This is a genomic window from Lysobacter olei, assembly GCF_054777355.1.
In genome coordinates, this window is record NZ_BAAHAT010000011.1 from 1 (window position 1) to 57,671 (window position 57,671).

47 protein-coding genes are annotated in these 57,671 nt (G+C 68.6%); 22 read left to right on the plus strand and 25 right to left on the minus strand.

Translation table 11 applies throughout. From position 1 onward, the window contains the following. Positions 1–491 precede the first annotated feature (491 nt). Entirely contained in the window at positions 492–1,202 is a 711-nt protein-coding gene (locus ACYVBS_RS14085) for a hypothetical protein (protein WP_460824379.1), read from the plus strand. Between the two features lie 86 nt (positions 1,203–1,288). On the opposite strand, the gene aceE is transcribed toward ACYVBS_RS14085, so the two are convergent. Next, complete coding sequence (aceE, locus tag ACYVBS_RS14090; RefSeq protein ID WP_460824380.1) at positions 1,289–3,979, minus strand: pyruvate dehydrogenase (acetyl-transferring), homodimeric type; 2,691 nt, start codon at positions 3,977–3,979, stop codon at positions 1,289–1,291. 229 nt (positions 3,980–4,208) lie between these two features. On the opposite strand from aceE, the gene ACYVBS_RS14095 reads away from it, so the two are divergent. The 3 genes from ACYVBS_RS14095 to ACYVBS_RS14105 are packed head-to-tail and all read left to right on the plus strand — an operon-like array spanning position 4,209 to position 6,822. Beyond that, complete coding sequence (locus ACYVBS_RS14095; RefSeq protein WP_460824381.1) at positions 4,209–6,020, plus strand: sensor histidine kinase; 1,812 nt, start codon at positions 4,209–4,211, stop codon at positions 6,018–6,020. After that, positions 6,017–6,457: a response regulator gene (locus tag ACYVBS_RS14100; RefSeq protein ID WP_460824382.1), complete on the plus strand. Its 441-nt coding sequence runs from the start codon at positions 6,017–6,019 to the stop codon at positions 6,455–6,457. The genes ACYVBS_RS14095 and ACYVBS_RS14100 overlap by 4 nt, the downstream gene beginning before the upstream one ends. 2 nt (positions 6,458–6,459) lie before the next feature. Continuing rightward, a complete protein-coding gene (locus ACYVBS_RS14105) occupies positions 6,460–6,822 on the plus strand; it encodes a response regulator (protein WP_460824383.1) in 363 nt (120 codons plus the stop codon). A 73-nt stretch (positions 6,823–6,895) separates the two neighbouring features. On the opposite strand, the gene ACYVBS_RS14110 is transcribed toward ACYVBS_RS14105, so the two are convergent. The 4 genes from ACYVBS_RS14110 to rsgA all read right to left on the minus strand — a co-directional run bounded on the left by ACYVBS_RS14110 (position 6,896) and on the right by rsgA (position 13,308). Continuing rightward, positions 6,896–9,217, minus strand: coding sequence for an NADP-dependent malic enzyme (locus ACYVBS_RS14110; RefSeq protein ID WP_460824384.1), 2,322 nt, complete (start codon positions 9,215–9,217; stop codon positions 6,896–6,898). 168 nt (positions 9,218–9,385) lie between these two features. Beyond that, a complete protein-coding gene (locus tag ACYVBS_RS14115) occupies positions 9,386–10,684 on the minus strand; it encodes a S41 family peptidase (protein WP_460824385.1) in 1,299 nt (432 codons plus the stop codon). 104 nt (positions 10,685–10,788) lie between these two features. Beyond that, entirely contained in the window at positions 10,789–12,057 is a 1,269-nt protein-coding gene (locus ACYVBS_RS14120) for a flavohemoglobin expression-modulating QEGLA motif protein (protein WP_460824469.1), read from the minus strand. A gap of 135 nt (positions 12,058–12,192) precedes the next feature. Next, on the minus strand, positions 12,193–13,308 hold the full coding sequence (rsgA, locus tag ACYVBS_RS14125) for a ribosome small subunit-dependent GTPase A (RefSeq protein ID WP_460824386.1): 1,116 nt from the start codon (positions 13,306–13,308) through the stop codon (positions 12,193–12,195). 193 nt (positions 13,309–13,501) lie between these two features. On the opposite strand from rsgA, the gene ACYVBS_RS14130 reads away from it, so the two are divergent. Both ACYVBS_RS14130 and ACYVBS_RS14135 read left to right on the plus strand, forming a co-directional pair. Next, the gene (locus ACYVBS_RS14130; RefSeq protein ID WP_460824387.1) at positions 13,502–14,755 is read left to right on the plus strand and encodes a pyridoxal phosphate-dependent aminotransferase; all 1,254 of its coding nucleotides are present in this window, start codon (positions 13,502–13,504) and stop codon (positions 14,753–14,755) included. Between the two features lie 244 nt (positions 14,756–14,999). Beyond that, complete coding sequence (locus ACYVBS_RS14135) at positions 15,000–15,632, plus strand: SGNH/GDSL hydrolase family protein (RefSeq protein WP_460824388.1); 633 nt, start codon at positions 15,000–15,002, stop codon at positions 15,630–15,632. Positions 15,633–15,651: 19 nt separating this feature from the next. On the opposite strand, the gene ACYVBS_RS14140 is transcribed toward ACYVBS_RS14135, so the two are convergent. Next, positions 15,652–16,425 (minus strand): polysaccharide deacetylase family protein, encoded by a 774-nt coding sequence (locus ACYVBS_RS14140; protein WP_460824389.1) that lies wholly within the window; start codon positions 16,423–16,425, stop codon positions 15,652–15,654. A gap of 87 nt (positions 16,426–16,512) precedes the next feature. Between ACYVBS_RS14140 and grxD the strand changes: the two genes are divergently transcribed. Continuing rightward, complete coding sequence (grxD, locus tag ACYVBS_RS14145; protein ID WP_460824391.1) at positions 16,513–17,442, plus strand: Grx4 family monothiol glutaredoxin; 930 nt, start codon at positions 16,513–16,515, stop codon at positions 17,440–17,442. Positions 17,443–17,469: 27 nt separating this feature from the next. Here grxD and ACYVBS_RS14150 read toward each other — a convergent pair whose 3' ends face one another. Further along, on the minus strand, positions 17,470–18,006 hold the full coding sequence (locus ACYVBS_RS14150; protein WP_460824471.1) for a DUF924 family protein: 537 nt from the start codon (positions 18,004–18,006) through the stop codon (positions 17,470–17,472). Between the two features lie 71 nt (positions 18,007–18,077). Next, on the minus strand, positions 18,078–18,854 hold the full coding sequence (locus ACYVBS_RS14155; protein ID WP_460824392.1) for an AMP nucleosidase: 777 nt from the start codon (positions 18,852–18,854) through the stop codon (positions 18,078–18,080). Positions 18,855–19,001: 147 nt separating this feature from the next. Here ACYVBS_RS14155 and ACYVBS_RS14160 point away from each other — a divergent pair, with 147 nt between their 5' ends. The 6 genes from ACYVBS_RS14160 to ACYVBS_RS14185 all read left to right on the plus strand — a co-directional run bounded on the left by ACYVBS_RS14160 (position 19,002) and on the right by ACYVBS_RS14185 (position 27,444). Then, positions 19,002–20,435: an amidohydrolase gene (locus ACYVBS_RS14160; protein WP_460824393.1), complete on the plus strand. Its 1,434-nt coding sequence runs from the start codon at positions 19,002–19,004 to the stop codon at positions 20,433–20,435. Further along, positions 20,432–21,745 (plus strand): amidohydrolase family protein, encoded by a 1,314-nt coding sequence (locus ACYVBS_RS14165; protein WP_460824395.1) that lies wholly within the window; start codon positions 20,432–20,434, stop codon positions 21,743–21,745. The genes ACYVBS_RS14160 and ACYVBS_RS14165 overlap by 4 nt, the downstream gene beginning before the upstream one ends. A 120-nt stretch (positions 21,746–21,865) precedes the next feature. Beyond that, entirely contained in the window at positions 21,866–22,270 is a 405-nt protein-coding gene (locus ACYVBS_RS14170; protein WP_460824396.1) for a DUF1761 domain-containing protein, read from the plus strand. A gap of 113 nt (positions 22,271–22,383) precedes the next feature. Beyond that, positions 22,384–23,331 (plus strand): DegV family protein, encoded by a 948-nt coding sequence (locus ACYVBS_RS14175; RefSeq protein WP_460824397.1) that lies wholly within the window; start codon positions 22,384–22,386, stop codon positions 23,329–23,331. A gap of 140 nt (positions 23,332–23,471) precedes the next feature. Beyond that, the gene (locus tag ACYVBS_RS14180) at positions 23,472–26,927 is read left to right on the plus strand and encodes an amidohydrolase family protein (RefSeq protein WP_460824399.1); all 3,456 of its coding nucleotides are present in this window, start codon (positions 23,472–23,474) and stop codon (positions 26,925–26,927) included. Between the two features lie 172 nt (positions 26,928–27,099). Further along, positions 27,100–27,444: a hypothetical protein gene (locus tag ACYVBS_RS14185; protein ID WP_460824401.1), complete on the plus strand. Its 345-nt coding sequence runs from the start codon at positions 27,100–27,102 to the stop codon at positions 27,442–27,444. A gap of 61 nt (positions 27,445–27,505) precedes the next feature. Here the strand turns inward: ACYVBS_RS14185 and ACYVBS_RS14190 are convergent, their stop codons facing one another. The 5 genes from ACYVBS_RS14190 to ppc form a co-directional block, all read right to left on the minus strand. Then, positions 27,506–28,204 carry a LuxR C-terminal-related transcriptional regulator gene (locus ACYVBS_RS14190; RefSeq protein WP_460824402.1) on the minus strand — a complete coding sequence of 233 codons (699 nt, stop codon included), beginning with the start codon at positions 28,202–28,204 and terminating at the stop codon, positions 27,506–27,508. Positions 28,205–28,294: 90 nt separating this feature from the next. Beyond that, on the minus strand, positions 28,295–29,125 hold the full coding sequence (fghA, locus tag ACYVBS_RS14195; protein ID WP_460824403.1) for an S-formylglutathione hydrolase: 831 nt from the start codon (positions 29,123–29,125) through the stop codon (positions 28,295–28,297). A gap of 44 nt (positions 29,126–29,169) precedes the next feature. Continuing rightward, positions 29,170–30,279 (minus strand): S-(hydroxymethyl)glutathione dehydrogenase/class III alcohol dehydrogenase, encoded by a 1,110-nt coding sequence (locus ACYVBS_RS14200; protein WP_460824404.1) that lies wholly within the window; start codon positions 30,277–30,279, stop codon positions 29,170–29,172. Between the two features lie 144 nt (positions 30,280–30,423). Beyond that, a complete protein-coding gene (gene frmR, locus ACYVBS_RS14205; protein ID WP_460824406.1) occupies positions 30,424–30,699 on the minus strand; it encodes a formaldehyde-responsive transcriptional repressor FrmR in 276 nt (91 codons plus the stop codon). Between the two features lie 105 nt (positions 30,700–30,804). Next, a complete protein-coding gene (ppc, locus tag ACYVBS_RS14210; protein ID WP_460824407.1) occupies positions 30,805–33,561 on the minus strand; it encodes a phosphoenolpyruvate carboxylase in 2,757 nt (918 codons plus the stop codon). Positions 33,562–33,714: 153 nt separating this feature from the next. On the opposite strand from ppc, the gene ACYVBS_RS14215 reads away from it, so the two are divergent. Further along, positions 33,715–35,388 carry a hypothetical protein gene (locus tag ACYVBS_RS14215; protein ID WP_460824408.1) on the plus strand — a complete coding sequence of 558 codons (1,674 nt, stop codon included), beginning with the start codon at positions 33,715–33,717 and terminating at the stop codon, positions 35,386–35,388. A gap of 13 nt (positions 35,389–35,401) precedes the next feature. Here ACYVBS_RS14215 and ACYVBS_RS14220 read toward each other — a convergent pair whose 3' ends face one another. The 3 genes from ACYVBS_RS14220 to yihA form a co-directional block, all read right to left on the minus strand. Next, on the minus strand, positions 35,402–35,827 hold the full coding sequence (locus ACYVBS_RS14220; RefSeq protein ID WP_460824409.1) for a hypothetical protein: 426 nt from the start codon (positions 35,825–35,827) through the stop codon (positions 35,402–35,404). Between the two features lie 71 nt (positions 35,828–35,898). Beyond that, on the minus strand, positions 35,899–37,275 hold the full coding sequence (locus ACYVBS_RS14225) for a glutamate--cysteine ligase (RefSeq protein WP_460824411.1): 1,377 nt from the start codon (positions 37,273–37,275) through the stop codon (positions 35,899–35,901). A gap of 175 nt (positions 37,276–37,450) precedes the next feature. Continuing rightward, positions 37,451–38,086 (minus strand): ribosome biogenesis GTP-binding protein YihA/YsxC, encoded by a 636-nt coding sequence (gene yihA / locus ACYVBS_RS14230; RefSeq protein WP_460824412.1) that lies wholly within the window; start codon positions 38,084–38,086, stop codon positions 37,451–37,453. A 201-nt stretch (positions 38,087–38,287) separates the two neighbouring features. Here yihA and ACYVBS_RS14235 point away from each other — a divergent pair, with 201 nt between their 5' ends. From ACYVBS_RS14235 to ACYVBS_RS14250, 4 genes are all read left to right on the plus strand, one after another. Further along, entirely contained in the window at positions 38,288–39,166 is an 879-nt protein-coding gene (locus ACYVBS_RS14235) for a c-type cytochrome (protein WP_460824413.1), read from the plus strand. Between the two features lie 148 nt (positions 39,167–39,314). Continuing rightward, positions 39,315–40,016, plus strand: a complete 702-nt coding sequence (locus tag ACYVBS_RS14240) for a thiol:disulfide interchange protein DsbA/DsbL (protein WP_460824414.1) — start codon at positions 39,315–39,317, stop codon at positions 40,014–40,016. Positions 40,017–40,115: 99 nt separating this feature from the next. Continuing rightward, positions 40,116–40,928 carry a thiol:disulfide interchange protein DsbA/DsbL gene (locus tag ACYVBS_RS14245; protein ID WP_460824415.1) on the plus strand — a complete coding sequence of 271 codons (813 nt, stop codon included), beginning with the start codon at positions 40,116–40,118 and terminating at the stop codon, positions 40,926–40,928. A 20-nt stretch (positions 40,929–40,948) separates the two neighbouring features. Further along, the gene (locus ACYVBS_RS14250) at positions 40,949–41,722 is read left to right on the plus strand and encodes an endonuclease/exonuclease/phosphatase family protein (RefSeq protein WP_460824417.1); all 774 of its coding nucleotides are present in this window, start codon (positions 40,949–40,951) and stop codon (positions 41,720–41,722) included. 142 nt (positions 41,723–41,864) lie between these two features. Here ACYVBS_RS14250 and ACYVBS_RS14255 read toward each other — a convergent pair whose 3' ends face one another. Together ACYVBS_RS14255 and ACYVBS_RS14260 are read right to left on the minus strand one after the other, a co-directional pair. Further along, a complete protein-coding gene (locus ACYVBS_RS14255) occupies positions 41,865–44,792 on the minus strand; it encodes a TonB-dependent receptor plug domain-containing protein (protein ID WP_460824418.1) in 2,928 nt (975 codons plus the stop codon). Between the two features lie 215 nt (positions 44,793–45,007). Next, on the minus strand, positions 45,008–45,802 hold the full coding sequence (locus tag ACYVBS_RS14260) for a sulfite exporter TauE/SafE family protein (RefSeq protein ID WP_460824419.1): 795 nt from the start codon (positions 45,800–45,802) through the stop codon (positions 45,008–45,010). Between the two features lie 103 nt (positions 45,803–45,905). On the opposite strand from ACYVBS_RS14260, the gene ACYVBS_RS14265 reads away from it, so the two are divergent. From ACYVBS_RS14265 to ACYVBS_RS14275, 3 genes are read left to right on the plus strand one after another with little or no spacing between them, the layout of a single operon-like run. Then, positions 45,906–48,044 (plus strand): lytic transglycosylase domain-containing protein, encoded by a 2,139-nt coding sequence (locus ACYVBS_RS14265; RefSeq protein ID WP_460824421.1) that lies wholly within the window; start codon positions 45,906–45,908, stop codon positions 48,042–48,044. Next, complete coding sequence (locus tag ACYVBS_RS14270; RefSeq protein WP_460824422.1) at positions 48,041–48,955, plus strand: complex I NDUFA9 subunit family protein; 915 nt, start codon at positions 48,041–48,043, stop codon at positions 48,953–48,955. The genes ACYVBS_RS14265 and ACYVBS_RS14270 overlap by 4 nt, the downstream gene beginning before the upstream one ends. Next, entirely contained in the window at positions 48,952–50,199 is a 1,248-nt protein-coding gene (locus ACYVBS_RS14275) for a multifunctional CCA addition/repair protein (protein WP_460824423.1), read from the plus strand. Before ACYVBS_RS14270 ends, ACYVBS_RS14275 begins: the two co-directional genes overlap by 4 nt. An 82-nt stretch (positions 50,200–50,281) precedes the next feature. On the opposite strand, the gene ACYVBS_RS14280 is transcribed toward ACYVBS_RS14275, so the two are convergent. The 3 genes from ACYVBS_RS14280 to ACYVBS_RS14290 all read right to left on the minus strand — a co-directional run bounded on the left by ACYVBS_RS14280 (position 50,282) and on the right by ACYVBS_RS14290 (position 54,617). Further along, positions 50,282–52,915, minus strand: coding sequence for a TonB-dependent receptor plug domain-containing protein (locus ACYVBS_RS14280; protein WP_460824424.1), 2,634 nt, complete (start codon positions 52,913–52,915; stop codon positions 50,282–50,284). Positions 52,916–53,049: 134 nt separating this feature from the next. Continuing rightward, positions 53,050–53,370: a VanZ family protein gene (locus ACYVBS_RS14285; RefSeq protein WP_460824425.1), complete on the minus strand. Its 321-nt coding sequence runs from the start codon at positions 53,368–53,370 to the stop codon at positions 53,050–53,052. A gap of 62 nt (positions 53,371–53,432) precedes the next feature. Continuing rightward, positions 53,433–54,617, minus strand: coding sequence for a class I SAM-dependent methyltransferase (locus ACYVBS_RS14290; RefSeq protein WP_460824426.1), 1,185 nt, complete (start codon positions 54,615–54,617; stop codon positions 53,433–53,435). Between the two features lie 61 nt (positions 54,618–54,678). On the opposite strand from ACYVBS_RS14290, the gene ACYVBS_RS14295 reads away from it, so the two are divergent. Next, entirely contained in the window at positions 54,679–55,422 is a 744-nt protein-coding gene (locus ACYVBS_RS14295) for a pteridine reductase (protein ID WP_460824427.1), read from the plus strand. A 59-nt stretch (positions 55,423–55,481) separates the two neighbouring features. Here ACYVBS_RS14295 and ACYVBS_RS14300 read toward each other — a convergent pair whose 3' ends face one another. From ACYVBS_RS14300 to tsaD, 4 genes are all read right to left on the minus strand, one after another. Continuing rightward, positions 55,482–55,649 carry a hypothetical protein gene (locus ACYVBS_RS14300; RefSeq protein WP_460824428.1) on the minus strand — a complete coding sequence of 56 codons (168 nt, stop codon included), beginning with the start codon at positions 55,647–55,649 and terminating at the stop codon, positions 55,482–55,484. A gap of 1 nt (position 55,650) precedes the next feature. Next, positions 55,651–56,133, minus strand: coding sequence for a 2-amino-4-hydroxy-6-hydroxymethyldihydropteridine diphosphokinase (gene folK, locus ACYVBS_RS14305; RefSeq protein WP_460824429.1), 483 nt, complete (start codon positions 56,131–56,133; stop codon positions 55,651–55,653). Continuing rightward, the gene (gene folB, locus ACYVBS_RS14310) at positions 56,133–56,516 is read right to left on the minus strand and encodes a dihydroneopterin aldolase (RefSeq protein ID WP_460824430.1); all 384 of its coding nucleotides are present in this window, start codon (positions 56,514–56,516) and stop codon (positions 56,133–56,135) included. Before folB ends, folK begins: the two co-directional genes overlap by 1 nt. A 131-nt stretch (positions 56,517–56,647) precedes the next feature. Next, complete coding sequence (gene tsaD, locus ACYVBS_RS14315; RefSeq protein WP_460824432.1) at positions 56,648–57,670, minus strand: tRNA (adenosine(37)-N6)-threonylcarbamoyltransferase complex transferase subunit TsaD; 1,023 nt, start codon at positions 57,668–57,670, stop codon at positions 56,648–56,650. Between the last annotated feature and the right edge of the window lies 1 nt (position 57,671).

Sequence of the window (57,671 nt, forward strand, 5' to 3'; positions counted from 1 at the left end):
AGAGAGCGGCACCCTTGCAACCCACCCATCGAGCGATAAGCTCGCAACCTTGGACTCTACGAAGTAGCTCGTGGCCCTAACAGCGGGGGCAGGTCAGTCCCATCTCAACTACTGAGATGGGACGTTCGTAGAGTGCATGGACTAAACCACATCCGAGTTCCTTCATGACGACTAGACCACCCTGCTCGTTCTGCGGTGCCAGCGATACGGAGGTCCATGTTGGATTTCGCGCTCTGATCTGCACTCGGTGCATTGAGCAACTTAGAGTCAAGTTGGCAGAAGTGGCGAATTCTGTGGCCGACACTCCTGTGCACCATTCCGTTGCTGGACAGGAGTGTGTCCTCTGCGAAAGAATACTTTCGTCGGCAAACTTCTCGATGCGTCGCTGGATCTTCGGGATCTGCGATGCATGCGCTTGCAGTGTGGCCAAGGTCACAGTGAGCTATCGTGGCGTGCCTGCGCAGAGCTACGAGTTCTAATCGATGAGCAGCATGAAGCCCAAGCATCCGCTGGCACTTGAATCGGCATGGTCAAACGCGGTGCATTTCATTCCGCTGGTCGGTCCGGAGTATGACGATGGACTTGTTTCCGATGTCCGAGTCCTACTGCTTGGTGAGTCCCACTATGGCGACGATTCCGCCGCGGAAGGCTTCGGCAGGGACTGTACTCAGTATTGGTTCCAGGACTACTTGAACGAGTCCTACGACATTGACGGGGACAGTCAGTTCTTCCGCAAGCTTCCACGGATACTCGCCCGCGACGTCAAGGTGACCCAACTGGGCTCTGCTGCAGCTTGGCGAAGGGCGGCATACGCAAACTTCGTGCAGGCCCTCGTGGGAGAACGCGCGCGTACCCGCCCTAGTCGCCAACAGTGGTTGGACGGTCAGCGGGCGTTGACCGAAATGGCTGAAAAGCTGCAGCCCGACGTTGTCTTAGTGCTTGGAGCGCAACTCTGGAGCCACATTACCGAGGGGTGCAAGTCCGACGAGGCCGCGATTTCGGCTCAGAAGCGTCCTCGTGAGGTCTGGCTGATTCCGAACGGAACGGGGGGCTATGCCCGGGCCAGTTGGATTTACCACCCCTCAACGAACTACGAATCGCTGGAGAGCGCCATCGGTGTGTTGTCCACATTGATCAAGCGCGCCACAGATGAACCTCTGCGCGGCCATAACGCGACGCGAGCTGTAATTCAGGGGTACTGACCGTATGACCGCTGTTGGCCGAAAACGGTCAAAAGAAAGGGCGGCCAATGGCCGCCCTTTTTTTCATTTAACTCACCCTGAAAACTTCAAGCCTGCAACGGATTGATCTTCTCCACATCAATCTTGTACTGCTTGATTGCCCGAGCCACATCCTTCCCCGTCATCTTCCCTTCCGCCGCCAGCGCGGCAATCGCCGCGTGCGCGATGTGGAAGCGATCCACCTCGAAGTGGCGGCGCAGGTTCGCACGCGTGTCACTGCGGCCAAACCCATCCGTGCCCAGCACGCTGTAGCGCATCGGCACGAACTCGCGCACCTGGTCGGCGTACACGCGGATGTAGTCGGTGGCGGCAATCGCCGGGCCCTGGCGGCCTTCCAGCAACTGCGTGATGTACGGCTTGCGCTGCTCGGCCTCTGGGTGCAGGCGGTTCCAGCGGATGGCGTCCACGCCGTCGCGCGCCAGCTCGTTGAAGCTGGGGCACGACCAGATGTCAGCGGTCACGCCAAAGTCCTTGTCCAGCAGTTCGGCCCCGGCCATCACCTCGCGCAGGATGGTGCCGCTGCCCATCAGCTGCACGCGCAGCTCGCCCTTCTTGGGCTTGCCGTTGCCCTGCAGCAGGTACATGCCCTTGATGATTCCCTCGGCGCTGCCCTCGGGCATGTCCGGGTGCGGGTAGTTCTCGTTCATCAGGGTGACGTAGTAGTACTCGTCCTGCTGCTCGGCCAGCATGCGCTGCATGCCGTACTGCATGATCGTCACCACTTCAAAGCTGAAGGTGGGGTCGTAGCTGCGGCAGTTGGGGATCAGCCCCGCCTGCACCATGCTGTGGCCGTCCTCGTGCTGCAAGCCTTCGCCGTTGAGCGTGGTGCGGCCGGCAGTGGCACCCAGCAGGAAGCCGCGCGCGCGCATGTCCGCCGCCTGCCACGCGCTGTCGCCAATGCGCTGGAAGCCGAACATCGAGTAATAGATGTAGAACGGCAGCATCTGCAGGTCGTTGGTGCTGTAGCTGGTCGCGGCGGCCAGCCACGACGAGAACGCACCGGCCTCGGTGATGCCTTCCTCCAGCACCTGCCCCGCGGAGTCCTCGCGGTAGTACATCAGCTGGTCGCGGTCCACCGGCTTGTACTTCTGCCCGTGCGGCGCGTAGATGCCGATCTGGCGGAACAGGCCTTCCATGCCGAAGGTGCGCGCTTCGTCGGCCACGATCGGCACGCAGCGCGGGCCCACCTGCTTGTCGCGCAGGGTCATGTTGAGGAACTGCACGAACGCCATCGTCGTGCTGATCTCGCGCTCGCCGGTGCTCTTGAGCAGGCGGTCGTAGGTCTCCAGCGCCGGCACTTCCAGCGCGGTGCTGGCCTTGCGGCGGCGCTGCGGCAGGAAGCCGCCCAGCGCGCGGCGGCGCTCGGTCAGGTATTCCACTTCCGGCGACTTCTCGCCCGGGTGGAAGAACGGGATGGCGCCGTCGGCCAGCTGCGCGTCCGTCACCGGGATGTTGAAGCGGTCACGGAAGTAGCGGACGTCGTCGTCGCCCATCTTCTTGGTGCCGTGCGTGGGATTCAGCGCCTCGCCGGCCTTGCCCATGCCATAGCCCTTGACCGTCTTGGCCAGGATCACGGTGGGCATGCCCTTGGTCTGCGTGGCCTGGTGGTAGGCCGCGTACACCTTGTGCGGGTCGTGGCCGCCGCGGTTGAGGCGCCACACGTCGTCATCGCTCATGTTGGCCACCAGCGCGGCCGTCTCCGGGTACTTGCCGAAGAAGTTGTCGCGGGTGTACTTGCCGCCAAAAGCCTTGCAGTTCTGGTACTCGCCGTCGACGGTTTCCATCATCAGCTGGCGCAGCTTGCCGGTGGTGTCGCGGGCCAGCAGCGGATCCCAGTAGCTGCCCCAGATGGTCTTGATGACGTTCCAGCCGGCGCCGCGGAACTGGCCTTCCAGCTCCTGGATGATCTTGCCGTTGCCGCGCACCGGGCCGTCCAGGCGCTGCAGGTTGCAGTTGATGACGAAGACCAGGTTGTCCAGGCCTTCGCGGCCGGCCACCGAGATGGCGCCCAGGCTCTCGGGCTCGTCGCACTCGCCGTCCCCCATGAAGCACCACACCTTGCGGTCGCTCTTGGGCATCAGGCCGCGGCCTTCCAGGTACTTCCAGTTGCGCGCCTGATAGATGGCGCTGATCGGGCCCAGGCCCATCGACACGGTGGGCACCTGCCAGAAGTCCGGCATCAGCCACGGGTGCGGGTACGACGACACGCCGCGTCCGTCCACTTCCATGCGGAAGGCATCCAGCTGCGACTCGTTGATGCGGCCTTCCAGGAAGGCACGGGCGTAGATGCCCGGCGAGCTGTGGCCCTGCACGCACACCAGGTCGCCCGGATGGTCGCCCTCGGGGCCGCGCCAGAAGTGGTTGAAGCCCACGTCGTACAACGTGGCCGCCGAGGCGAAGCTGGCGATGTGGCCGCCCAGGTCACCGGGCTTGCGGTTGGCACGCACCACCATGGCCATCGCGTTCCAGCGGATGATCGAGCGGATGCGCTGCTCCATCGCGTGGTCGCCGGGGCTCTTGGCCTCCATGTGCGGCGGGATGGTGTTGATGTACTCGGTGGTCGGCGCGAACGGCAGGTGGGCGCCGGCGCGGCGAGTGACTTCGACCACGCTTTCCAGCAGCTGGTGGGCGCGATCGGCGCCATCACGGGCAATGACGGCCTGGACGGACTCCACCCATTCCTGGGTTTCGGTCGGGTCGAGGTCGCGGGCGAGGTCGGTGTGGGGGGTCTGGCTCATGTCCGCTCCGTACGGGCGGCCCCTGCCGGCCCGCTTGATCAGGTAATTAGAGTCCGGATTCTAGCCCACCCCCGTGGCGCAGGCTTGACCGACATCAGTCGCAGGGCGGGCCTGGGCCGTACGAATACGTATGCATCCGTGGGGGCGGACAGCCCCGTGTGGACGGCGTTGACACGACATGGGCGCCGACCCGGGTATGCTCGCGCGCTAGCCCGTCCCCGGAAGCCCCATGCCCGAATCGCAACGTCTGGATGTCGCGCCAATCTGGCCGTTGCCCGTGCTCCTGGCGACTGTGCTTTTGATCGTCATTGGGCCGTACCTGCTGCTGCGGGCCGCGGAGCAGGAAGTGGCGGCGCGCTCGGCGGCCGTCAGCCATACCGCGGTGGTGGGCGCCGAGGTGCAGGCGCTGATGTACCACCTGCGCAACCGGGAATCGGCCGCCACCGCGTATGGCGCCGGCTATGACACCCCGCTGGTGCGCGCCCGCCTGTCCGAGAGCAAGCAGGAGTTGCCGCGCGGGCTGGAGAAGGTCGCCAAACTGACCCGCGACAACCCCGACCAGCAACGCCGCATTGGCCAGCTGATGGCCGCGGCGGCCCTGCGCGAGGAGCTGGTCGGCCGGATCATTGCCGTGCCCCCCGGCAAGGCCAGCCCGCTGGATCTGCGGGCGCTGGCGTCCCGGCATCCCATCCGGGAACTGGGCAAGGCCATCATCGATACCGAGGAGACGCTGCTGGAGCAGCGGATGCTGGCGGCGGAACGCGAGCGCGACCGCGCCCGCGCGCTGGCCTTCGGCGCGGTCATCGCGCAGCTGCTGATGCTGGGCCTGGTGGTGTACTTCTCGCGGCGCCAGCTGGCCAAGCGCCTGGAGGCCGAACTGGAGTCGCGCAAGGCGCACGCCCGCGCCCAGGCGGTGCTGCAGACCGTGCGCGAGCCGATCGTGCTGGTGGACGGCAACCTCAACGTGGTCATGCACAACGCGGCCTTCGCCGAGTTGTACGGGGTAAAGGACATGGTCACGCAGGGCCAACCCCTGGTCGAACTGGGGGGCGGCGCGTGGAAGCACCCGGGCACGTTGCAGCGCCTGGGTGACGTACTGGCCCGCGGCCGCGAACTGTGGGACTACGAGCAGGTGCAGACCACGGCCGATGGCGTGGAGCGCACCATGCTGATCAACGCCCGCAAGATGTTCCTGCCCGACAGCGACGACCAGGTGGCGCTGATCATCGCCAGCGACATCACCGCGCAGAAGGTGGCCGAAGTCCACGTGCGCGAGCTCAACCGCCAGCTGGAAGGCAAGATCGAGCAGGTCTCTGACGTGAACCGCGAGCTGGAGGCGTTCAGTTACTCCGTTTCGCACGACCTGCGTGCACCGCTGCGCCACATCAGCGGCTTCGCCGACAAGCTGGAGCGCCACCTGGGCGACCGCAACGACGAGAAGTCGCGGCACTACCTGGGCATCATCTCCAGTTCGGCCAAGCGCATGTCGCAGCTGATCGACGACCTGCTGGTGTACTCGCGCCTGGGCCGCAGCGCGCTGCGCCTGCAGCCGGTGGACTTGCAGTCCATGGTCGACGAAGTGCGCGCCATGCTGGACGCCAACGTGCAGCAGGACGCACCGGAGCACCGCGTGGAGTGGCACATGGCGCCGCTGCCCATCGTGGTGGGCGACGACAACATGCTGCGCCAGGTGTGGCTCAACCTGCTGGGCAACGCGGTGAAGTACAGCATGCACGCCGAGCCGGCGCGCATCGAGGTGCATTACGCGCGCCAGGACGACGGCACGCACCGCTTCGAAGTACGCGACAATGGCGTGGGCTTTGACATGACCTACGCCGGCAAGCTGTTCGGCGTGTTCCAGCGCCTGCATTCGGATGCCGAATTCCAGGGCACCGGCATTGGCCTGGCCAGCGTCCGTCGCGTCCTGTCGCGTCACGGCGGCCGCATCTGGGCCGAATCCACGCCGGGCCAGGGTTCAGCTTTCTTCTTTACACTTCCGCCCAGTAACGACACCACCCTCATCACGGAGCCGCGCACATGACTTTCATCCGATCCATCCTGCTGGCCGAAGACAGCCCGGCCGACGCGGAGATGGCGATCGACGCGCTCCGCGACGCGAACCTCGCCAATCCCATCGTGCACGTGCAGGACGGCGCGGACACGCTGGACTACCTGTTTGCGCGCGGCAAGTATGCCGGCCGCAACGGCGGCGACCCGGCGGTACTGCTGCTGGACATCAAGATGCCCAAGGTGGACGGCCTGGAGGTGCTGCAGCAGCTGCGCGCCGACGAGCGGCTGCGCCGCCTGCCGGTGGTGATGCTCACCTCCTCGCGTGAGGAAAGCGACCTGGCCCGCAGCTGGGACCTGGGCGTGAATGCCTACGTGGTGAAGCCGGTGGATTCGGACCAGTTCTTCAACGCCGTGAAGACGCTGGGCCGCTTCTGGGCCGTGCTCAACGAAGTGCCCGACCCGGAATAAGCATGAGTGCTGTTCCGGCGCCGCTGCGCGTGCTGGTAGTCGACGACTCGGCCGACGATGCCGAGTTGTTGCGCTTTGCGCTGGAAGACGGCGGCATGGTGGTGGAGTGCCTGCGCGTCTACACCGAGGCGGGCCTGCAAGAGGCGCTGGCCGGCTTTGCCGCCGGCGTCGTGCTGTCGGACCTGAACATCCCGGGTTTCTCCGGCGAGCGCGCACTGGAGATGGTGCGTGCCGCCGCGCCCCAGCTGCCCTTCGTCTTCGTCACCGGCTGGCTGGGTGAGCAGGCGTTGGGCGATGCGGATGCGCTGGTGCTCAAGGACCAGCTGGACACGCTGCCCGCACTGATCGGCCGCCTGTTGGCCTGACCCGACCTTGGGCCCGTGATGGAACGGGCGCGGGCGGCACGGGCCCGCGACGCGCGGGCCCGCACGCGGGCCGTCAGTCGGTCGGTTGCGGGTGGAACGGCGGGCGCCGGTCCGGCACCTCGCGCTGTTTGCGGATCTGCGCATCCACCGCCGCGATCGCGGTCATGTTGACCACGCGCCGCGCCGACGAGGCCGGGGTGAGGATGTGCGCCGGCTTGTCCAAGCCCATCAGGATTGGGCCGATGGCCACGCCATCGGTCATCACCCGGGTCATGTTGTAGGTGATATTGGCCGCGTCCAGGTTGGGCATCACGAACAAGTTGGGACGGCCCTTGAGCGTGGTGTTGGGGAACACGCGGTGGCGCAGCTCGTCGTCCCACGCGGTGTCGGCCATCATCTCGCCGTCGATCTCCAGCTTGGGCACGCGCGCCTTGATCAGCTGGTAGGCCTTGCGCATCTTCGCCGCCGATGGGTTGTCGTGGCTGCCGAAGTTGCTGTGCGACAGCAGCGCCACCTTCGGCTCGATGCCGAACAGCTTCAGGCGGTACGACGCCTGCAGCGTGGCCTCGGCGATCTGCTCGGCGCTGGGGTCCACCTGCACGTGGGTGTCGAGGAAGAACCACACGCCCTTATCGTTGATCACGCCGGTCATCGCCGCCGTGCCCTGCACGCCACGGTCGAAGTCGAACACGCTGCGCAGGTAACCCAGCTTCTTGTGGAAGCGCCCGACCAGGCCGCAGATCATCGCGTCGGCTTCGCCGCGTTCAACCATCAACGCGGCGATCAGCGTCGGCCGCGAGCGCAGCAGGTTCTTGGCCGCCGCCGGCGTCACGCCACGGCGTTCGGTCAGTGCGTGGTACGACTGCCAGTAGTCGTTGAAGCGCGGGTCGTCGTTGATGTTGGTCAGCTCGACGTCCACGCCGGGGCGCATGCGCAGGCCCAGGCGCTGGATGCGGCTCTCGATCACGTCGGGGCGGCCGATCAGGATCGGGTGGGCCAGGCCCTCGTCGATCACCGTCTGCACCGCGCGCAGCACCGTCTCTTCCTCGCCCTCGGCGTAGACCACGCGCTGCTTGTCGCTGCGCGCGCGGTCGTACACCGGCTTCATGATCAGGCCGGTGCGATGGATGAACTGGCCCAGCTTTTCCTCGTAGGCGCGCATGTCGGTGATGGGGCGGGTGGCGATGCCCGACTCCATCGCGGCCTTCGCCACGGCGGGGGCCAGCATCACCAGCAGGCGCGGGTCAAACGGGCGCGGGATCAGGTAGTCTGGACCAAACGTGGGCATTTCACCGCCATAGGCACTGCCCAGGTCGGAGGCCTCCATCCGCGCGATGCCGGCGATGGCGCGCACGCATGCCAGCTTCATGGCCTCGTTGATGGTGGTCGCGCCCACGTCCAGTGCGCCGCGGAAGATGTACGGGAAGCAGACCGCGTTGTTGACCTGGTTCGGGTAGTCGGAGCGGCCGGTGGCGATCACCGCGTCCGGACGCACGCGCTTGGCGTCCTCCGGCAGGATCTCCGGGTGCGGGTTGGCCAGCGCCAGGATGACCGGCTTGTCGGCCATCGTCGCGACCATCTCCGGCTTGAGAATGCCGCCGGCCGAGAGGCCGAGGAACACGTCGGCGCCGTCGACAATCTCGGCCAGGCTGCGGGCGGCGGTGTCGCGGGCGTAGCGCGCCTTGTCCGGGTCCAGGCCTTCGCGGCCGGTGTAGATCACGCCGTCGCGGTCGAACGCGGTGATGTTTTCCTTGCGCACGCCCAGCGCGACCAGCATGTCCAGGCAGGCGATGCCGGCCGCGCCGGCGCCGGTGGTGGCGACCTTGACGCTGCCGATGTCCTTGCCCACCACTTCCAGCGCGTTGAGCACCGCGGCGCCAACAATAATGGCGGTGCCATGCTGGTCGTCGTGGAACACCGGGATCTTCATCCGCTCGCGCAGCTTGCGCTCCACGATGAAGCACTCGGGGGCCTTGATGTCCTCGAGGTTGATGCCGCCGAAGGTCGGCTCCAGCGAGGCGATGATGTCGACCAGCTTGTCGGGGTCGCGTTCGTCCACTTCGATGTCGAACACGTCGATGCCGGCGAACTTCTGGAACAGCACGCCCTTGCCTTCCATGACCGGCTTGCCGGCCAGCGGGCCGATGTCGCCCAGGCCCAGCACAGCGGTGCCGTTGCTGATCACCGCCACCAGGTTGCCGCGCGCGGTGTAGTCGCTGGCGGTGGTGGGGTCTTCGACGATCGCCTCGCAGGCATAGGCCACGCCCGGCGAATAGGCGAGCGCGAGGTCGCGCTGGGTCACCATCGGCTTGGTGGCGGTGACCTTGATCTTGCCGGGAGGAGACAGGCGGTGGTAGTCGAGGGCCGCCTGCTTGAGGTCGTCGTGGTTGGACATGGTTCCTGCGTGGTGCGGGTGGACGCTCGATTCTAGCTCCACCGGGTGGCCCCTACCCGACACGAACCCACAATACGGCCATGGATCGTGGAAAGCCGCCGCTTCGGGCACGCATGCTGGAAGCGGCCCGGGGGCCGGCACGCCACGCGCCGGCCCCGCGTCGTGGCCTCACTCGCCGCGGCGATGACGCGTGAGGGTGCCATCCGACCACCGCGACTCCAGCGCGACCACCTTGCCGGTGGCATCGCGCTCGAACACCAGGTGCTGGCTCGGGTTTTCCACCATCGCGAACCGGTCCCCGCCCAGCGGCAGCAGTGCGCGCAGCGGCCGTCGGCCCTGCGCCAACACCAGGCGCCCGGCCGCTTCGGCGATGGCCAGCGCCCCATAGCCGCCAACATAGTCGCCAGCTCGGACGGGCGAAGGCGCGGTTTCCGCCTGCAGCGCTTCGAGTGCCCAGCGCGTGTCGGTGGCCGCGTCCGGCGCCAGACCTTTGGCCAGCACCGCTTCCAGCGCCAGGCGCCGGGCGGTGGCCAGCGCCTCGGCCGGCGTCGCGGCGACGTCCGGGGTCACGCCGCGCCGTTCCCAGTTGGCCTTGGTGATCGGGTTGATCGGGGTGGCGAAGGAGACGAACACGCTGAAGCCGTGGCCGGCGTCGACTTCGGCGCCGGGATTGGCCGCGCCGCTGGTCGTCTCGCCGACCACGGTGGCGCGGCCGGCGCTCTGCAGTGTGTAGGCGAAGGCCTCGGCTGCCGAAGCCGTGCGTCCGCTGGTCAGCACGAACACCGGCGCGCCCAGGCGCGGTTGCGGGTGCCAGTCCAGCGGTGCCTCGCTCATGGTGCGGTCGCGTCCGCGGAAGGTGTTGAAGATGTCCGCGCCCGGCTTGACGAAGGCACTGCTGAGGTAGCCGACCATCTGCGGCGCGCCGCCGCCGTTGTCGCGCAGGTCGATGATCAGCGCGTCGGTCCCGGACAGCAGCTGCAGCGCCGCGTCGATCGCCTTGCGCGCCGGCTGGTCCGGCGCCCCGAACTCGAAGCCGGCAAAGCCGCGCAGGTCGAGGTAGCCGAGGTTGCCCGGCAACACCTCGACCCGACGCACGCCATGGTTGTCGCGCGGTGCCGCCTGCGGCGCCGCGCCCGGCGCTGGTGGCACGTCTGCCGTCGTCGGCTGTGCCGACTGCGTCGCCTCCCAGCGCACACGGAAATGCCGATCAAACGGCTCCAGCCGGGTGCTGAGCGCCGAGGCCAACTCGTGCGCATTGCGCAGCTTGTCGAACTCGCCGCGCGCTGCCGCGGCACGCAGGCCGGCGGCGATGCTGCGACCTCGCGCCTCGTCGAAATAGTGCTGCTCGATCGAACGGGCGACGCCGTCGACCTGCATGCGCGGCGACTCGCGCGCCTGACTGGTCGGAAGCAACGACAACAGGGCCAGGGCCAGTCCGGCGAAGGCGGGGGCGTGGGTGCGGCGCATGCGGCTTTCCTTGAGCAGTGGTGTGCTGGGAGGAGATACGCGGTGGGGTCTAGCCGTTGCAGCGGGGATGCAAGGTAATCGCGCCCACGAGCGCGACGCTGCGTTCACGCGTCCTGGAAGCCCGCGCCGTCCGGAATCCGGTCGAGCCGGATCTTGTTGGCGAACAGCGAGAACGCGAGCATCCCCGCCAGGCCATTGGCGCGGGCGACCCACTGCGGCAGCCAGTGCGGCGGTTGCAGGATGCCGGTGTCAAACAACGGCTCGAAACGTTGCACGTCGGCCAGGGTCATCTTGCCGGCGAACAGCCAGCGGCACAGGTGCAGCTTCTGCTGGCGCAGCGCCCAGCGGAAAAAGGTGTGCACGTCCACCAGCCCGCGCAGGTACACGGTGTCCTTGGTGAAGGCGTGGCCACCGGTCGTGGGCACGCCGCGGAACACGCGCTGCGCCGAGGCGAAGCTGTCCTCCGCCGATTGCCCGGCGGCGAGGAAATAGTGGAACACCTGGATGAAGTCGGCGCCGTCCAGCGCCATCGCCACCGCTTCGATGCGCAGGCTGATGCGCTTCATGCGGCCGATGTCGATGTTGCCGGTGATCTGCTCGGCGAACGTCGCCAGCCCCTCCTGCGTGGCGGTGATGCGCGGCGAGGACAGCGACAGGCTGGGCAGCACGGTCTGGTGGCGGCCGTTGAGCGCGGTCAACGAGTGCACGAACGCCTCGTGCTGCAGCAACTGCTGGCGATCGTAGTCGCGGAACGCGGCGCCGTGGCGCAGGCGGATGCGAGTGGCGCCGGCAGCAGCCTTGGCGATCAGGTCCGGGTCCAGCACCACGTCAATCATGCGGCCGTCGAAGAAGTCGTCCAGGTCGCGCTGCAATTGCAGTTGCAGCGCGGTGGCGGAGATCTCGACATGCTCGCTCGGGGCCATCAACTCACGGTCGAGTTCGTTGGCGATTTCGATGAAGTGGTGGGCCGCTTCGCGCGTGGTGGGGCCGTTGCCCGGCAAGGCCTCGGCCGGGCCGCCGTACAGTTCCAGCGAGTGGCCGGTGACTTCGTCGGTGCCCAGTGCTTCCATCATCGCCGCGGCGGTGCACCAGCTGCGCGCCGACTCGGCCAGGTACTGGCCCAGCGGATGGCTCTCGTCGGCCTCCTCGGCGATCCGGTCCAGCTCGTGGCGAGTCTCGGTGAAGTCGCGGTGTGCGTACTCGATGTGCGGCAGGTAATGCTGGCCGCGGGCGTGGGCTTCGAGAAAACGCATCTCCTCGCCGGCCGGCCAGCTGGCCATCGCCAGGATGCGGATGCCCTTGGCGGCCTTGACCAGCCGCGCGTCGAGGGCGGCGTGGTGGTGGACTTCGGGCGGAAAGTGGGCGGTATCCACCGGTCCGTTGTCGGCCTTTGCCGCGAGGGCGTCAAGCCCAAGGGCGCTCCCGGACCAGCCACTGGTCGCAGCGCGGACGGGTGGGCTCACGGGCGCAGTGCGGTGCGGATGCGGGCCGAATGCAGGAATGCGCGCTCAGTGGCGCCCGTATTTGTGGTCCAGCCGCTTGTTGAGCGCTTTGCCCAGCACCTTTTCCTCGGCCTTCTGCGCGCGGCGGTTGGCGAGCCGGTTGGCCGCGCCCGCGACTTCGCCACTGAGCTTGAGGTAGTTGGCGAAGCGCTGGGCGTCGAGCGTGCCCGCCGCCATGGCCGCCTGCACCGCGCAGCCCGGCTCCTTGCCGTGGCGGCAGTCGCGGAACTTGCACGCCGCCGCGAGCGCCTCGACGTCGGCGAAGTTCTCCGCCACGTCTTCTTCGCCGGTGGGCTTCAGCTCGCGCATGCCCGGGGTGTCGATCAGGCAGGCGCCCGAAGGCAGCGGCAGTAGCGCGCGGTAGGTGGTGGTGTGGCGGCCGCGCGAGTCGTGCGCACGCACCGCGCCGGTCTTCATCCGTTCCTCGCCCAGCAGGGTGTTGGTCACGGTGGATTTGCCGGCGCCCGAGGAGCCGACCAGCACCACCGTGCGCCCGGGGTGCAGCCACGGGGCGAGCTGGGCCACGCTGGCGGGGTCCTTGGCGTTGACCGTGCACACGGCCACGCCCTGCTCGGCCAGCATGGCGCGGGTGGCATCGGCCTCGGGCGCGGTGGTGGGGTCGGCCGCGGCCAGGTCGGCCTTGGTCAGTACCACCACCGGCTCGGCACCGCCGCGCACCAGCAGCAGGTAGCGCTCGATGCGGCGCGGGTTGAAGTCCAGGTCCAGGCCGCAGACCACGAACACGGTGTCCACGTTGGCGGCGATCAGCTGCTGGCGGTAGTGCTCGCCGGCGGCGCCGCGCTTGATGCTGGTGCGGCGCGGCAGCAGCGCCACGATCTGCGGCTTGTGGTTGGCGAGGTCCTCGATCAGCACCCAGTCGCCCACGCCGGCGCGCTGCTCGGGCGGGAAGCGCGGGCGCTGCCATTCCGGCAGGGACTCGACGCCGAAGGTGCGCACCGGGCCGTCGGCGACCACGTAGCCGCTGCGGTGCTGCTCCACCACCCGGACGGGGCGGGCCTGGGGATGGGCGGCCAAGGCATCGCGCCACGCCACGGGCTCCGGCAGGCCGTCGGCGGCCACGGGCCAGCCGATCGCCTGCAGGGCGGTGATGTCAGGGTTCAAACGGTGCGGGCGCGGGTGGGCATGGCGCGATTCTAGACCAGCCGCGGAGCGATCGCTGGGGGCCCCGACGGCTGCAACCACCCAAAACCGTCGTGACAAACGCCATGTTCACGGCAAAATCTGCCGCGAAGGCACACTTTTTCGGAAAAATTTCCGCTAATCTGGCCTTCCCCCCTCACGATCCCGCCCCGCAATGTCCCCCGCCAGCCTGAAGACCCGCGACCGCCTTTCCGAAGTCCGCTACGAAATCCGCGGAGAGCTGGCCCGGCGAGCCCGCGAGCTGGAGGCCCAGGGACGCAAGCAGATCAAGCTCAACATCGGCAACCCGGGCGCGTTCGGGTTCCGTGCGCCGGAACACCTGCAGCGCGCCATCGCCGACCAGATCGCGCACACCGACCCGTACACCCACCAGCAGGGCCTGCCCGCGGCGCGCGAGGCCGTGGCCCGCTTCTACAAGGAGCGCGGCACGCCCAACGCCTCGCCCGAGCGCGTGTTCATCGGCAACGGCGTCAGCGAGCTGATCGACCTGTCGCTGCGCGCGCTGCTCAACCCGGGCGACGAAGTGCTGCTGCCCTCGCCCGACTACCCGCTGTGGAGCGCAGCGACCATCCTCAACGACGGCCGCCCGGTGTACTACAGCTGCCTGCCGGAAAACGGCTTCCTGCCGGACCCGGAGGAGATCGAATCGCTGGTGTCCTCGCGCACCCGCGCGATCGTGCTGATCAACCCCAACAACCCCACCGGCGCGGTGTACCCGCGCGAGCTGCTGCAGCAGATTGTCGCCATCGCGGCCAAGCATGGCCTGCTGATCATGGCCGACGAGATCTACGACTCCATCACCTACGACGGGGCGCAGTTCGAACCGATCGCGCCGCTGGCGGGCGAGACGCCGTGCCTGTCGTTCGGTGGGCTGTCGAAGGTGCACCGCGCCTGCGGTTGGCGCGTGGGCTGGGCGGTGCTGTCCGGCGACCCGCTGGCCAGCGGCGACTACCACCACGCCATGGACCTGCTGGGCGCGCTGCGCCTGTGCGCCAACGTGCCGGGCCAGTTCGCCATCGACGCGGCACTGCATGGCGAGGACACCATCACCCCGCTGTGCCAGCCGGGCGGGCGCCTGTATGAGGCACGCCGCGCGGTGGTCGAGGCGGTGGCGGCCAGCAAGCACCTGTCGCTGGTCCGGCCGGCCGGCGCGCTGTACGCCTTCCCCGGCGTGGTTGGCGCGGCGGCGCAGGGCTTCGACGACCACCGGTTCGCGCTGGAGCTGCTGGAAACCGAGGACGTACTGGTAGTGCCGGGCTCCAGCTTCAACGTGCCCTACCGCAACCACTTCCGCGTGACCCTGCTGCCGGAACCGGCAGAGGTGCGCGAGGTGTTCAGCCGCATTGAGCGCGTGCTGGACCGTCATGCTGAGCGCGCCCAGGGGCAGCAACTGCGCGCCATTGCCTGAAGACGGCCTGACGCATCCGGACTGCCCGATGAGGGCGGTCCGATGAGGGCTAACTGGTAAAGGCCACCTGCTGACGGCTGCCGGCTGAAGACTGCCCGGTGGGAGCGGCATGATGACGACCCGGTCGCGCGCGACGTAATCTGGGCGAGTGGGCAAATGCCACCGGCGTTCGCCTGCGGCCACACGGTCGTGGCGACTGCCACTGCCGCCGGTCTCCCCGTCCACCCTTGCGCCGGAACCCAACATGGCCACTGACCCCAACGCCCTGACCTACCTGGCCCTCGGCGACAGCTACACCATCGGCGAAGGCGTGGCCCCGGGCGAACGCTGGCCCGTGCGCCTGACGTTGGCGCTTCGCGAGCAGGGCGTGCCGCTGGAATTTCCGCGCACCATCGCGACCACCGGCTGGACCACCGACGAGCTGATGACGGCGATGGACCTGGCACAGCCGCCGCTGGAGGAGTACGACTTCGTCAGCCTGCTGATCGGGGTCAACAATCAGTACCGCGGGCGCAGCTGCACCGATTACGCCGGCGAGTTTGGCGAACTGCTGGAGCGCGCGGTGCGCCATGCGCGCGGGCGCGCCGACCGGGTACTGGTGCTGTCGATCCCGGATTGGGGCGTAACCCCGTTTGCCGTCGGACAGGGCCGCGACCGCACGCAGGTGGCACGCGAACTGGACGACTACAACGCCTGCGCACGCGCCGCATGCGAGTCGCGTGGCGTCGCCTTCGTCGACATCACCGACATCAACCGCCAGCGCGGCGGCGAGGCGGCGATGCTGGCGGTTGATGGATTGCACCCCTCGGCGGCGATGTACGACGAATGGGCCAAACTCGCACTGCCCGCCGCACGGGAATTGCTGGCGAACGACTGAGCGGCGCCGGCGCCCCTCGTTACTCGGGCAGCATCGTGCGGTAGCCGTGGGCGGCAAGCCGCTGCAGCAACCGTTCCAGCATGGCCACGTTGCGCCCGTGCGGCGCGCCTTCGTGCATGAGCACAATCGCGCCGGGCGCCAGGTCGCGCTCGATCCGCGCCACCACCTGTTCGGGGTCGGCGACCACCCCGTCGTAGCCTCGCGCGCTCCACGCCACGCGCGTCAGTCCCTGGGCCTTCAGCGCGGCGGACACGAACGGATTGGCCATGCCCACCACCGCACGGAACCAGCGCGGCGGATGCCCGGCGACGTCGGTCAGCACGCGCTGGCACCGCTCCACTTCATGGCGCATGCGCGACGGGCCCAGCGCCCAGAACCACGCCGCCGGGTGGCTCATGCTGTGGTTGCCGATGCCATGGCCGCGGCGCACGATCTCGCGCACCAGCGCGGGTTGCGCCAACGCGCGCGCGCCGACCAAAAAGAACGTTGCCTTGGCGCCATGCGCATCCAGCAGATCGAGGATGGTCGGGGTCTCGGCGGACGGCCCATCGTCGATGGTCAGCCACACCACGCGCTCGCGCGTGGGCAACCGGGTCAGCACCGGCCCCAGCACCCGCGAACCGGGGCGGAAGGTACCCCACAGCAGCAGCCCATGGCTGACCAGCCACACCGGGAGCATTGCCCTCCAGCCCCAATGCCACCACAGCACCACCAACAGCACCTGTGCGGCGCCAAACCACAGCAGCCACAGGTGCGGGAAGGTGGGCGGACGGTGCAGTGCGGTGGCTGACATGGGTCAAATGATCGCATGCCGGTTCACCGCCCCTGCAGCACCGCACGGCGTAAAATGGCGTATTCCCCCCGCCTGATGGATTCCGCCATGTCGCTCGACCCCGCCCTGCGCGCCCGCATCGAATCGCTGCTGGCCGCCAACAACATCGTCCTGTTCATGAAGGGCGAGCCGAGCGCGCCGCAATGCGGGTTCTCGGCCAAGGCTGTCGGCGCGCTGTCGGCCGTCGGCGTGGACTATGCGCACGTCAACGTGCTGGCCGACCCGGAGATCCGCGAGGGCATCAAGGTCTACGGCGAATGGCCGACGATCCCGCAGCTGTACATCGGCGGTGAGCTGGTCGGCGGCAGCGACATCATCGAGCAGATGGTCAACTCCGGCGAGTTGTACTCCGTGCTGGGCTTGGCCCAGCCCGACCGCACCCCGCCGAGCATCACCATCACCCCGGCCGCCGCGCAGATGCTGCGCGAGGCAGTGGCCAACGCGGGCGAAGGCTACGCCCTGCAGATCGAAGTCGATCCGCGCTTCAATGCGCGCCTGCAGCTGGCGCCGGCAGACACCAACGCCATCGCGGTGGAGCAGGAGGGAATCCGCGCGCAGTTCGACCTGGCCAGCGCGCGTCGCGCCGAAGGCCTGAGCATCGACTGGGTGGACGACGCCCGCGGCCGCGGCCTGGTGATCGACAACCCCAATGCCCCTGCCAAGGTGCGCGAACTGTCGCCGGCCGACGTCGCGGCGCAGGTTGCCGACGGCACGCTGACGCTGGTGGACGTGCGCCCGTTCGACGAGCGGATGATGGCCTCGGTGCGTGAGCCGTTCTCGACCTTCGACGACAACGGCCGCGCCGAACTGGAAGCGCTCCCGAAGGACACCCCGCTGGCGTTCCTGTGCCACCACGGTGGCCGCAGCCAGCAGGCAGCGGAGCACTTCCGCGGCCTGGGCTTCACCAAGCTGTTCAACGTGACCGGTGGCATCGACGCGTGGGCCGCCGAAGTGGACCCCAGCATCGGTCGCTACTGAGTCTCCGGCGCGCTCGGCGCGCCCGGCTCAGCCGCTGAACCCGCCGGCGTCGAGGAACGCCCGTTCCTCGGCGGTGGTGGTGCGGCCCAGCACCGCGTTGCGGTGCGGGAAGCGGCCAAACCGCTCGATGATCTCCAGGTGCACTCGCGCCCAGTGATCAGCGTCATCGCCGGCCAGCCGCCCGTGCAGTTCCAGCGAGCGCCGCTGGTCGTCGAGCTCCTCGGCGTGCTCGAACGGCAGGTAGAAGAACACCTGCAGCGCCGGTTCAACCGCGCGATCGAACCCCGCCGCGATCGCGCGCTGCGCGTAATGCCGGGCCAGCGGATCGGTCGCGTAGGCATGGGCACTGTCCCGGAAGACGTTGCGCGGAATCTGGTCGAGCAGGATCAATAGCGCCAACGCGCCTTCCGGTTCCGCCATCCACGATTCCATTTCGCGTCTTGCCGCCGCATGGTGCGCGGCCAGGAAGTGCGTCTCGCAGTCGCGATCGAACGCCTCGCTGCGCGTGAACCAGCGGGCGGGCCCCGCGTCGCGCCAGAAGGCGAGCACCGCGGCCGCGGTCATCAGGCCGCCCCCGTCCTGTGCGGCAGCTGCCGCCATGCCCGTTTCATTGTGCTGGTCGTGCATGGCGAGCCTTATTCGTCGAAACGCAGGTGCCGCACCGACTTGCCGTTGCGGCGGATGAGTTTCAGTGCCTCGATGCCGACCTGGATGTGGTTCTCGACGTACTCGGCGCTGACCTTGGCGTCGCTGGCCTCGGTCTTCACCCCTTCCGGGATCATCGGCTGGTCGGACACCAGCAGCAGCGCCCCACTGGGAATGCGGTTGGCGAAACCGGCCGCGAAGATGGTTGCGGTTTCCATGTCGATGGCCATGCAGCGCATCGCGCGCAACCGTTCCTTGAACGCCTCGTCGTGCTCCCACACGCGGCGGTTGGTGGTGTAGACCGTGCCGGTCCAGTAGTCGTGGCCCAGGTCACGGATCATGGTCGACACCGCACGCTGCAGGGCAAACGCCGGCAGCGCGGGCACCTGCGCGGGGAGGTAGTCGTCGCTGGTGCCCTCGCCGCGGATGGCGGCAATCGGCAGCACCAGGTCACCCAGCAGGTTCTTGCGCTTGAGCCCGCCGCACTTGCCGAGGAACAGCACCGCCTTGGGGTGGATGGCCGAGAGCAGGTCCATCATGGTCGCCGCGTTGGGGCTGCCCATGCCGAAGTTGATCATGGTGATGCCGTCGGCGGTGGCACTGGGCATCGGCCGGTCCAGCCCCACCACCTCCGCACCGGTCAGCCGGGCGAAGGTATGCACGTAGCCGCCGAAGTTGGTGAGCAGGATGTGCTCGCCGAAGGCGTCCAGGGGCACGCCGGTGTAGCGGGGCAGCCAGTTGTCGACGATCTCTTGCTTGTCCTTCATCCAGTCCTCGTCGCGTCGTCGTGTTTTGCGCATTCTGTCACTGGGCATGACCATCGTCATGGTTGGCAGCCCGGTCGGCGCCGGCTAGGGTGCGGAACGGGCCCGCGATCCGCGCGGGCCCGCGTCCGTCCAGGGGAAATCCGCACCATGTCCATACCCGTCCACGCCGTGCTCGCCACGGCGCTTGCCGCCAGCTTGGCCTGCGGCAACGCGCTGGCTGCCACGGCACCCAAGTCGCGCTTCGTCGCCGACCCGTATCCCAGCACCTACCGCGTGGTTGCCGCGCCGCCGGTGCTGATCACCAATGCCACCGTGCTCACCGGCACCGGCTCGCGCCTGGACGGCGCGGATGTACTGCTACAGGACGGCAAGGTATCCGCGGTGGGCACCGGCCTGCAGGCACCGGCCAACGCCATCCGCGTGGATGGCACCGGCAAGTGGGTCACCCCGGGCATCATCGACGTGCACTCGCACCTGGGCGTGTACCCCAGCCCGGGCACGCAGTCCCACAGCGACGGCAACGAGATGACCGCACCGGTCACCGCCGCGGTCTGGGCCGAGCATTCGGTGTGGCCGCAGGACCCGGGCTTCGCCACGGCACTGGCCGGCGGCGTCACCTCGCTGCAGATCCTGCCGGGCTCGGCCAACCTGATCGGTGGCCGCGGCGTGACCCTGAAGAATGTAGCCGCTACCAGCTACCAGGCGATGAAATTCCCCGGCGCGCCGTGGGGCCTGAAGATGGCGTGTGGCGAGAACCCCAAGCGCGTGTATGGCGGCAAGGGCGGCCCGGCCACGCGCATGGGCAACGTCGCCGGCTACCGCGCGGCGTTCATCGATGCCAGCGAATATCTGCGCAAGAACGCACCCAAGCCGGCGAAGAAGAAGCGCTGGTGGGAAGGCAGCAACGGCAGCGCCGACAGCGACAAGGACACCGGCGGCAAGCGTGATCTCAAGCTGGACACGCTGGCCGGCGCCATCAACGGCGACATCATGGTGCACATCCACTGCTACCGTGCGGACGAGATGACCACCATGCTCGACCTGGCCAAGGAGTTTGGCTTCAAGGTCGCCGCGTTCCACCACGGTGTGGAGGCCTACAAGATCGCCGACCGCCTGGCGCAGGAAGGCACCTGTGGTGCGCTGTGGGCCGACTGGTGGGGCTTCAAGATGGAGGCCTTCGACGGCATCCAGGAAAACATCGCGCTGGTCGACCGCCCGGCCGGCAGCTGCGCCATCGTCCACTCCGACTCCGGTGAGGGCATCCAGCGCCTCAACCAGGAAGCGGCCAAGGTGATGGCCCATGCGCGTGCCGCCGGCATGGACATTGCGCCCGAGCATGCGATCCGCTGGCTGACGCAGAACGCCGCCAAGTCGCTGGGCATCCTCGACCAGACCGGCACGCTGGAGGCAGGCAAGATGGCCGACGTGGTGCTGTGGAACGGCAACCCCTTCAGCGTGTACGCCAAGGCCGAACAGGTCTATATCGACGGCACGCGCCTGTACGACCGTGCCGACCCGACACGACAGCCCCGGTCCGACTTCCTGCTGGGCCAGGGTGCGACCGACGGAGGTGCCCGATGAGCCGCCGTACCCTCACCCGTTCCGTGCTGGCCGCCGGCCTGCTGCTGGCCACCTTCGGCGCCGCGGCGCAGAACCTGCTGATCCGCAACGCAACGGTCCACACCGCCGGCGCCCAGGGCACGCTGCAGCATGCCGACGTACTGGTGACCGGTGGCAAGGTGCGCGCCGTGGGCGCGGGCCTGTCGGCGCCGGCCGGCGTCGAAGTGATCGACGCCCAAGGCCGCCCGCTGACGCCCACGCTGTTCGCCGGCATCACCGAGATTGGCCTGGAGGAAGTGTCGGGCGAACGCGCGACCGTCGACCAGGCGCTGGCGCTGGGCAAGGCCGGCGAGATGTCGGTGCGTCCGGAGTTCGACGTCACCCTCGCCTTCAACCCCGAATCGGTGGTGATTCCGGTCAGCCGCATCGAAGGCATCGGCTGGACCCTGCTGGGCGCCAATGCCACCCAGGGCGGCTCGCTGATCGGCGGGCAAGGCGCGGTGGTGCGGCTGGATGGCGGGCCGGACCCGGCCGGCCCGAAGGTGTTGTTCGTCAAGCTCGGTGGCGAGGCTTCCGGCCTGACCGGCGGGTCGCGCGCCGGCCAGTGGATGATCCTCGACCAACTGATTGACGAGGTTCGTGGCCGCATCGGACCGGATTCGCACGCGGCCCTGCTGACCCCGGCCGGCCGTGCCGCGCTGGCGCGCTACCTGGACGGCGGCGGCCGCATCGTGGTGCAGGTGCACCGCGCGGCGGACATCCGCCAGTTGCTGCGCTGGGCCGGCCGCCACAAGGTGCGCGTGGCCGTGGCCGGCGGCACCGAGGCGTGGAAGCTGGCGCCGCAGTTGGCCGCAGCCAAGGTGCCGGTGTTCGTGGACCCGCTGGCCAACCTGCCCGCGGACTTCGACCAGATTGGCGCCAGCATGGAGAACGCAGCGCGGCTGCACTCGGCCGGCGTGCCGGTGGGCTTCACCCAAGCCGGCGACGCGTCGCACCACGCCCGCAAGATGCGCCAGCTGGCCGGCAACGCCGTGGCCGCGGGCCTGCCTTGGGAGGACGGCTTGGCCGGCCTGACCCGGGTCCCCGCCGAAGCCTTTGGCGTGGCCGACCAACTGGGCCGGATCGCCCCGGGCCAGCGCGCGGACCTGGTGCTCTGGAACGGCGACCCGCTGGAGGTCAACAGCGTGGCGGTGCAGGTGTGGATGGACGGCAAGGCCATCCCGATGCGCAGCCGCCAGACCGAGCTGCGTGACCGCTACCTGCGCGGCGTCCCCTCCGCCGAACAGGGCGGACTGCCGCGCGCCTACCCGCCTGCGGGCGGCATCCGCTGAGGATGGGATGCAGGCCCCGGTGTCCGGGGCCTGCATCGTTCCTGGGGTCTTCCTGGCCCAGCCGGCTTGCCGTCGGCAGCAGACCTGCTAGCGTGGCGCACCCCGTCCAAGGAGCCTGACATGCCCGGCATGCCCACCGACCTCAACTGGCTGGCCATCCTGGCCGCCACCGCGTCCAGCTTCGTCCTGGGCGGCCTGTGGTACGGCCCGCTGTTCAAGAAGGCCTGGTGCCGCGAAGCCGGCATCGATCCGGACGCCGCGCCGGCCCATCCCGCACGGATCTTCGCCACCGCCATCGTCTGCGCCCTGCTGTCGGCCACGGTGTTCGCGACCATGTTGCCCGCCAACGCCACGGCGGTGGACGGCTTCGGTGTCGGCTTCGTGGTGGGCGTGTTCTTTGTCGCGATGAGCTTTGGCATCAATTACGCCTTCTCGCAGCGCAGCCTGAAGCTGTGGATGATCGATGGCGGCTATCACATCGTTCAGTTCGTCCTGATCGGGGTGATCCTCGGCGCCTGGCACTGACCCCGGTCTCACGACCCAAAACCGGGCCGTGATGGGACGCACGTTTTCCCGCTATTCTCCGGGCAAAGTCGGCCGTTAACAGAAGCATTGCCTAGCAAGAAGGGGGGGGAGAGATGCGTATTGGCCTAGTGGTGGATTCGGCGTGCGACCTGCCGAAGTCGTTTCTTGATGAGCACAACTTCACCATCCTGCCGATCACGGTGCGGATCGGCGAGGCGGTATTGGCCGACCATCGCGATGAGTCGGCGACCCTGGAGTTCCTCCACTCGCACGTGGCGGCCCGCGGCCACGAAGCCGAGACCATGCCCTTCACCGTGCAGCAGATCCACGATCTGTTCCTGAAGAAGCTGGTCATCGACTACGACTACGTGTTCTGCATGACGATCACCAAGTCGCGCAGCCCGATCTTCGACAACGCAAGCCAGGCCAGCTTCGCGATCCTCAACGACTACCGGCCCATCCGTGCCGCGGCCGGCCACGACACGCCGTTCGCGCTGCGCGTGATCGACACGCAGAACCTGTTCGCGGCGCAGGGCATCCTGGCGGTGGAGGCCACCCGGCTGGTGGCGGCGGGCGAAGGTGCTCCCAAGATCCGTGCGCGCTTGGAATACCTCGCGCTGCACACGCACGGTTACCTCATTCCGCCGGACCTGTACTACTTGCGCAACCGCGCGCGCACCAAGGGCGACCGCAGCGTCAGCCTGCTCAGTGCGGCGCTGGGCAGCGCACTGGACATCAAACCGATCCTGCACTGCAACCGCGGCGAGACCGGCCCGGTGGCCAAGATCAAGGGCTTCGAACCCTCGGTGCAGAAGACCCTGGAACACGTTGCCAAGCGCGTGGAGGCCGGCGAGTTGCTGACGCCCACGGTCTGCATGAGCTACGGCGGCGACCTGCAGGAACTGCATCGCCTGCCGGGCTACGAGAACCTGCGCGCGGCGTGCCGCGCCCACAACGTCGAATTCTTCGAAAGCGTAATGAGCCTCACGGGCATGGTCAACGTCGGCAAGGGCGCGGTGGTCGTGGGCTTCGCCGCGGAAGGCCAGAAGTTCGCCGGCTAAGGCCAAGTATTGGCATGGCCGCGCGGATACGCGCGGCCCCATGCGGCGCCGCACGTGGCGGCAACCGGGACTTTCTTCCTACAGCCACGCGGTGCCGCGCCCGGTAGGCTGGGGGCTTTGCCCGCCTGCGTGGTTCTTCGATGACCTCCAACCGTTGCCTGCTCGCCGTCGCGCTCGCCAGCGCGATCTCCCTCCACGTGGCCGCGCCCGCCCGGGCGCAACAGCCGCAACCCCAGGCCAAGGAGCAGGCCGACAAGGACAAGGTCCAACTCGAGCAGGACGCGCTCGATCCCGCCGGCAATGATCCGGCCAAGGCCCCGGCGCAGACCGCCAAGGGGCGCACGAAGCCCGGCGAAGACGCGGACAAGAAGAAGTGGGACATCACCGCCGCACACGGCCAGACCAAGCCGGTGCGGTTCGAGACCGACGAAGGCACGTGGATGGACGTGGACGTCTCGCCCGATGGCCGCCAGGTCGCGTTCTCGCTGCTCGGTGACCTGTACCGCATGCCGATCACGGGTGGCGCCGCCACGCGCGTGACCAGCGGCCCGGCGTGGGACGTGCAGCCGCGCTTCTCGCCCGACGGCAAGGAGCTGGCGTTTACCTCCGACCGCGGCGGCGGCAACAACCTGTGGCGCGTGCCGGTGTCGGGCATGGCCGCTGACGGCAGCAACGCCACTCAGGTAACCAAGGAAGACTTCCGCCTGCTCAACAACCCGGCGTGGACGCCGGACGGACAGTTCCTGATCGGCCGCAAGCATTTCACCGGCGAACGCTCGCTCGGCGCGGGTGAGTTGTGGATGTACCACGTCAGTGGCGGCGGCGGCGTGCAGTTGACCAAGCAGAAGAACGACCAGCAGGACCTGGGCGAGCCGGCGGTGTCGCCGGACGGCCGCTTCGTGTATTTCTCCGAGGACGTCAGCGCCGGCCCGACCTTCCAGTACAACAAGAACCCGCATGCGGTGATCTACGCGCTCAAGCGCCTGGACCGCGAGACCGGCAAGATCGACACGCTGGTCGCCACACCCGGCGGCGCGGTCCGCCCGCAGCCGTCGCCCGATGGCAAGTCGCTCGCCTTCGTGAAGCGCATCCGCGACAAGTCGGTGCTGCACGTGCTCGACCTGGCCAGCGGCGAAACGCGCCCGGTGTGGAATGGCCTGTCGCACGACCAGCAGGAGGCGTGGGCGATCTTCGGCCCGTACAGCAACTTCGACTGGACCCCGGATTCGAAGGCCGTGGTGGTGTGGGCGCAGGGCAAGCTGTGGCGCGTCGACATGTCCGGCGGCAAGGCGGCCAACATCCCCTTCACCGCACAGGTGGAGCAGACCGTCACCGCGCCGCTGCGCTTCGAACAGAAGATCGACGAAGGCACGTTCGCGCCGAAGATGATCCGCGACGTGGCCACCAGCGCCGACGGCAAGACGCTGATCTTCCACGCCGTGGGCCAGCTGTGGCGCAAGCGCCTGCCCGACGGCAAGCCCGAACGCCTGACTGGCAATGACGGCGTGTACGAATACCAGCCCAGTTTCAGCGCCGACGGGCGCAAGCTGCTGTACACCACCTGGTCGGATGCGGGCATGGGCGCGATCTACGTGCGCGATGCCGGCGGCAACGGCCTGGGCAAGCGCCTGACGCAGGAGAAGGGCTTCTACTACGGCCCGCGGTTCTCGCCGGACGGCTCGCGCATCGTGTACAGCAAGACTGGCGGCGGCGGCCTGACCGGCTCGATGTGGTCGGGTGACAAGGGTATCTACGTGATGTCCGCCAGCGGCGGCAAGCCGGTGCGCGTGTCTGACAACGGCGAGTCGCCGCAGTTCAGTGCCGACGGCAAGCGCGTGTATTTCCTCACCGGCGGTGGGCTGAAGAAGAAGCTGATGTCGGTGGGCCTCAACGGCGAGGAGCCCCGCGAGGTGTACGACCTCAAGTACGTCGATGGCGTGAGCATCAGCCCGGACGGCAAGTGGGTCGCGTTCACCGAGTTGTTCAACGCTTACGTGGCGCCGCTGGTCACCACTGGCAAGGCGGTGGAACTGTCCAAGGAAAGCAAGGCGATGCCGGTGACCGCAGTGAGCGCGGACGTGGGCAGCTACCTGCACTGGTCGGCGGACTCGAAGTCACTGCACTGGATGGTGGGTGACCGCTATTACTCGCGTCCGCTCAACCAGGCGTTCGCGTTCCTGCCGGGCGCGCCGAAGGACCTGCCGAAGCCGACCACCGATGGCGGCGTTGCCGTCGGCCTGACGGTGGCGGTGGACCAGCCGCGTGACGTGGTGGCATTCACCAACGCGCGCATCGTGACCATGCGCGATTCGGAGAACACCCAGGAAGTGATCGAGAATGGCACGCTGGTGGTGCGCGGCGACGTGATCGAGGCGGTGGGTGCTGGCGTGGCCGTGCCCGCAGGCGCACGCGTGATCAACGCCGCCGGCAAGACCATCGTGCCGGGTTACGTGGACGCGCATGCGCACGCCGCCCACTTCGGTCAGGGCGTGGTGCCGCAGCAGAACTGGGCCTACTACACCAACCTCGCCTTCGGCGTGACCACCATGCACGACCCGTCGGCGACGACTGAGTTCGTGTTCTCCGAGAGCGAGCTGCAGAAGGCCGGCAAGATGGTCGGTCCGCGCGTGTTCTCCACCGGCACGATCCTGTACGGCGCCGATGGCGACTTCAAGGCCGTGGTCAACTCGCTGGACGATGCGCGCAGCCACCTGCGCCGTATGAAGGCACACGGCGCGTTCTCGGTGAAGAGCTACAACCAGCCGCGCCGCGACCAGCGCCAGCAGATCAACACCGCCGCGCGCGAGCTGGGCATGCTGGTGGTGGAGGAAGGCGGCAGCACCTTCCACCACAACATGACCATGGTGCTGGACGGCGTGACCGGCATTGAGCACAACATCCCGGTGGCACCGCTGTACAAGGACGTCATCGGGCTGTGGTCGCAAACCGACGTGCGCAACACGCCGACGCTGGTGGTGAGCTACGGCGGCCTGTCGGGCGAGTACTGGTGGTACGCGCGCGACAACGTATGGGAGGACAAGAAGCTCAACCGCTTCTTCCCGCGCGAGACGCTGGACGCGCGCAGCATCCGCCGCGAAACCGCGCCGGACTGGGATTACTGGCACATCGAGGTGGCCAAGTCGGCGAAGAAGCTGCGCGATGCCGGGGTCAAGATCCAGGTCGGTGGCCACGGCCAGCTGCAGGGGCTGAGCCCCAACTGGGAGACGTGGATGCTGACCCAGGGCGGCTTCAGCAACTTCGAGGCGCTGCGCGCGGCGACCTTCGACGGCGCGGACTACCTCGGCCTCGGCAAGCAGATCGGTTCGCTGGAAGTTGGCAAACAGGCTGACCTGGTGGTGCTCAACACCAATCCGCTGGAGAACATCCGCGCCACCATCGACACCCGCTACGTGATGGTCGATGGCCGCCTGTTCGACGTGGACGCGGACATGGCCGAAGTCGGCAACCAGGGCGAGAAGGCGCCGAACTTCTACTGGCAGCGTCACCGCGACGGTCAGACGTTCGGCCTGGAGTACGGGCCGACGGCGGTGTGCCATTGCCCGAAGGGCCACGGCGCGCACGTGCATCTGGACTGACGCGCCCGCCGGCGCTCGCACGGGTCCCGGACGGCTACGCCGCGCCGGGACCCGTGGCATCCAAAAGGCGATCCCGCCGTCTTGCACTTTGCTCAATCGGGGCGCACGTTGGATTCACGGCGCGCCCATGCGGGTGCCGCTAGCCTGACCCCACGACGACAAGGATCGCCCGATGGCTGCCCGTTACTACATCACCCTGCCCGACGCCGCCCGTGCACGCGGCCATGACCCGCGCTTTGCGTTCACCGCCGCTGGTGCGGAGGCCTTCGCAGAGCAACTGCAGGAAGCGCTGCGTGGCAATGACCTGTTCGAGCGTTGGCGCCTGACGCAGGAAGACCCGGACGACGTGGATCCGAGCTTGGGCGCCATCGACCCCAACGCCATGGTGGATGGCCAACAACAGGACCTGCACGTGAACCTGGTGGTGACATCGTCCATCCCGGGAACGGTGCTCAAGCACCGGCTTCGCCTGCTCGCCGGGAGCCACTGGGAACTGCGGGACGTCACATCCGCCTGAAGCGCCTGCGCCGGCCCGCGCGGGCCTGATCCGCGGGTTGCGGACCGAGGGGCGTGCCGGCTCAGCGGAGGTCTTCGAATGCCCGCTCGGTGCGCTGGCCGTTAGCCCATTGCGCCGCCGACAGCGCGACGCGGCCACTGACTCCCACCCGTTCAAAGGCATGGTGAAGGTGTGTCTTCACCGTCTCCGGGCTGATCCCGAGGTTGCGCGCGATCTGCTTGTTGCTCAGCCCCTGCGCGGCCCACTGCACGATCTCGCGCTGGCGGTCGGTCAACTGCGCCAGCGCATGCGCGCCAGCCATCGGCGGTGTGGTGGCATGCAGGTTATCCCAGGACGCCAGCACCGAACGCAGCATCAGTGCGGGCTCCACCGCGAACAGGCCCGCCCCCACCGCGCGCACCGCGCGCAGTACGGTCTCCGGCGGCGCCTCCTTTTCCAGGCAGCCACTGGCGCCACTGCGCACGCAATCCTGAAGTGACGCCACGGTGGGCGCCCGGAAGAAGTGGATCCGACGGGGCAGGCCCGTACTCCACGCGCGCAGGCGGGCGTCGGTGCCTGGATCGTCTCCATCCACCAGCAGCAAGCCCACCGCGTCCGGAAGGGGCGTCCGCTCTCCGGCCTCGAGTACGCCCCGCCAGGACAGGTCACCGCGGCTCGCGAAGATCCGCTCCAGGCGTGCGCGCCAGAGCCGGTCACCGCCGATTGCCATCACCGGCACCGCTGCCATGTGTTCCACCCCGGTCATCCACTCACGGACCATTACCGCAACGTCCGCAAGGGTTAAAACGGGATCATGGCGGGCAAGCGGCCACCCCACTGAACAGCCCTTCGAGCCGGGAAGACCTCGCGCTTACCCGGCCAGCGCGCGGGCATGCCACGCAATGTGATCACCGATCCGGCTGGCGATGAAGTAATAGCTGTGGTCGCTTTCGGGATGCAGCGTGAGTTGCAAGGGGTGTCCCTCGGCGGCACAAACCTCCCGCAGCCGCCATGGCTGCAGCTGCTCCTCTAGGAAGTCGTCGCCTTCGCCCTGGTCGACCAACAACGGCAGGCGCTCGCTGGCCGCGGCCACCAGTGCGCATGCGTCCCACTCCTGCCACGTGGCCTCGTCGGCGCCGAGGTAGGCCGTGAATGCCTTTCGCCCCCACGGCACCTGCGACGGCGCGACAATGGGCGCGAACGCCGACACGCTGCGATAACGCCCCGGGTTGCGCAGCGCCAGCACCAGCGCGCCATGCCCGCCCATGGAATGCCCGCTGATCGCGCGCGCACCACTGGCGGAGAAGTGCGCTTCGACCAACGCGGGCAACTCATGCACCACATAGTCGTGCATGCGGTAGTGCGTGGCCCACGGCGCCTGCGTCGCGTTGACGTAGAAGCCCGCACCGAGTCCCAGATCGTAGCCCTCGCCGTCGGGCACGCCCTCGCCACGCGGACTGGTGTCCGGCGCGACCACGATCACCCCGTGCTCGGCCGCATACCGCTGCGCGCCCGCCTTGGTGATGAAGTTCTGCTCGGTGCAGGTCAGGCCCGACAACCAGTACAGCACCGGGCACGGCCCCTCCGCCGCCTGCGGGGGCAGGTACACGCCCAGGTTCATCTCGCAGCCCAGCGTGGCCGACGCGTGTCGCCACACCTCCTGCCAGCCACCAAAGCATGCGTGTCGCTCGATTCGTTGCATGTGATCGCTCCCGTGCCGGGCTCGGTGCGCCCGGCATTGCACACTCAGAAATGGATCACCGAGCGGATCGACTTGCCCTCGTGCATAAGCTCGAAGGCATGGTTGATGTCGTCCAGCCCCATGGTGTGGGTGACGAAGGGCGCGAGTTCGATCTCACCCTGCATCGCATCCTCGACCATGCCGGGCAACTGGCTGCGGCCCTTCACGCCGCCGAAGGCGGTGCCCATCCACTTGCGCCCGGTGACCAGCTGGAACGGCCGCGTGCTGATCTCCTGGCCGGCGCCGGCCACGCCGATGATCACGCTCTGCCCCCAGCCGCGGTGCGCGCATTCCAGCGCGGCACGCATCACCTGCACGTTGCCGATGCACTCGAAGCTGTGGTCCACGCCCCAGCCGGTCATCTCCACGATCACCTGCTGGATCGGCTTGTCGTGGTCCTTCGGGTTGACGCAATCGGTCGCACCCATCTGCCGCGCCAGTTCGAACTTGGCCGGGTTGGTGTCGACGGCGATGATGCGGCCGGCCTTGGCCTGGCGCGCGCCCTGGATCACCGCCAGCCCGATGCCGCCCAGGCCGAACACCGCCACCGAGTCGCCCGGCTGCACCTTGGCGGTGTTGTGGACCGCGCCGATGCCGGTGGTCACGCCGCAGCCCAACAGGCACACCTGCTCGTGATTGGCCTCCGGGTTGATCTTCGCCAGCGACACCTCGGCGACGACCGTGTACTCGCTGAAGGTGGAGCAGCCCATGTAGTGGTACACCGGCTGGCCGTTGTACGAGAAACGCGTGGTGCCATCGGGCATCACGCCCTTGCCCTGGGTGGCGCGCACCGCCACGCACAGGTTGGTCTTGCCGCTCTTGCAGAACAGGCACTCGCCGCACTCGGCGGTGTACAGCGGGATCACGTGGTCGCCCGGCTTGACGCTGGTGACGCCCTCGCCCACTTCCACCACCACGCCCGCGCCTTCGTGTCCCAGCACGCAGGGGAACAGGCCCTCCGGATCATCACCACTGAGGGTGAAGGCATCGGTGTGGCACACGCCGGTGTGGGTGATCTTCACCAGCACTTCGCCCTTGCGCGGCGGCTCGACGTCGATCTCGACGATCTGCAAGGGTTGGCCTGCGGCGAAGGCAACGGCGGCACGACTTTTCATGGGATGGTCTCCAGGTGGGGGCGCGGGGGGGGGCGCACGGGACGGGAATGGTTGTGGGCGGTGGATTGCAGCGAATTTGATTGCCCCTCAGCGGCCTGGACACACGACCGCCGGAGCGGGCCTGGTCCGCGGTCGAACGGCCGGCTATTTGAGGTAGGAACGCACGAGGCCGGCCAGTTCAGTCACGCGCTCGGCGCGTTCGCGGTCGGAGCCGGCGGGCTCACTGAAGCCCTCGCGGATGTGCGCTTCCATCACCTCCGACATCAGGCCGTTGACCGCGCCGCGCACGGCCGCAATCTGCTGCAGCACCGGGGCACACTCGGCACCTGCTTCCAAGGCGCGGTCCAAGGCCTCGAGCTGACCCTTGATGCGGCGCACGCGGGTCAGCACGCGCTTCTTCTCTTGGGGGGAGTGGGGCATGGCGATTCTCGGACACATTCAATACTGGGGTATAGTATATAGCGACGATCAAGGATCGCCACTCCCGACCCCTTGTGGCGGTGCGCACCACGCGCCTTACCGGCCTCAGCCGGTGTTCTGCACACCCGCCGCGATGCCGTTGACCGTCGCCACCAGCGCATTGAGCAGGTCATCGTCCGGACGCCCGGCGGTGCGCCAGCGCGCGAGCAGCTCCACCTGCAACAAGCTGATGGGGTCCACGTAGGGGTTGCGCAGGCGGATCGACTGCTGCAGGCGCTGGTCGCCATTGAGCAGCTCGTCTTCGTTCTTGATGGCCAGCACCGCCGCGCGCGCGCGCTCGAACTCGGCCGCGATGCCGGGGTGGAAGCGGACATGCAGATCGCCCTCGGGCAGCGCCCGGGCCAACAGCGAATAGCGCTCGAAGATGCCCGGATCGGACTTGGCCAACACCATTTCCATGTCGTCCACCAGCGTGCCGAAGAACGGCCAGTCGCGCGCCATTTCCGCCAATGCGTCGCGGCCATGCGTGGCCAGTGCGCGCTCCAACGCGGTGCCCACGCCATACCATGCGGTCAGTCCCGCACGGTTCTGCGACCAGGCAAACACCCACGGAATCGCGCGCAACGAGCCGATGTCACCCGTGCCCGCGCGTTTGCTGGGCCGCGAGCCGATGCGCAGGCGCTCGATCACGTCGATCGGCGTGGCCGCGCGGAAGTACGCGGGGAACAGTGCGTCGTCGTGCACCAGCGCGCGGTAGTGGGCGCGCGAGTCACGCGCCAACTCGGCGGCGATCGCCCGCCACGCCCCTTCGCGCGGCTCCGGCGCGCGCGGGCGCAGCGTGGCGCGCAGCACACCGCCGGTAGCCTGCTCAAGGTTACGCAGCGCCAAGGCGCGGATCCCGTACTTGCGGTGGATGACTTCCCCCTGCTCGGTCAGCCGCAGGTAGCCGTCCACCGATCCGCGCGGCGCGGCGATCACCGCGCGCTCGGTCTTGCCGCCGCCGCGACTGACCGAGCCGCCACGACCGTGGAAGAACGCGATCTGCACGCCGCTGTCGCGTGCCAACTGGGTCAATGCGATCTGGGTCTGCTGCAACGCCCAGCGCGACGCCACCGCACCACCATCCTTGGCGCTGTCGGAATACCCGAGCATCACAAGCTGGCGATTGCCCCGCGTCGCCAAGTGCGCGCGGTACACCGGGTCGGCAAGCAGCGCGCGCAACGTCGCGGCCGAGGCATCGAGGTCATCCACGGTCTCGAACAACGGCGCTACGTCCAGCGGCACGCCCCCGTCGGCCTCCACGCAGCCGGCCACCCGCGCCAGCGCCAGCACCGCCAGGGCGTCCGCCGCGCTGCGGCTCATGCTGATGATGTAGGGGCCAAACGCGCGCGCGCCGTAGCGCGGGCGCAACGCGGCCACGGTGCGGAACACCGCCAGCGTGTTCGCGGCGGCTTCGGCCTGCGGCTGGGGCACGCTGGGCCGCGCCTGCTCCAGCAGGGCATGCAGCCGCGCGGCACGTTCCTCCGCGGCACGCGCATCCCAGCCGGCGTCGCCCAGCAATGCCGCCAGCGCCGCATCGTGCGTGGCTGAATCCTGTCGCAGGTCCAGCGTGGCCAGGTGGAAGCCGAAGCACTCCACGCGCCGGCGCACGCGCTGCACGGCATGTGCGCCAGCATGGCTCCCCCCGTGCGCGCGCAGGCTGTCGGCGATCAGGTCGAGATCGGCGAGGAACGCAGCCGCGTCCGGGTAGCGCTCGCGATCCTCGTGGGTGTTGGCCCACAGCCGCTCGATCATCAGCGTCAGCAGGTTGCGGTACGGCATGTCGGCATGCCGCGGATGCAGCTTGGCCGCCGACACGGGCATCAGTGCGCGATACGCCGCCACCTGCCCCAGCACCGCGTCGGACACCGGCACGCGCGACAGCGACTGGCTCAGGGTTTCCGCCAGCGCGGCCAGGTCACGGCGGTAGGCCGCCAGCACCAGCGCGCGCTGCCCCGCCAGCGTGGCCGCGATCGTGCCGGCGCCCACGTTGGGATTGCCGTCCATGTCACCGCCCACCCAGGTGCCGAAGCCCAGCACCGGCGGCAGCGACGGCACGCCGGGAAAATGCGCGCGCAACGCCTCCTCGAACACCTCGCAGAACACCGGCACCACGCGGTACAGCACGTCGGACAAGTAATAGCTGACGTGCTCGAATTCGTCGGTGACGCTGGGCTTCACCGGCGGCGCCTCGGCCGTCTGCCAGCTGGCAGTCAACGCCATACGGATGCGCTCACGGTCCACGCGGCGCTCCACCGGCGTACGCCCGCGATCGATGTCATCGATCAGGCAGCGCACGATCTTGCGCTCCTTCTCCAGCAGCGCGCGACGCACCGCCTCGGTGGGGTGCGCGGTAAACACCGGCTCGATGCGCAGACGCGGCATCAGCGCGGCAACCTCCTCCACGCTGACGCCCTCGCGTGCAAGCTCACCCAGCACCGCCAGCAGGCCACCGGGCTGGGCACCGTCGCCGCTGCGCTCGTGGTCGCGGCGACGCCGGATGCGGTGCACGCGTTCGGCCAGGTTCACCGCCTGGAAATAGGTGGCGAAGGCACGCACCAGATCGGTCGCGCGCCCGGTTTCGATACCGGCCAGCGCATTGGCCAGTTCGGCCACGGGCGCCTGTTGTTCGCGGCGGCGGATCGCACTGCGGCGCAGCGCCTCCACTTCATCGAGAAAGCCCTGTCCGCACTGCTCGGCCAGGATCTCGCCGACCAGGCCGCCCAGTGCTTTCACGTCCTCGCGCAGCAGCGCATCGGTAGGGGCAAAGGCCACGGTGCGGAGCGGTTCGTCGGCGTGGATGGCGGCAGGTGGCAGGGACACAGGCAGCCCAAAGTCTTTGGGGGGGGCGATTGCATTGTGGCCCCAGCCGCGTGCGCATGGCGCAACGGTATCGGCTGCAACTTCCGGCCACGTCGGCGTGGCCGCGACCCACGACAAGTCGCGTTGGCCCCGTGGCAAACCGAGGCCACCACCATGCCCAATACTCCGCTCCATACCGTCCGCCCGCTCGCGCTTGCGACTTTCGTCGCGACCCTCGCCGTCGCGTGCGGCGCCGCGCCGTCGACGACAGCCGACCGCGCCGGCAATGCCCCCGTCCTGCTGGACACATTGGGCACGCTCGGTCGCGAGACGGGCAGTCATGTCGCCGCGGCCCAGCGCTACTTCGATCAAGGCTTGCGCCTGATGTACGGGTTCAACCACGAGGCCGCCGGCCGCGCCTTCGCCGAAGCCGCCCGCCTGGACCCGACCTGCGCGATGTGCGTGTGGGGCCAGGCGCTGGTGCTGGGGCCCAACATCAACCTGCCGATGGACCCCGCCCACGCGGCGGAGGCGACGCGCCTGGCCCGGCACGCGAAGGCGCTGTCCGCGGGCGCGCGCCCGGCCGACCGCGCCCTGATCGACGCACTGCTGCAACGCTATGCCGATCCGGCACCCGCCGACCGCCAACCGCTCGACCTGGCCTACGCGAAGGCCATGGCCGATGTCGTGCAGCGCTTCCCTCAGGACGATGACGCCGCCACGCTCTACGCCGAGGCACTGATGGACCTGTCGCCCTGGGCGTACTGGAACGCCGACGGCACGCCCACCGAACACACGCCGACGCTGGTGGCCGCGCTGGAGCGCGTGCTGACACGCAACCCGGACCACATCGGCGCGATGCACTACTACATCCACGCCGTGGAAGCGTCCGCCGATCCCGGTCGCGCCGAGCGTCATGCCGATCGACTGGCCGACCTCGCGCCGGGCTCGGGCCACCTGGTGCACATGCCCGCGCACACCTACATCCGCGTCGGCCGCTACCACGACGCCACCCTCACCAACCTGCGCGCCAGCACCGCCGACCAGGCCTTCCTCTCGTTCTGCCGCGGCAGCAACGGCGTGTACCCGCTGGGCTACGTGCCGCACAACTGGCACTTCGCGGCGATGACCGCGGGCCTGCACGGGTCGCGCACGCTCGCGCTCGAAGCCGCCGACCAGGCCGCGCGGCGCGCCGATCCCGCCCAGCTGGAGCAGCTGAGTTTCATGCAGCAGTTCCTGGTCACGCCGCTGTACACGCGCGTGCGTTTCGGTCGATGGCAGGACGTGCTGGCCACGACGGAAGCACCGGCCGATCTGCCGTACCCGCGCGGCGTGTGGCACTTCGCACGCGGCATGGCCTACGTGCGCACCCAGCGCGTGGCAGAGGCGCAGCGTGAACTGGTGGCACTGGAAGCCGTCACCCGCGAACCGGCGCTGGCCGCCACGCCGCTGTGGGATATCAATCCCGCCGACCGCGTGCTGGCCGTCGCGCTACCGCTGTTGCGCGGCGAACTGGCGCTGGCGCGCGGCGATCAGGTGGCCGGGTTGGCCGCCCTGCGCGACGCCGTCACCGCCGAGGACCGGCTGGCCTACAACGAACCGGCGGATTGGCCCCTGCCGACCCGTGCCTACCTGGGCGCGGCCCTGCTGACCGCCAACCGCGCCGACGAGGCGAGTGCGGTGTATCGCGCCGACCTGCTCAAGTACCCGGAGAACGGCTGGTCATTGCGCGGACTGGCGCAGGCGCAACGCGACAGCGGCGACGTGGCCGCCGCGGCCAATACCGAGCGACGGCTGGCCGAGGCATGGCAATGGGCCGACACGCCCCTGGTCGCGTCGCGGTTCTAGGCTGCCGCGTGCGTCAAGGGCAGGCGTTGGCGTCGCGCACGCACTGCCGGTTGGTGGCGCAGTAGACGAAACGCGGGGCACAGTCGGCGGCACTGTTGGCGACCGTACGGCACACGCCGCTGACGGGCTCGCAGCCAAACCCGGCCACCGCGCAATCGTTACTGGCGCCGGCACTGTTGCGGCTCAGCGTGGGTGTCTCGCAATAGGCATGCACCAGACTGCCACCGCGGCGGGTCCATTCGGCCAGTTGCTGGCTGAGTTGCGCGTTCTCGGTACGCAGCGTCTGGTTCTTCGCCCGCTCCTGCTCCCACTGCTGGCGGTAGTCGATCGCGACGGTGTCGACCTTTGGCGCCACCATCGGCCGCACCGTCCCCACGGTCTGCGCCACCGACGACGCCGACAACACCAGCAACAGCATCACCCCGAGTCGCATGACCATGTGCCCACTCCCCCCAAGGCCGCGGCGCGGCCGTTCGGCGCAGGATAGCGGGTATCGCGGCGACCCGACGGTCAGTAGGCGAACTCGCGAAACACCCGATCGATGTCGCCCTGCCACTCCCCGTGGAACAGCGCCAGCTTGCGCTCGGCGGGGGTGATGCCGGCATCTACGAACTCCATCAGCGGCTCGAGGTAGATCGACTCGTCGGCACCGTTGCCATTGAGGCGCGCGCGGCGGGCCAGGCCGTGTGCGCTGATCTCCAGTGCGCGCCGCGCCAGATCGAGCACCGTGCCGCCCCGGAAAGGCAGCTTCAGTGCATGCCGTGGCACGCCATCGCGCAGCGCGTGGCGCTCGGCGAGACTGAAGTCCTTGACCAGGTCCCAGGCCGCATCCAACGCGGTGTCGTCGTACAGCAGGCCCACCCAGAATGCCGGCAGCGCACAGATACGGTTCCACGGCCCGGAATCGGCGCCGCGCATTTCCAGGTACTTCTTCAGTCGCACTTCGGGGAAGGCGGTGGTGCTGTGGTCGGCCCAATCCTTCAGCGTGGGCAACTGGCCCGGGTACGCGGGCAGGTTGCCCGCGAGATAGTCGCGGAACGACTGACCCGAGGCATCGATGTACGTGCCATCGCGGTAGACGAAGTACATCGGCACGTCGAGCAGGTAATCAACATAGCGCTCGTAGCCGAAGCCGTCCTCGAACACGAAGTCGAGCAGGCCGGTGCGGTCGTTGTCGGTGTCGGTCCAGATGTGCGAACGGTAGCTCAGGTAGCCGTTGGGCTGGCCCTCGGTGAACGGCGAATCGGCGAACAGTGCGGTCGCGATCGGCTGCAGCGCCAGCGACACGCGGAACTTCTTCACCATGTCGGCTTCGCTGCCGACGTCTAGGTTGACCTGCACCGTGCTGGTGCGCGTCATCATGTCCAGGCCGAGCGTGCCGACCTTGGGCATGTACTCGCGCATGATCTTGTAGCGGCCCTTGGGCATCCACGGCATCTCGTCGCGGCGCCACTTGGGCTGGAAGCCCATGCCGAGGAAGCCCAGCCCCATCGGCTCGGCCACCGCGCGCACTTCCTGCAGGTGGTTCGTGGTCTCGCAGCAGGTCTCGTGCAGATGCGCCAGCGGCGCGCCCGACAGTTCCAGCTGCCCGGCCGGCTCCAGCGACACTGACGCGGCATCACGCGTCAGCGCGATGACGCGGCCGTGCTCCTCCACCGGGGCCCAACCGAATTGCATCAGCCCCTTGAGCAGCGCCTCGATGCCGCGCTCGCCATCGAAGGTGGGCGGGCGCAGATCGTCGGTGCGGAAGCCGAACTTCTCGTGCTCGGTGCCGATCTTCCAGTCGTCGCGCGAACGCACGCCGCTGGCGAGGAACTCGATGAGCTGGGCACGGCCTTCAGCGCCGGTGCCGATGGGGACATCCTTGACCTGACTCGGACCGGACACAGGCACCTCGTTGGGGAAATGGGCAGGCGATATGCGGCCCGTCGCCGGCAATCGCAAGACCTTGGCAGTGTAGCCGGGCGCCTGTTCCGAACAACCTTCGTCGTGAAACGCTCTGATGCGCTGCCGCTCGCAGACGGCGATCGATTGCGAACAAGCGATCGCGTCGATCAGGCCCTCAGGGAGTGGAGGCAGCTCCCGTAGCGGCGCCCATCTCCAGCCAGGCACCGATCACGCCGCGCACGTCATCCACGCCCAGCTTGGACTCGCCCGAGAACACCTGCACGCTGACGCTGTCGGCAAACTGCGACGACAGCTCGCGCTTCACCGCGGCCAGCGACTGCAACTGCTGGTTGCGGCTGAGCTTGTCGGCCTTGGTCAGCAGCGCATGCGCCGGCAAGCCGCGGCGCACCGCGTAACCGAGCATCTGCAGGTCGTACTCCTTCAACGGATGGCGGATATCCATCACTACGATCAAGCCTCGCAGCGCCTGCCGGGTCTCGAAGTACTGCTGGATGAAGGCCTGCCAGTGCGCCTGCAGGTCCTTGGGCACCTTGGCGTAGCCGTAGCCGGGCAGGTCGACCAGGTAGCGGTCGGTGGTCGGCGGAATGTCGAAGAACACCAGCTGCTGGGTGCGGCCCGGGGTCTTGGACACGCGGGCCAGCGCGTTCTGGTTGCAGATCGCGTTCAGCGCGGTGGATTTGCCCGCATTGGAGCGGCCGGCGAAGGCCACCTCGAAGCCGCCATCGGGCGGCAACTGGCGCGGGTTGTGGGCGGCCAACAGGTATTTGGCGCGAGCGAGAGGGTTCGACATCCGCCTAGGATCGCATGGCCCGTTGGCTTCCGGTCGAAAACCGTGGCATGCGTATGGAAGAGAAAAGAGGGGCGGTCCGTGGCGCTCACGCGCGGCGCGTTGACCCCACCGCACCCGCCGACGATAATTCCGCGGTTCCGGCGCCGCTTGCGGTGCTGCCCGTTTGCCTGTCTACACACCAGATTTTCCGGAGCCCAGCCAATGAGCCAAGCCCGCGTCCTCGGCTTTGCCGGCCTCGCCGCCCTCGCGGTGGCCGCCGTCGCCTACGCCCAGACCACGGTCACCCCGGTCGCCCCGACCGAGCAGGTGCAGACCGCCCCGCTGGACGCCAAGCCGGAGAAGACGGTGTGGGGCGACGCCAAGGCCGGTGCCGCCAAGGCCGGCACCTGCGCGGCCTGCCACGGCCTGGATGGCAACCCGACCGACCCGCAGTACCCGCGCCTGGCCGGCCAGAGTGAGCGCTACATCGCGCACCAGCTGGCCCTGTTCAAGAGCGGCGAGCGCACTGGCGGCATGTCCGCGGTCATGATGCCCTTCGCCAGCATGCTGACGGCGCAGGACGCCCGCGACGTGGGCGCGCACTTCGCCGCGCAGAAGTCCGGTGCCGGCATCTCCGATGACACCCTCATCGCCACCGGTCCCAATGCCGGCAAGAAGTTCTACGAAGTCGGCCAGCAGCTGTTCCTGTCGGGCGACAAGGCTCGCGGCATCCCGGCGTGCATGGCGTGCCACGGCCCGACCGGCGCCGGCAACCCTGGCCCGGCCTACCCGCGCGTGGCCGGCCAGACGGCCGACTACAGCAAGCGTCGCCTGGAAGAGTACCGCGCCGGTACCACCACCCAGCGCGACCCGCACCTGTTCAACGTGATGGCGGGCGTGGCCAAGCAGTTGACCGACGAGGAGATCACCTCGCTGTCCAGCTACCTGCAGGGCCTGCATGCGCGCCGCGACGACGTGGCCAGCGCCGCGCCGGCACCGGCCGCGCTGCCGGCCGCACCGGCCGCCCCGAAGGCGCCGGCCGCCGAGCCGGCGCAGGACGCCGCCCCGGCCGAAGGCAGTTCACGCCCGCTGGGCGGCTGAACTTCGCGCGGCGACCGCGGTCTCATCCGCCAACGCTGCATTCAGGACGCCGACCGCTATCCTAGCGGTCGGCGTTTCTGTTTCTGGCCGCCGCATGCCCCATTTGCCCGCCATGGCCGCGCGGGCCCCACCCCGATCGCATAGACCGATGACCGCACGCCGCCTGCCGCTTCTGCCTGCTTTCGCCCTATCCCTCCTGCTGGCCGCCCTTCCGCTGGCGGGCGCCCTCGCCGCCCCACCGACCACCAAGGCAGAAGCCGCGCCCGTCGCCGGCGTGGACTACGAATTGATCGAAGGCGGCGCGGCCTACCAGCCCGTCGCCGGCAAGATCGAGGTCGCCGAGGTGTTTGGCTACACCTGCCCCCATTGCGCGCATTTCGAGCCGGCGTTCTCGGCGTGGAAGGCGCGCCAGGCCAAGGACGTGAGCGTGGTTATGGTCGCGGCGCCGTTTGGCGGCCACTGGATGCCCTATGCACGCGCCTTCTACGCCGCCCAGCGCCTGGGCGTGGTTTCGAAGACCCATGCCGCGATGTTCCATGCGCTGCACGAGGAAGGCAGCCTGCCGCTGGGCAACGCCAGCGCCGAAGAGATCGCCACCTTCTATGCCGGGCGGGGCGTGGACACCGCGCGCTTCCTGGTCGCCTTCAACGGCCCCGACGTCGCGGCCGACCTGAAGCGTGCCTACGACTTCATCGGCCGCAGCGGGGTGGACGGCACGCCGGCGTTGGTGGTCAACGGCAAATATCGCGTCATTGGCGGCCAGACCTATGCGGAGCGCCTGCAAATCGTCGACCGCCTGGTTGCGCAGGAACGCGCCGCGCGCCGGACGGTCGGGTCGGCCAAGCGCTGAACCGCGTCCGTCTACGGGCGGGCGCCACCTTCAGCGCACTGCCCGCATAATGCCCGGTACGCCCCGGGCGACTTCCTTTCCTCCAGTGGAATCAACGCAATGACTTCACGCCTGCCCCTGATCCTGTTCACTGCCCTGACCCTTGCCGCCTGCGGCAAGCAGGAAGCACCCGCACCGTCGGCCCCGGTCGCGGAGACGGCACCGGCGACGACCGCTCCCGCCGCCATGCCTGCACCGGCCGACGTCGCGGCCCCGACGGCCGAAGCCTCGGCGCCCAACACCAACCCGATCGTGCCGCCGCAGGGCCCCGCCCCGGTGGCCGGCACCGATTACGTCGACATCGCCGGTGGCCAGCCGTTCCAGCCCGCCGCGGGCAAGATCGAAGTGGCCGAGGCGTTTGGCTACACCTGCCCGCATTGCGCCAGCTTTGAGCCGCTCGTCGCGGCATGGAAGGCCAAGTTGCCGGCCGACGTGAACTTCGTGGCCGTGGCCGCGCCGTTCGGCGGCTACTGGATGCCGTACGCCAAGGCCTATTACACCGCCGAAGGCATGGGCCTGCTCGGCAAGACCCATGACGCGATGTTCCGCGCGATCCACATCGAGCGCACCCTGCCCGTGCAGGGCGTGACCGATGAGCAGATCGGCGCGTTCTACGCCAAGTACGGCGCGGACCCCAAGACCTTCGCCAGCACCATGTCCAGCTTCGCCGTGGCCGGCAAGCTCAAGCGCGCCGAGCAGTTCCTGTTGCGCAGCGGTGTGGAAGGCACGCCCAGCATCGTCGTCAACGGCAAGTACCGCGTCATCGGCGGCAAGGGCTTTGAAGACGTGCTGCGCATCACCGACCACCTGATCGCCAAGGAACGTGCGGCCGCCACCCCGGCTGCGGCGCCGGCGACCGGCACGGGCGGCTGATCGCCACAGGTCACGACGGCATGGGCGCGCCTGGCAAGAAGACGCGGCGGCTGCGGCTGCTCAGCGCCAACATCCAGGCGGGCTCCAGCACGCGCGGCTACCACGACTATGTCGCGCGCAGCTGGTCACACGTGTTGCCCGCCGGCAACAAGCGCAACAGCCTGGATGCGATTGCCCAGCTCGCGGGCCAATACGACATCGTGGGTTTGAACGAGAGCGACCCGGGTAGCCTGCGCTCGGGTTTCACCAACCAGACCCACTACCTGGCCGAGCGTGGCGGCTTCGATTACTGGAGCCACCAGCCAAACCGCCGCGTCGGCGGCGTCGCCTCCAGCGCCAACGGCCTGCTGGCCAAGCTGGAGCCACGCGAGGTGTTGGACCACAGCCTACCAGGGCGACTGGGCGGTCGCGGCGTGCTGGTGGCGCGCTTCGGTAACGCGCCCGATTCGTTGATGGTGGCCGTCGCGCACCTGTCACTGGGCGCGAGCTCGCGCGCATCGCAACTGTCCTTCATCGCCGAACTGCTGCACGGGCACGCCAATGCGGTGCTGATGGGCGACTTCAACTGCCCCATCGACCGGCCGGAAATGCAACAGCTGTTCAAGCGCACGCGCCTGCAGCCGCCCGACCACGACACCCCGACCTTTCCCAGCTGGAGCCCCCAGCGCGCCATCGACCACATCCTGGTCGGCGATGGCCTGCGCTGCAGCGAGCCCCAAGCCCTGGCGGCCGCGTTTTCCGACCACCTCGCGTTGTCGGTCAACCTGGACGTGCCCGAGCAGTCTCTGAGCTGATCCGCGTCGAGCGGTTCGCGCAGGCAGACCCGCTGCCTGGCACGACCCTTGGCCGGCGCGTGACTGCAGCGCTGGGGCTGCCCGCCAAACAAAACGGCCGGGGATCGCTCCCCGGCCGTTCTGCATTCACGCCTTCAACCGATCAGAACCGCAGGTCGGCCCGCACGTAGAAGTAACGGCCACCCGGGATGTCGTAGGTGGAAGCATCGTAGCCGTTGAGCGAGCACGACAGGCAGATCGGCGGATCCTTGTCGAGCACGTTCTTGGCGCCCACGGCCAGCTGCAGGCCCTTCATCCAATCGAAGCGGTAGCCCACCTGGACATCGTGGTAGGAGATCGCCTCGAGGGTGTTGGTGCCCTCGCCCGGGTTGCTGCACACCGGGAACGACACCGCATCACCGCACTCTTCTTCCAGCTCGGAGATGTGGCGCATCGTCCACGAAGCGGTCCATGCGTTGCGGCTCCACTCCAGCGAGGTGTTGGAGGTCCACTCCGGAATGGCGCTGTCGGTGACTTCCACGCCCACGGAACGCGGCTGCACCTGACCGGCAGCACCGATCGCTTCGTAGCGGCTGACGAAGGTGTTCTGCCACGACACCTTGAAGTTGCCCAGCGAGGTTTCCGGCAGGGTCCAGAACACATCGAAGTCCCAGCCGTCGGTCTTGATCGAGCCGAGGTTGGTGAGGCGGTTGTTGAAGCTGTTGATGCTGCCCACATTCGGCGCGCGGGTGATGCCGCCGCAGTACAGCGGGTCCAACGTCTCGACGCACAGGTCCAGCTGGGTCTGCGCATCGATGGCCTGGACCGCACCTTCCAGCGAGTGGCGGTAGTAGGTCAGCTCGATGTCCAGGCGCTCGGACCACGAGGCATCACTGGCGAAGGACGGGCTGAACACCATGCCCGCCGTGAAGCTGCGCGCGGTTTCCGGATCCAGGTTCGGATTGCCGCCGGTGGTGACCGAGATCTGGCCGTTGGACTGGCTGGCACCGGCCGGCACGCCCAGCGCACGGCAGTTGGCCGTGTTGCCGGTCGGCGCGGAACCGTCCAGGCCGATCAGGCACGGGTCGTCCAACTGCAGGTCGGCGCGGCTGGCCGAGCCATACAGTTCGCCGATCGACGGCGCGCGGAAGCCTTCCGCGTACGTGGCGCGCAGCAGCAGCTCATCGGCCACCTGCCAGCGCAGGCCGAACTTCGGCGTGAACTGGCCACCGAAGGTGGAGTAGTCCGAGTAGCGGCCGGCCAGGCTCAGGTCCAGGCTCTTGCCGAATGCGGTGTCGCGCATCAGCGGCACGGCCAGTTCGAGGTACGCCTCGTTGACGTCGTAATCGCCCGAGGTCGGCAGCGACGGCACGCCGTTGTAGTGGCTCTCGACCACGGTGCTGCCGTCCGGACGGGTCATCGTCACGTAGTTGATCGGGTCGGGGATGTACTCGCCCTCGTAGCGGCGGTGCTCAAGGCCCGCGGCGAACGACAGCGGGCCGGCCCACATCTCGAACAGGTCACCGGAGATGTTGGCCGTCGCCAGCTGCAGGGTCTGCTCGCTGCGGTCGCGCACTACTGGCTGGATCCACGCCAGCATTTCCCGCGTGATCGTGCCCGGGCCGCCGAAGATGTTCAGCGGCACGCAACCCGGCGTGGTGGCGCAGGTGTTGCCGGCGGTGTCGGTGTCGCCCAGCGCCAGCGCGATGTTGCGGATGTTGTAGGAGCCGTAGTTGGTCTGCTCGGCCTCGTTCTTGCTGGCCGCGACGTTCACGTCCCAGAACCAGGTCTTCTCGCCGGCGTCGAAGCTGCCTTCCACGCCCGCGGCGAAGTACTGCGTGTCGACCTTCTGCTCGAAGATGCGCGGACCGCCCTCGACCGGACGGCGGCCGATCAGGATCAGGTTGGAGCTGGAATCCAGGTCGATGCCGAACGGGTTGTACATCTGCGAGGCGGGAATGAAGATGCCGTCCGCATACGGGTTGCCCGTGCCCGCGTCGCCGCCGAGGAAGATCGGCTCCGGTGCGGCCTGGTTGGTCGACTCACGACGGTTGAACAGCGCCTTGGCGTAGGCGTGCACGTTGTCGTTGAAGTAATAACGGAACTGGCCGAACACGCCGCTACGCTCCGACGGCGTCAGCATCATGTTGTACTGCGAGAAGTTGAAGCGGTTGGCCGTGCGGAAGGGGATGAAATCACCCGGGAACGACGGCGTCGGCGAGTAGCTGGAACCGTTGGGCGTGGTGATGTTGCAGAACGCGTCCGGACACACCGGGTTGGCCGCGTTGCCGAAGAACACGAAGCGACCGTTCGGCGTGGCCGAGCTGGCGAAAGTCAGGCCGGTGCCCGGGATCGGGTAGCTGGACTGCTCACGGTCCTTGGAATAGATCGGGTCCTGGTTGACGTAGCTGGCGCCGATGAAGAAGTTGGCGCGCTCGGTGCTGGTGCCCCACGCCAGGTCGACGCTGCCGAGGTCGCCGTCGCCTTCGCCGTACTGGCCGGCGTTGACCGTGACCTGGCCGCCTTCGAAGTTGCGGCGGGTAATGATGTTGACCACGCCGGCGATCGCGTCGGAGCCGTACAGCGACGACGCGCCGTCTTCCAGCACTTCGATGCGCTCGACCAGGGCCAGCGGAATGGTGTTGAGGTCGGTGGCCGCGCCCACGCCCGAGGCGGACGACTCATTGATCCAGCGCACGCCGTCCACCAGGACCAGCACGCGCTTGGGACCGAGGTGGCGCAGGTCGACCTGCGCCGAACCAGCGCCCACGCCGTCGCCGTTGGGCGAGAAGCCGAAGTTGCCCGACGAGTTGAACTTGGTGTTCAGGGCCGAACCGGCGCCGGTCAGGCTCTGCACGATGTCGCCCAGCGAGGTCAGACCGGTGCGGTCGATGTCCTCGCGCGAAAGGGTCTGCACCGGCACCTGGCTCTCGATCTCGGCCTTCTTGATGCGGGTACCGGTCACGCGCACCGAATCGAGGGTCGTCGCCTGCGACGTCTCGGCTTCCTGCGCGGCGACGACGCCCGGCAGTGCAATCAGCATGGACAACTGGATGGCTTTCGCCAACGTCTTGCGGCGCATCGCTTGCATCGACCTCTCTCCCTAAAAGTGATGAAACAGCACAAAGGCGCCCGGCCCCTGTTCCGTGGCGTATCCCGTTTGTAAACAATTTGTGAATCCGCCACAAGCGGCAAATGGCATGCACCGCCCCGGCACAGTGGCAGGGCAGGCCCGCACGCCCCCGAATGGATCGACCTCCGGGCCGGCGCTGCTCGTCACTGCCGCGGCGCGGGCCAACGAATCATTCACCCGCCCAACAGCAGGCTGCTCCCCACCACCACCAGGAACGCGGCGAACACACGCTTCAGTGCTTCGCCCGACAGGCGGTGCGCCAGGTGCGTGCCATGCGGCGCCGCGAACACCGAGGCGATCGCCACCCCGATCGCCGCCGGCAGGTACACATAGCCGATCGCATGGGACGGCAGCGCGCCCGCAGGTGCCTGCAGTGCGTATCCGGCCGCGCTGGCCAGGCCAATCACCACGCCACAGGCCGACGACGTGCCCACCGCACGCACCGGCGCAACGCCACGCCACACCAGCAGCGGCACCGTCATGCTCCCTCCCCCGATGCCCACCACGGCCGAGACGGCACCGATCCCGACCCCGGCCGTGCTCATGCCGGGCCCGCGGGGCGCGGGGCGGGTGTGGCCATCGGCCGGCGTGCGGCGTCCCAGCAACAGCTGGGCCGCGGCCAGGAAGCAGTAGATCGCGACCAGCCAGCGCAGCCATTCACCCGGCAGTCGCACCGCAAGTGCACTGCCAAGCCAGCCGCCCACCAGCAGGCCCGGCGCCATCCAGCGGACGGTGGGCCACATCACGCTGCCACGCTGGGCATGCGCGCGCGCCGAGGCTGCGGCGGTCAGCACGATGCTCGCCAGCGAACTGGCCAGCGCTGCATGCATTGCCGCGTCCTGGGGCACCCCAAGCCTCGGCAGCATCCAGGCCAATGCGGCCACCAGCACCAGGCCGCCGCCCACGCCCAACAGGCCGGCCAGCACGCCGGCCACCGCCCCCAACCCCAGAAACGCCAACCACGCCATCCACACGCTGCTGCTCTCCCGAAAACATGCCCGGAATGGCCCCTGCCCACCGAGCACGAAGCGCCATCAAGACGTTCATTTTGACTCGGATATAGTCCGGGCCATGCGACAAAAAACGACCCCCATCGTAATCGCGTCGCTGCTGGTGGCGTTTTCTTCCACTGGTTGCGCGCAGCCCTCGCCCGTCGCCGTGCCGCCCCCGGGGGCACGCAGCGCGCCGCCCACTTCGGTCTCCCAAACGCCTGGCGCGGCGGCCCCAGTCTCGCTGGCCAATCCGGCAGGCGATGCGCCGGCGATTGCGGCGCATTCCAAGGACAATGCCCGACTGGCGCGATTGCGATCCGCGCTGGAAGCGGCCGAGCGCGGCGACTTCGACGCCGCCGCCTATGCCGACCTGGCCCGTGACCCGCTGTGGGGCTGGATCGAGTACGCGAGCCTGCGCCGCGGGATCGACACCCTGGATGCCGCGCGCGCGCAGGACTTCCTGGCCCGCTACAAGGGCCAGCCTGTGGCCGACGCCTTCCGCGAGCTGTGGCTGGCCGCTACCGCACGACGTGAAGAGTGGCCGGCCTTCATCGCCGCCTGGACCCCGGACACCACTGGCGACGGACTGCGCTGCGCCGAACTCAAGGCCCGGCAGGCGCTGGGTCGCGCCGACGCCAGCTGGACGGCGGCCGCGCGGACCATGTGGCGCCAGGCGGGCAAGTCGCTACCTGCCACCTGCGACGCGCCGATGGCGGTGCTCGCCGAGCAAGGCGGCCTCCCGTCCGCATTGCGCTGGGAGCGGATCGGCCGCGCCATCGAAGCTGGCGAACCCGGCGTGGTCCGCGCTGCGGCGCGTGGCTTGCCTGCCGAGGAGCAGGCATTGGCCGAAGAGTACGCGGCGTTCCTCGAAGCACCGCACGAGCGGGCATTGGCGTGGCCAAAAACCGCGCGCAGCCGCCTGGCCGCATCCCACGGCCTCGCGCGCCTGGCGCAGGACGCCCCCGCTGATGCAGAGATGCAACTGGCGAAGTTCGCGCCTGCATTGGAATTCGAATCCGCCGACCGCACCCGCGTGCTGTATGCCGTCGCGCTGTGGTCGGTCGCCTCGTATGCCCCCGAGTCGGCGCGGCGCCTCGCCGCGGTCCCGGTGGAGGCATACGACGAGCGTCTGCACGAATGGCGCGTGCGCGAAGCATTGGCACGTTCGGACTGGCCCGCCGCACTGGCGGCGTTGCGCCTGATGCCACCGGCGCAGCGCGGCGATTCGCGCTGGCAGTACTTCGAGGCCCGATTGAGCGATCTTACCGGCGATCGCGCCACGGCCCAGCGGCTGTTCACCGAAGCCGCGCGCAAGCCCGAATTCCACGGATTCCTCGCTGCCGACCGCATCAAGCAGCCGTACGCGTTGTGCCCCCTCAATCCAACGGACGACCGGGTCACCAAGGCCAAGGTCGCACGCGATCCCGCGCTGGTGCGCGCGTTGGCGCTGCACCGGCTCGGCCGCCCGGGCTGGGCGCAGCGCGAGTGGGACGACGCGCTTGGCCGCTTCGACGACACGCAACGGCGTATGGCGGTGGCCGAAGCGCAGGCACACGGCTGGTTCGACCGTGCGGTGTTCAACCTCGGCAAGCAGCGCGACGAACTGCGCCTGTACCACCTGCGCTTCCCGCTCCACCACGACGCCGCCATTCGCCGCGAGGCATCTCGCCACAAGATCGATCCGGCGTGGGTCGCGGCAGAAATCCGCGCCGAAAGCATCTTCAACCCGACCGCGCGCTCTTCGGCCAACGCGATGGGCCTGATGCAGGTGATCCCGGCCACGGGTGCGGCGGTGGCCTCGCGCATCGGCTTGCCGTGGACCGGGCCGGACATGCTGTACGACCCGGACACCAACATCGCGATTGGCACGGCCTACCTGCGGCAGTTGATGGACCAGTACGGCGGCCAGCCCTACACGACCATCGCCGGCTACAACGCTGGGCCGGCACCCTTGGCCCGCTGGCAGGCACAGCGCCCGAACATGGATCCGGACTTCTGGATCGAAACGATCAGCTACAAGGAGACCCGGGAGTACGTGGCCCGCGTGCTCGCATTCAGCGTAATCTACGACTGGCGGCTCAACGGCGACGCGGCCACCCTCAGCGACCGCCTGCGCGGCATCACCGACGGCGCGCGCAAGCGCTTTGCGTGCCCCGAGCCCGTGACCGCCCCCAAGCCCGCCACCAGGCCGGGCCAGAGAACGAGAGCGCGCAGATGAGCAGACAGCACGTGGTGGTCCTGGGCGGCACCGGTTTCGTGGGGCGCCACCTGGTGCCCCGCGTGCTGCGCGACGGCCACCGCGTCACCGTCGTCAGCCGCGGGCTGACCACCCGCACGCGCGCGACGCTCTCGCGCGAGGCCAGCGTTCGCGAGGGTGACGAACACGACCCCGCATTCCTCGCCAACGTGTTCAGCGATGCCGACGCGGTCATCAACCTGACCGGCATCCTCAACGAAAAAGGCGATCGCGGCGACGGGTTCGAGCGCGTGTTCGTGGGCATCACCGACACCGTGATCGCGGCGATGAAGGCCAGCGGCGTGCGACGCCTGTTGCAGATGAGCGCGCTCAATGCCGGCCACGGCGACAGCCACTACCTGCAGTCGCGCGGCCGGGCTGAGGCGCGGGTGCGCGGATCCGGCCTGGACTGGACGATCTTCCGCCCCTCGGTCATCGCAGGGCCGGGCGATGGGCTGTTCTGCCGATTCGATGCACTGCTGGGCATGGCACCGGTGTTGCCGATTGCGCGCGGGCATACGCGGTTCCAGCCAGTGTGGGTGGGGGACGTAGCCGAGGCCTATGCGCGTGCGCTGGCCAATCCGGACACCGTCGGCCAGGTCTACGACCTGGTCGGACCCGACGTGCTGTCGCTGACAGAGATCGTGCAGCTCGCCGCCGCGGCGCGTGGCCGCCATCGCGTGGTGATGCCGCTACCGGAACCGCTGGGGCGTTGGCAGGCCAACTTCGGCGAGTGGTTACCGGGCAAGCCCATCAGCCGCGACAACTGGCGTTCGCTGGCATTGGACTCCACCAGCCAGGACAGCGGCCTGCCGCAACTGGGCATCGCCCCGACGCGGGTAACCAATCGCCTGCCGGAAATCCTGGGCTTGGACGCAGCGTCGGCGGCATGAGTCTGGAAGTGCCCGGACGCGTCTACCTGGTGGGCGGCGCGGTGCGCGATCGCCTGCTGGGCCTGCCGGCCGGTGACCGCGACCACGTGGTCGTCGGCAGCACCCAGGCCGCAATGGAGGCCGCGGGGTTTCGCGCCGTGGGACGCGACTTCCCGGTGTTCCTGCATCCCGAATCCGGCGAGGAATATGCGCTGGCGCGCACCGAACGCAAGTCCGGTCGCGGCTACCGCGGCTTCGTGGTGGACGCCGACCCGTCGGTGACCTTGGAGCAGGACCTCGGGCGGCGCGATTTCACCATCAACGCCATCGCCCAGTCGCTCGACGACGACACCCTCGTGGATCCCTACGGCGGAACACGCGATCTGGAGGCACGGCTGTTGCGCCATGTCGGCCCCGCCTTCATCGAGGACCCGTTGCGCGTACTGCGCGCGGCACGGCTGCTGGCACGCTTTGCGCCGCTGGGCTTCCAGTTGGCGCCCGAGACGCTGGCACTGATGCGCGAGATGGTGGCCGCCGGCGAACTGGAGCACCTGGTGCCCGAGCGCGTGTGGCAGGAGCTGAAACGCGCGCTGGCCAGTGCACGGCCGTCGGCGTTCCTCGCCACGTTGCGGGCCTGCGGCGCGCTCCGCGTCGTGCTGCCGGAGGTAGACGCTTTGTATGGCGTGCCGCAGCGCGCCGAGTTCCATCCCGAGGTCGACACCGGTGTGCACATCGAGTTGGTAAGCGACGTTGCCGCACGCATCGCCCCGGGCGATGACTTGGTGGGCTTCGCCGCGTTGACGCACGACCTGGGCAAGGCGCTGACGCCGGCCGACCAGCTGCCGCGCCACATTGGCCACGAAGGCGCGGGGGTCGCCCCGCTGCGTGCGCTGTGCGAGCGCCTGCGCGTGCCGACCGAACACCGCCTCCTCGCCGAGGCAGCCTGCCGCGAACACCTCAACGTGCACCGGTTCCATGAGCTGCGCGCGGAAACCGTGCACAACCTGATCGCCCGCTGCGATGGCTGGCGCGATCCGGGCCGCATCCGACGGCTGGCGATGGTGTGCGAAGCCGACAAGCGTGGCCGGACCGGCCACGAAGAGGACGCCTACGCCGAAGGCGAGGCCTTGGTGCGCGCGCTCGACGCCGCGCTGGCGATACGTGCGTCGGATGTGGCGCCCGGGCTTGCCGGCCCCGCCATCGGCGAAGCGCTGCGCAAGGCGCGCGTGGCCACCATTTCGGCTGCGCGCGCGCCCCTCGCCTGACTTCCCGTCAGCGCACGGCCACGACTGAAACGCGACGGGCGGCCGAAGCCGCCCGTCGCCTGCATCCGTTGTCGCGATGCGATCAGAACTGCACGCCGACCCGGACGTAGTACTCCGCGCCATTGAACCCGAACGGCGACGACAGCGGGTACTGTGCGCCCAGGAAGTTCAACACACCGTTGGTTTCCTTGTCGGGGTAGTTGCCGAAGAGGTTGTTGCCACCGACGGTCACGTGGACGCGATCACTGAACAGATCGAAGCCCACCGCCAGGTCGAACAACCACTCCGAGCCAAACTCCGCCTGTTCGCCGAAGGTGTAGTCCTCCCAGCCGTCGTAGCGGTTGGCGCGCGCGGTCAGGTTGAAACTCCACGGCGTGCGCCAGTCGAACGACATCACCGAACGGTGGCTCGGCAACTGGTTCTCCAGGTCGGCCACGCGCTCGGCGTCGATCACCGGCGTCGAGGTGCCCGGGATCAGGTCGACACGATCGACCGACTGTTCGTTCCAGCTGTGCCGCGCGTCGAACGTGCCGGTGCCCCAGTCGCCGAAATCGGCGCGATAGACCGCCACCAGGTCCAGGCCGCGCACGGTGGTGTCGAAGCCGTTGCTGAAGTACGACACCTGGCGCAGCAGCGTCGCATCCTGCACGCCGGCCGCGATCAGCGCCTGCTGTTCGGCCGAGCCCGGCGCGATGCTGATGTTGCGCAACGCGATGCGGTCATTGATGTCGATGTTGTAGTAGTCCAGCGTCAGGCTGAACACGCTGCTCGGCGAGTACACCATGCCCACCGAGTACGCCGAGGATTCCTCGGCCTCGAGCGGCTGTGCGCCCAGTGCCACGGCGGCGGGACTGTTCACCGGGAACGTGCCCTGCGGCACCAGCGCACCGCTGGAATCGGCGGTGGTGGTGACATCCAGTGTGTTGATCTGGCCCGGCGTGGGCGCGCGGAAGCCGGTGTTGACGGTGGCGCGCAGCGCCAGCGTATCGGTCACCTCAAAGCGCGAGGACAACTTCCAGTCGAAGGTGTTATCGAACGCCGAGGAGTTCTCATAGCGACCCGCCAGCGCCATCGCCAGACGCTGGGTCACGTCGGCTTCGAGGTCCAGGTAGGCCGCACGGCTGTATTGGCTGAACTCGCCGGCCGCGGCCGGTGAATCACCCTGGAAGCCATCCGAGCCGACGCCAAACAACACTGCGGTTGGACTGGTGGCATACGACGCGGGATCACCCACGCCAATCTTGTAGGTTTCCTCGCGCCACTCCGCGCCAAACGCGACGCTCACCGGCGCGGCGAACAGGTCGGTCTGCCACGGGTAGACGAAATCGATGTTGGCGCCGCGTTCAAGCTGGGTCAGCTGGCCCGGTTCGAAGCTGGTGGGGCTCAGGCGCCCCAGGCTGGGGTTGATCGAATCGATCAGCTTGTAATAGACCCGGTTCTCGCCCTGCCTCAGGCTGACGTCCCAGCGGAGCCCGCTGGCCAGCTGGCCCTTGCCGCCGAATACGCCCTCGTAGTCCATCACGTCCGCCGCGAAGGTGGGCGTGTAGCCCCCGGGAAACTGGGTGTGGATCGGGTTGAGGGCGATGTAGCCGGAGGGACTGGTCGCGCTGGCCGTGAGGAAATCCGCCGGATTGAGGCCCCGCGCCCGCAAGGCATCGACGATGCTCTGCGCGACCGGGTCCGCCACGCCATCACCGTTACCATCCACCATCAGCGTGCCGCGCGGCGACACGCCCGGGACGCCGACCGGCGTGCGGTAGAAGAAGCTGGAGTCAAACTTCGAATCGGCATAGCTGCCAAAGCCATACAGACTGACGGCATCGCCAAGCGGCAGCTGGGCATTGAAGAAGGTGCGCAGGCCTTCGCCGCTCGGATCGCCCCAGCGCTGGCCCAGGCCCTCGAACGGCACCTGGTCGCTGCCCAGGGCCGCGCCTACCTGCGCGGCGTCGGCACGCGGAATGCCGCGCGAGGTGAAGTCACTTTCGAAGTATTCGGCCGTGGCGTTGAAGAAGCCTTCCGCACCCAGCGGCAGCCCCACGTTGACCGAGGATCGGAACTTGTCGCCATCGCCCTCGGCGGTCGAGCCGTACTGGGCATCGACGCGTACACCTTCGCTGTTGTCGTTGAGCAGGACGTTGATTACGCCCGCGATCGCATCCGAGCCGTACTGCGCCGACGAGCCATCACGCAACACTTCCACGCGTGAGATCGCCGCCGAGGGAATCAGGCCGAAGTCCACCGCCTGCGCGCCCTGGTTGACCGTGCCGAACGGCTCGGCCTGCAGGTTCACCAGCGCCGAACGGTGGCGGCGCTTGCCGTTGATCAGCACCAGGGTCTGGTCGGGCGGCAGGTTGCGCAGGTTGGCCGGGCGCACGAACGCAGTGCCATCGGCGATCGGGTAGCGCTGGGTGTTGAACGACGGTGCGATGTTGGCCAGCTGGTCCGTGAAGTCGGCCGAGGCCTGCTGCTCCAGCATTGCCGGGCGGAACACGTCGATGGGCGACAGCGACTGGTTGGGCGAGCGGCCCGGGGTTCGGGTGCCGGTTACGGTAACGGCGTCAAGATCGGTCGCTTCGGACTGCGCCGGGCTGGGGGCGCCTTCCTGTTGCGCCTCCCCCTGGGCCGTCGTGCCTGCATCCTGCGCGTGGGCGGTGAATCCGGTGGACAGCGTGGCGATCACGGCCAGCGCCAGTACGTTCCTTTTTACTGCGAGCATCGTGGTGTCCTTGGTTGGGGTGGGCTCCCCCCGCGGGGCCCTGAGCCCACTTTTACCAAGTTTTAACCTTTGCGCAATCGGGTCCCTTACTTTGCTGAATTAGGTGTTTCGAGCCTCGGTCCGGCCCCCGCGACCTAAGACGCCAGCCAGCGCGCCACGGCCCGCCGCCCCAACCACCACCCCAGAGCCACGCCCAAGGTGTTGGCCAGCATGTCGCCCGGATCAGCCAATCGGGTCGTGGTCAGCGCCGCCTGGGCCCCCTCCATCGCGATGCCCAGCCCCACCAACGCCAACGCGGCGACCCCGTGGGCGCGCCCCGTCGCGAACAGCAGCACGGCGTAGCCCGACAGCAGGGCATACGCCAGCAGGTGCTCCACCTTGTCGATGCCGGTGAAGGACGGCTCGGGCAAGGACGACGACGGCAGCAGCGAGGCGACAACCACCGCCGCGATCATTACCAGCCACCCCGCCAACCAGAGCCGGGGCCTTGGCCACGGTCGCAACACGCCGGGGGTGATCACAGCCGGAAGCTCAGGTCGCCCACGAGGAACGCCCCGCCGAACTCCACGTTCTTCTCAAAGCCCATCACCTGGAAGCGTTCGCCCATCTCCGTCGGCAGGGTCAGGCGCTTGACCTCCTGGTTCCGGCGCAGCCGCTCCACCTCGTCGTCGAGGCCCTCGATCCGCTTCAGGACGCCGGCCAATCCGTTGCCGAGCAGGAAGCTGGCCTGTGAGCAGTAGCCGGCCAGGTCAAAGCCCGCCCCGACCCCCGCCTCGGCCAACGCGGTGAAGTCCACCGACGCGGTGAGGTCCTGCAGGCCCGGCCACAGCAGCGGCTCACCGTGCATGCGATGCCGGTAGAACGCTCGCAGGGTGCCATCGCTGCGTTCGGGCAAGTAGTACTCGCGGCGCACGTAACCGTAGTCGACGAACAACATCGCGCCAGCCTTCATGCCACCGGACACGGCCTGGATCCAGTAGGGCAATTGCGGCAACAGTTCCGAGCGGTACCCGTCGGGCAGCGCTTCCGGCAGGCCACGCTCCAGGTGCCGCACCGCGCCGCGGAGGAACCCATCCGCGGGGCGCAACACGCGTACCAGCCGCCCACCCTCCAGGGCCACGTGCTCTTCGTACACCTCCCCGGATTCGATGGCGAACCACGGGGTGGGCAGCGCGTCGATCACTTCGTTGGCGAACAGCACGCCCACCCAGTCGTCGGGCACTGGCCCATCCACCCACTCCACCAGTTCAAACAGCGGCGGCACCAGCCGCTCACGCAGGCGCTCGCGTTGGCGCACGCGGAGTTGCGCGCTGGGCTCCAGGATCAGGTAGCGGTTGGGCAACGCGTCCAACTCCATCAGCCGCTTCAGCGCCACCTCGGCGAATGCCCCGGTGCCGCCGCCCAGTTCCAGAAACAGCGCGTCCGGACCCAACTGCTGCAGGACCGGCGCCACCGCCTCGGCCACGCATGCGGCAAACACCGGCCCCAGTTCAGGCGCGGTGACGAAGTCGCCGGCCTCGCCGAACTTGGTGGCCCCCGCGCTGTAATACCCGAGTCCTGGTGCATACAGCGCCAATTCCATGAAACGCGAAAACGGGATCGCTCCGGTTTCGCTGGCGGCGATCTCAGCCTGGATGGCGGCGGTCAGCTTGGCGCTGTGCACCAGCGCATCGGCAGCGGGTTCGGGGAGCTGGGCGTTCACGATGGCTTCCGGATTCACGAGCGCGCAGGATAGCCTGTAGCGTGCAACCGGAGCCTGACCGATGACCCCCGCCGTCCGTCCCGTCGCCCTGATCACCGGCTGCGCCAAGCGCATCGGCGCCGCCACCGCGCGTCACCTGCATCACGCCGGCTATGACGTCGCGCTGCACTACCGCCATTCACGCGAGGCCATCGAAGCCCTGGCCGCCGAACTCGACCACGCGCGCCCGGGCAGCGCCCACACGCTGCAGGCAGACCTCACCGAGTTCGACCGCATCCCGGAGCTGTTGGCCGACACCATCGGCCGTTTTGGCCGGCTGGATGCGCTGGTGAACAACGCCTCCGCCTTCCACCCCACGCCGATCGGGCTGGCCACGCCCGACGACTGGGATGCCTTGATGGCGAGCAACGCGCGCGCGCCGTTCTTCCTGTCGCAGGCCGCGGCACCGCATCTGCGCGCCACTGGCGGCGCCATCGTCAACCTCACCGACATCTACGGCGAACGCCCGCTGCGCCAGCACACCATTTACTGCATGGCCAAAGCCGCGCTGCTGATGATGACGCGCTCGCTCGCGGTCGAATTGGGGCCCGACGTTCGGGTCAACGCCGTATCGCCCGGCGCCGTGCTGTGGCCCGAAGACGGCAGCAATGCCGCGGCACAGGAGGCCATGTTGGCGCGCACGCCGCTGGGCCGGACTGGCACTCCGGATGAAGTCGCGGAGGCGGTGCGCTGGTTGCTGCAGGACGCGCGCTACAGCACCGGGCAGGTGCTGTATCTGGACGGCGGGCGGATGTTGGCTGGCTGATCGTTCGCGCGGTGTGGCGTGTCACCAACGGCCACGCCAGTTGGCCAAGAGGCCGGCTGTCAGGGCCGAGGGCGCGGCTCCGAATCGCGGGCGGCCGCCTCGCTCTCGCGGATCCGGCGACGCAGGAAGCCGTGGATCGCCACGGTCAGCGCAATCGACAGCACCGTCACCGCTATGGCCAGCCAGCCCATCGGGGTGGTCAGCAACAGGGTGAGCAATGGCGACATGTCACAGCACTACGGTGTCGAAGGCGTGGTCGCGGTCCGCATGCGCGGCCCACAGCTCGCCCAGCGTGCGACCGTCGCCGGGCACGCGCACGTCGGGCGCGATGTCGGCCAAGGGCTTGAGCACGAACGCGTGCTTCAGCTCCGGGCGCGGAATCCGCAGGTTGCCCTCGCCCTCGCACACGCGGTCGTCGAACAGCACGATGTCGATGTCCAGCGTGCGGTCACCAAAGCGCGGGCCGCTGCGGTCGCGGCCGTGCGCATCCTCCAGCGCATGCAACCAATCATTGAGTGCCTGCGGCTCGAGCTCGGTCTGGATCAGCGCCGCGGAGTTGAGGAAGTCGTCGCCGTCAAAACCCACCGCCGCGGTGCGGTACACCGGCGAATGCAGCACCGTGCCGAAGCGCGCCTGCAGCGCCGCCAGCCCGCTGCGCAGGTTGGCGACCGCGTCGCGATTGCTGCCCAGGCTGAGGTAGGCCTTGTGCATCAGAGCAGCCCGCTGATGCCTTCGGGCGTGCGACCGGCGCTGCGCTCAATGATCACGCCGACCGCGCGCGCGCCACGCACAGCGCCGGGCTTGCTCAGCTTGAGCCGCACGTGGCTGACGCCGAATTCGTCGAGGATGATTTCGGCCACGCGTTCGGCCAGCGTTTCCACCAGGCCGAAGCCCGACTGCGCGACGTAGTCCTCCACCCGCCGGCTGACGTCCTTGTAGTTGAGCGTGTCCTCGATCGCGTCGCTGGCCGCCGGCACGCGGTTGTCGAACGCCATCTCGATGTCGAACACCAGCGTCTGCCGGATGCGGCGCTCCCAGTCGTAGATGCCGATCAGCGCGTCGATCTCGAGCGCTTCGATGAAGACCTTGTCCACTCGTCGTACCTGCCAGCCTGCGCCATGCGTGCGCCGTGGCGTCATTTTGTCACGGCCGCGGGGCCGGTGGCCCCACGTTCAACCTGGCCGATGCCCACAAGGGCCGCGGGGCAGGCGCAAACCGCACGCAATCAAACCGCTTCCAGCGTCGCCATGTCCCAGCGCGGGGTGACGCGCACCGACTCATCGACGTGCTGGCCGGCCTGCAACCGCAGCGCACCGGCATAGGCGATCATCGCGCCGTTGTCGGTGCAGAAGGCCGGCCGCGGGAAGCTCACCCGTCCGCCGCGACGCGCCGCCATCTCCTGCAGTTTCGCCCGCAGGCGCTTGTTGGCGCCCACGCCACCGGCCACCACCAGCGTGTCGCAACCGGCTTCGTCCAGCGCACGCTGGCACTTGATCGCCAACGTATCCACCACCGCATCCTCGAAGCCGCGGGCGATGTCGGCACGGGTCGCTTCGGACTGGTCGCAGTTCTGCCACGCCAGCAACACCTGGGTCTTGAGCCCGCTGAAACTGAAGTCCAACCCCGGCCGGTCGGTCATCGGTCGCGCAAACTTGAACACGCCCGGCCGCCCCTGCTCGGCCAATGCCGCCAGTTGCGGACCGCCCGGGTACGGCAGGCCCATCAGCTTGGCGGTCTTGTCGAAGGCCTCGCCAGCCGCATCATCCAGCGTCTCGCCCAGCAGCCGGTAGCGACCGATGGCCTCGACGTGGATCAGCTGGGTATGGCCACCGGAGACCAGAAGCGCCACGAACGGCGGCTCCGGGCGGCCCAGCGGGTCGTCCTCCATCAGGGGCGCCAGCAGGTGGCCTTCCATGTGATGCACCGCCACGGCCGGCAGGTCCAGCGCCCACGCCACCGCGCGGGCCACGCCGGCGCCCACCAGCAGCGCGCCCACCAGGCCCGGGCCGGCGGTGTAGGCCACGCCGTCCAGTTCGTCGATGGTCAGGCCGGCGTCGGCCAGAGTCTGGCGGATCAGCGGCAGCAGCTTGCGCACGTGGTCGCGGCTGGCCAGCTCGGGCACCACACCGCCGTATTCGGCATGCAGGGCGATCTGGCTGTACAGGGCGTGGGCACGCAGGCCGGTGTCCGTGTCGTACACGGCCACGCCGGTCTCGTCGCAGCTGGTTTCGATGCCGAGGACTTTCATG

Coding starts and splice junctions, on each gene's coding strand:
- ACYVBS_RS14295 (WP_460824427.1), top strand. CDS start 54,679: ATGACCCCCGCCGTCCGTCCCGTCGCCCTGATCACCGGCTGCGCCAAG.
- ACYVBS_RS14240 (WP_460824414.1), top strand. CDS start 39,315: ATGACCGCACGCCGCCTGCCGCTTCTGCCTGCTTTCGCCCTATCCCTC.
- fghA (WP_460824403.1), bottom strand. CDS start 29,125: ATGCAACGAATCGAGCGACACGCATGCTTTGGTGGCTGGCAGGAGGTG.
- ACYVBS_RS14155 (WP_460824392.1), bottom strand. CDS start 18,854: ATGAAGGACAAGCAAGAGATCGTCGACAACTGGCTGCCCCGCTACACC.
- ACYVBS_RS14215 (WP_460824408.1), top strand. CDS start 33,715: ATGCCCAATACTCCGCTCCATACCGTCCGCCCGCTCGCGCTTGCGACT.
- ACYVBS_RS14175 (WP_460824397.1), top strand. CDS start 22,384: ATGCGTATTGGCCTAGTGGTGGATTCGGCGTGCGACCTGCCGAAGTCG.
- ACYVBS_RS14285 (WP_460824425.1), bottom strand. CDS start 53,370: ATGATCGCGGCGGTGGTTGTCGCCTCGCTGCTGCCGTCGTCGTCCTTG.
- aceE (WP_460824380.1), bottom strand. CDS start 3,979: ATGAGCCAGACCCCCCACACCGACCTCGCCCGCGACCTCGACCCGACC.
- ACYVBS_RS14180 (WP_460824399.1), top strand. CDS start 23,472: ATGACCTCCAACCGTTGCCTGCTCGCCGTCGCGCTCGCCAGCGCGATC.
- ACYVBS_RS14100 (WP_460824382.1), top strand. CDS start 6,017: ATGACTTTCATCCGATCCATCCTGCTGGCCGAAGACAGCCCGGCCGAC.
- ACYVBS_RS14165 (WP_460824395.1), top strand. CDS start 20,432: ATGAGCCGCCGTACCCTCACCCGTTCCGTGCTGGCCGCCGGCCTGCTG.
- ACYVBS_RS14280 (WP_460824424.1), bottom strand. CDS start 52,915: ATGCTCGCAGTAAAAAGGAACGTACTGGCGCTGGCCGTGATCGCCACG.
- ACYVBS_RS14150 (WP_460824471.1), bottom strand. CDS start 18,006: ATGACCGCGGCCGCGGTGCTCGCCTTCTGGCGCGACGCGGGGCCCGCC.
- ACYVBS_RS14185 (WP_460824401.1), top strand. CDS start 27,100: ATGGCTGCCCGTTACTACATCACCCTGCCCGACGCCGCCCGTGCACGC.
- ACYVBS_RS14170 (WP_460824396.1), top strand. CDS start 21,866: ATGCCCGGCATGCCCACCGACCTCAACTGGCTGGCCATCCTGGCCGCC.
- ACYVBS_RS14250 (WP_460824417.1), top strand. CDS start 40,949: ATGGGCGCGCCTGGCAAGAAGACGCGGCGGCTGCGGCTGCTCAGCGCC.
- ACYVBS_RS14275 (WP_460824423.1), top strand. CDS start 48,952: ATGAGTCTGGAAGTGCCCGGACGCGTCTACCTGGTGGGCGGCGCGGTG.
- ACYVBS_RS14095 (WP_460824381.1), top strand. CDS start 4,209: ATGCCCGAATCGCAACGTCTGGATGTCGCGCCAATCTGGCCGTTGCCC.
- ACYVBS_RS14200 (WP_460824404.1), bottom strand. CDS start 30,279: ATGAAAAGTCGTGCCGCCGTTGCCTTCGCCGCAGGCCAACCCTTGCAG.
- ACYVBS_RS14140 (WP_460824389.1), bottom strand. CDS start 16,425: ATGTCAGCCACCGCACTGCACCGTCCGCCCACCTTCCCGCACCTGTGG.
- folK (WP_460824429.1), bottom strand. CDS start 56,133: ATGCACAAGGCCTACCTCAGCCTGGGCAGCAATCGCGACGCGGTCGCC.
- ACYVBS_RS14220 (WP_460824409.1), bottom strand. CDS start 35,827: ATGGTCATGCGACTCGGGGTGATGCTGTTGCTGGTGTTGTCGGCGTCG.
- grxD (WP_460824391.1), top strand. CDS start 16,513: ATGTCGCTCGACCCCGCCCTGCGCGCCCGCATCGAATCGCTGCTGGCC.
- ACYVBS_RS14085 (WP_460824379.1), top strand. CDS start 492: ATGAAGCCCAAGCATCCGCTGGCACTTGAATCGGCATGGTCAAACGCG.
- ACYVBS_RS14130 (WP_460824387.1), top strand. CDS start 13,502: ATGTCCCCCGCCAGCCTGAAGACCCGCGACCGCCTTTCCGAAGTCCGC.
- ACYVBS_RS14105 (WP_460824383.1), top strand. CDS start 6,460: ATGAGTGCTGTTCCGGCGCCGCTGCGCGTGCTGGTAGTCGACGACTCG.
- ACYVBS_RS14300 (WP_460824428.1), bottom strand. CDS start 55,649: ATGTCGCCATTGCTCACCCTGTTGCTGACCACCCCGATGGGCTGGCTG.
- ACYVBS_RS14265 (WP_460824421.1), top strand. CDS start 45,906: ATGCGACAAAAAACGACCCCCATCGTAATCGCGTCGCTGCTGGTGGCG.
- tsaD (WP_460824432.1), bottom strand. CDS start 57,670: ATGAAAGTCCTCGGCATCGAAACCAGCTGCGACGAGACCGGCGTGGCC.
- frmR (WP_460824406.1), bottom strand. CDS start 30,699: ATGCCCCACTCCCCCCAAGAGAAGAAGCGCGTGCTGACCCGCGTGCGC.
- ACYVBS_RS14160 (WP_460824393.1), top strand. CDS start 19,002: ATGTCCATACCCGTCCACGCCGTGCTCGCCACGGCGCTTGCCGCCAGC.
- ACYVBS_RS14255 (WP_460824418.1), bottom strand. CDS start 44,792: ATGCAAGCGATGCGCCGCAAGACGTTGGCGAAAGCCATCCAGTTGTCC.
- ACYVBS_RS14235 (WP_460824413.1), top strand. CDS start 38,288: ATGAGCCAAGCCCGCGTCCTCGGCTTTGCCGGCCTCGCCGCCCTCGCG.
- ACYVBS_RS14110 (WP_460824384.1), bottom strand. CDS start 9,217: ATGTCCAACCACGACGACCTCAAGCAGGCGGCCCTCGACTACCACCGC.
- ACYVBS_RS14190 (WP_460824402.1), bottom strand. CDS start 28,204: ATGGTCCGTGAGTGGATGACCGGGGTGGAACACATGGCAGCGGTGCCG.
- ACYVBS_RS14115 (WP_460824385.1), bottom strand. CDS start 10,684: ATGCGCCGCACCCACGCCCCCGCCTTCGCCGGACTGGCCCTGGCCCTG.
- ACYVBS_RS14260 (WP_460824419.1), bottom strand. CDS start 45,802: ATGGCGTGGTTGGCGTTTCTGGGGTTGGGGGCGGTGGCCGGCGTGCTG.
- ACYVBS_RS14135 (WP_460824388.1), top strand. CDS start 15,000: ATGGCCACTGACCCCAACGCCCTGACCTACCTGGCCCTCGGCGACAGC.
- ACYVBS_RS14245 (WP_460824415.1), top strand. CDS start 40,116: ATGACTTCACGCCTGCCCCTGATCCTGTTCACTGCCCTGACCCTTGCC.
- ACYVBS_RS14270 (WP_460824422.1), top strand. CDS start 48,041: ATGAGCAGACAGCACGTGGTGGTCCTGGGCGGCACCGGTTTCGTGGGG.
- yihA (WP_460824412.1), bottom strand. CDS start 38,086: ATGTCGAACCCTCTCGCTCGCGCCAAATACCTGTTGGCCGCCCACAAC.